The 56,731-nt window shown below is 64.8% G+C and carries 52 protein-coding genes and 1 tRNA gene (2 of these 53 cut by a window edge); 31 read left to right on the forward strand and 22 right to left on the reverse strand.

Translation table 11 applies throughout. The annotated features are described in order from the left end of the window. Together NLM32_RS02205 and NLM32_RS02210 are read right to left on the reverse strand one after the other, a co-directional pair. Positions 1-2,302, reverse strand: partial view of an ABC transporter permease gene (locus NLM32_RS02205; protein ID WP_254127655.1) — the 5' portion only. Its footprint begins 269 nt before the window's first position; the window shows 2,302 of its 2,571 coding nt (coding positions 1-2,302); the start codon lies at positions 2,300-2,302; its stop codon lies beyond the left edge, outside the window. Next, positions 2,299-3,021, reverse strand: a complete 723-nt coding sequence (locus tag NLM32_RS02210; RefSeq protein WP_254127656.1) for an ABC transporter ATP-binding protein — start codon at positions 3,019-3,021, stop codon at positions 2,299-2,301. Before NLM32_RS02210 ends, NLM32_RS02205 begins: the two co-directional genes overlap by 4 nt. A 55-nt stretch (positions 3,022-3,076) precedes the next feature. On the opposite strand from NLM32_RS02210, the gene NLM32_RS02215 reads away from it, so the two are divergent. The 12 genes from NLM32_RS02215 (at position 3,077) to NLM32_RS02270 (ending at position 17,073) form a co-directional block, all read left to right on the forward strand. Beyond that, positions 3,077-3,712, forward strand: coding sequence for an arylesterase (locus NLM32_RS02215; protein WP_254135186.1), 636 nt, complete (start codon positions 3,077-3,079; stop codon positions 3,710-3,712). Positions 3,713-3,886: 174 nt separating this feature from the next. Continuing rightward, entirely contained in the window at positions 3,887-4,423 is a 537-nt protein-coding gene (thpR, locus tag NLM32_RS02220; RefSeq protein ID WP_254127657.1) for an RNA 2',3'-cyclic phosphodiesterase, read from the forward strand. A gap of 121 nt (positions 4,424-4,544) precedes the next feature. After that, a complete protein-coding gene (zapE, locus tag NLM32_RS02225; protein WP_254127658.1) occupies positions 4,545-5,732 on the forward strand; it encodes a cell division protein ZapE in 1,188 nt (395 codons plus the stop codon). A 229-nt stretch (positions 5,733-5,961) separates the two neighbouring features. Then, on the forward strand, positions 5,962-6,930 hold the full coding sequence (gene mdh / locus NLM32_RS02230; protein WP_254127659.1) for a malate dehydrogenase: 969 nt from the start codon (positions 5,962-5,964) through the stop codon (positions 6,928-6,930). A 202-nt stretch (positions 6,931-7,132) separates the two neighbouring features. Next, positions 7,133-8,329, forward strand: coding sequence for an ADP-forming succinate--CoA ligase subunit beta (sucC, locus tag NLM32_RS02235; protein WP_254127660.1), 1,197 nt, complete (start codon positions 7,133-7,135; stop codon positions 8,327-8,329). Positions 8,330-8,333: 4 nt separating this feature from the next. Continuing rightward, on the forward strand, positions 8,334-8,813 hold the full coding sequence (locus tag NLM32_RS02240; protein WP_254127661.1) for a DUF1579 family protein: 480 nt from the start codon (positions 8,334-8,336) through the stop codon (positions 8,811-8,813). A gap of 34 nt (positions 8,814-8,847) precedes the next feature. Then, the gene (gene sucD / locus NLM32_RS02245; RefSeq protein ID WP_008145220.1) at positions 8,848-9,732 is read left to right on the forward strand and encodes a succinate--CoA ligase subunit alpha; all 885 of its coding nucleotides are present in this window, start codon (positions 8,848-8,850) and stop codon (positions 9,730-9,732) included. A 137-nt stretch (positions 9,733-9,869) separates the two neighbouring features. Continuing rightward, a complete protein-coding gene (locus NLM32_RS02250; RefSeq protein ID WP_254127662.1) occupies positions 9,870-12,827 on the forward strand; it encodes a 2-oxoglutarate dehydrogenase E1 component in 2,958 nt (985 codons plus the stop codon). Between the two features lie 165 nt (positions 12,828-12,992). Continuing rightward, entirely contained in the window at positions 12,993-14,234 is a 1,242-nt protein-coding gene (gene odhB / locus NLM32_RS02255; RefSeq protein ID WP_254127663.1) for a 2-oxoglutarate dehydrogenase complex dihydrolipoyllysine-residue succinyltransferase, read from the forward strand. A gap of 55 nt (positions 14,235-14,289) precedes the next feature. Next, positions 14,290-15,051, forward strand: a complete 762-nt coding sequence (locus NLM32_RS02260) for an SDR family oxidoreductase (RefSeq protein WP_254127664.1) — start codon at positions 14,290-14,292, stop codon at positions 15,049-15,051. Positions 15,052-15,107: 56 nt separating this feature from the next. Continuing rightward, positions 15,108-16,508 carry a dihydrolipoyl dehydrogenase gene (gene lpdA / locus NLM32_RS02265; protein ID WP_254127665.1) on the forward strand — a complete coding sequence of 467 codons (1,401 nt, stop codon included), beginning with the start codon at positions 15,108-15,110 and terminating at the stop codon, positions 16,506-16,508. 34 nt (positions 16,509-16,542) lie between these two features. Continuing rightward, on the forward strand, positions 16,543-17,073 hold the full coding sequence (locus NLM32_RS02270) for a hypothetical protein (RefSeq protein WP_254127666.1): 531 nt from the start codon (positions 16,543-16,545) through the stop codon (positions 17,071-17,073). 156 nt (positions 17,074-17,229) lie between these two features. Here the strand turns inward: NLM32_RS02270 and NLM32_RS02275 are convergent, their stop codons facing one another. Together NLM32_RS02275 and NLM32_RS02280 are read right to left on the reverse strand one after the other, a co-directional pair. Then, complete coding sequence (locus tag NLM32_RS02275; protein ID WP_254127667.1) at positions 17,230-17,823, reverse strand: DUF4337 domain-containing protein; 594 nt, start codon at positions 17,821-17,823, stop codon at positions 17,230-17,232. Between the two features lie 104 nt (positions 17,824-17,927). After that, on the reverse strand, positions 17,928-18,893 hold the full coding sequence (locus tag NLM32_RS02280; protein ID WP_254127668.1) for a tyrosine recombinase XerC: 966 nt from the start codon (positions 18,891-18,893) through the stop codon (positions 17,928-17,930). Between the two features lie 113 nt (positions 18,894-19,006). Between NLM32_RS02280 and NLM32_RS02285 the strand changes: the two genes are divergently transcribed. Further along, the gene (locus NLM32_RS02285) at positions 19,007-21,217 is read left to right on the forward strand and encodes a primosomal protein N' (protein ID WP_254127669.1); all 2,211 of its coding nucleotides are present in this window, start codon (positions 19,007-19,009) and stop codon (positions 21,215-21,217) included. Positions 21,218-21,490: 273 nt separating this feature from the next. Here the strand turns inward: NLM32_RS02285 and NLM32_RS02290 are convergent, their stop codons facing one another. Continuing rightward, the gene (locus NLM32_RS02290) at positions 21,491-21,982 is read right to left on the reverse strand and encodes a septal ring lytic transglycosylase RlpA family protein (RefSeq protein WP_254127670.1); all 492 of its coding nucleotides are present in this window, start codon (positions 21,980-21,982) and stop codon (positions 21,491-21,493) included. A 657-nt stretch (positions 21,983-22,639) separates the two neighbouring features. Between NLM32_RS02290 and NLM32_RS02295 the strand changes: the two genes are divergently transcribed. The 6 genes from NLM32_RS02295 (at position 22,640) to NLM32_RS02320 (ending at position 29,579) form a co-directional block, all read left to right on the forward strand. Beyond that, positions 22,640-23,200: a F0F1 ATP synthase subunit delta gene (locus tag NLM32_RS02295; protein WP_254127671.1), complete on the forward strand. Its 561-nt coding sequence runs from the start codon at positions 22,640-22,642 to the stop codon at positions 23,198-23,200. Beyond that, a complete protein-coding gene (atpA, locus tag NLM32_RS02300) occupies positions 23,200-24,729 on the forward strand; it encodes a F0F1 ATP synthase subunit alpha (protein WP_254127672.1) in 1,530 nt (509 codons plus the stop codon). The genes NLM32_RS02295 and atpA overlap by 1 nt, the downstream gene beginning before the upstream one ends. Before the next feature lie 146 nt (positions 24,730-24,875). Next, positions 24,876-25,748, forward strand: coding sequence for a F0F1 ATP synthase subunit gamma (locus NLM32_RS02305; RefSeq protein WP_254127673.1), 873 nt, complete (start codon positions 24,876-24,878; stop codon positions 25,746-25,748). Positions 25,749-25,834: 86 nt separating this feature from the next. Then, positions 25,835-27,268 carry a F0F1 ATP synthase subunit beta gene (gene atpD, locus NLM32_RS02310; RefSeq protein WP_254127674.1) on the forward strand — a complete coding sequence of 478 codons (1,434 nt, stop codon included), beginning with the start codon at positions 25,835-25,837 and terminating at the stop codon, positions 27,266-27,268. An 89-nt stretch (positions 27,269-27,357) separates the two neighbouring features. Beyond that, positions 27,358-27,765, forward strand: a complete 408-nt coding sequence (locus tag NLM32_RS02315) for a F0F1 ATP synthase subunit epsilon (protein ID WP_254127675.1) — start codon at positions 27,358-27,360, stop codon at positions 27,763-27,765. Between the two features lie 146 nt (positions 27,766-27,911). After that, positions 27,912-29,579: an adenylate/guanylate cyclase domain-containing protein gene (locus tag NLM32_RS02320; RefSeq protein ID WP_254127676.1), complete on the forward strand. Its 1,668-nt coding sequence runs from the start codon at positions 27,912-27,914 to the stop codon at positions 29,577-29,579. Between the two features lie 91 nt (positions 29,580-29,670). On the opposite strand, the gene NLM32_RS02325 is transcribed toward NLM32_RS02320, so the two are convergent. The 9 genes from NLM32_RS02325 to NLM32_RS02365 all read right to left on the reverse strand — a co-directional run bounded on the left by NLM32_RS02325 (position 29,671) and on the right by NLM32_RS02365 (position 38,033). Continuing rightward, the gene (locus NLM32_RS02325) at positions 29,671-30,171 is read right to left on the reverse strand and encodes an RNA pyrophosphohydrolase (RefSeq protein WP_254127677.1); all 501 of its coding nucleotides are present in this window, start codon (positions 30,169-30,171) and stop codon (positions 29,671-29,673) included. A gap of 63 nt (positions 30,172-30,234) precedes the next feature. After that, positions 30,235-30,741, reverse strand: coding sequence for an RNA pyrophosphohydrolase (locus tag NLM32_RS02330; RefSeq protein WP_254127678.1), 507 nt, complete (start codon positions 30,739-30,741; stop codon positions 30,235-30,237). 65 nt (positions 30,742-30,806) lie between these two features. Continuing rightward, positions 30,807-32,030: a divergent polysaccharide deacetylase family protein gene (locus tag NLM32_RS02335; protein WP_254127679.1), complete on the reverse strand. Its 1,224-nt coding sequence runs from the start codon at positions 32,028-32,030 to the stop codon at positions 30,807-30,809. A gap of 156 nt (positions 32,031-32,186) precedes the next feature. Continuing rightward, positions 32,187-33,545 carry a S41 family peptidase gene (locus NLM32_RS02340; protein ID WP_254127680.1) on the reverse strand — a complete coding sequence of 453 codons (1,359 nt, stop codon included), beginning with the start codon at positions 33,543-33,545 and terminating at the stop codon, positions 32,187-32,189. Further along, entirely contained in the window at positions 33,542-34,894 is a 1,353-nt protein-coding gene (locus NLM32_RS02345) for a murein hydrolase activator EnvC (RefSeq protein WP_254127681.1), read from the reverse strand. Before NLM32_RS02345 ends, NLM32_RS02340 begins: the two co-directional genes overlap by 4 nt. Before the next feature lie 31 nt (positions 34,895-34,925). Then, positions 34,926-35,408 carry a 23S rRNA (pseudouridine(1915)-N(3))-methyltransferase RlmH gene (rlmH, locus tag NLM32_RS02350; RefSeq protein WP_254127682.1) on the reverse strand — a complete coding sequence of 161 codons (483 nt, stop codon included), beginning with the start codon at positions 35,406-35,408 and terminating at the stop codon, positions 34,926-34,928. A gap of 105 nt (positions 35,409-35,513) precedes the next feature. Then, positions 35,514-35,870, reverse strand: a complete 357-nt coding sequence (gene rsfS, locus NLM32_RS02355) for a ribosome silencing factor (RefSeq protein WP_254127683.1) — start codon at positions 35,868-35,870, stop codon at positions 35,514-35,516. 199 nt (positions 35,871-36,069) lie between these two features. Then, positions 36,070-36,714 (reverse strand): nicotinate-nucleotide adenylyltransferase, encoded by a 645-nt coding sequence (locus NLM32_RS02360; protein WP_254127684.1) that lies wholly within the window; start codon positions 36,712-36,714, stop codon positions 36,070-36,072. A gap of 23 nt (positions 36,715-36,737) precedes the next feature. Beyond that, complete coding sequence (locus NLM32_RS02365) at positions 36,738-38,033, reverse strand: glutamate-5-semialdehyde dehydrogenase (protein WP_254127685.1); 1,296 nt, start codon at positions 38,031-38,033, stop codon at positions 36,738-36,740. 193 nt (positions 38,034-38,226) lie between these two features. Between NLM32_RS02365 and NLM32_RS02370 the strand changes: the two genes are divergently transcribed. Beyond that, a complete protein-coding gene (locus NLM32_RS02370; protein ID WP_254127686.1) occupies positions 38,227-38,505 on the forward strand; it encodes a type II toxin-antitoxin system ParD family antitoxin in 279 nt (92 codons plus the stop codon). Further along, positions 38,495-38,791, forward strand: a complete 297-nt coding sequence (locus tag NLM32_RS02375; protein ID WP_254127687.1) for a type II toxin-antitoxin system RelE/ParE family toxin — start codon at positions 38,495-38,497, stop codon at positions 38,789-38,791. Before NLM32_RS02370 ends, NLM32_RS02375 begins: the two co-directional genes overlap by 11 nt. A gap of 6 nt (positions 38,792-38,797) precedes the next feature. On the opposite strand, the gene proB is transcribed toward NLM32_RS02375, so the two are convergent. Further along, positions 38,798-39,919, reverse strand: a complete 1,122-nt coding sequence (gene proB / locus NLM32_RS02380; protein ID WP_254127688.1) for a glutamate 5-kinase — start codon at positions 39,917-39,919, stop codon at positions 38,798-38,800. Positions 39,920-40,118: 199 nt separating this feature from the next. Here proB and NLM32_RS02385 point away from each other — a divergent pair, with 199 nt between their 5' ends. Continuing rightward, entirely contained in the window at positions 40,119-41,084 is a 966-nt protein-coding gene (locus NLM32_RS02385) for a Bug family tripartite tricarboxylate transporter substrate binding protein (RefSeq protein WP_254127689.1), read from the forward strand. A 139-nt stretch (positions 41,085-41,223) separates the two neighbouring features. On the opposite strand, the gene NLM32_RS02390 is transcribed toward NLM32_RS02385, so the two are convergent. The 3 genes from NLM32_RS02390 to NLM32_RS02400 form a co-directional block, all read right to left on the reverse strand. Beyond that, positions 41,224-42,858 carry an alkaline phosphatase family protein gene (locus tag NLM32_RS02390; protein ID WP_254127690.1) on the reverse strand — a complete coding sequence of 545 codons (1,635 nt, stop codon included), beginning with the start codon at positions 42,856-42,858 and terminating at the stop codon, positions 41,224-41,226. A 225-nt stretch (positions 42,859-43,083) separates the two neighbouring features. Next, positions 43,084-44,124 (reverse strand): GTPase ObgE, encoded by a 1,041-nt coding sequence (gene obgE, locus NLM32_RS02395; protein WP_254127691.1) that lies wholly within the window; start codon positions 44,122-44,124, stop codon positions 43,084-43,086. 85 nt (positions 44,125-44,209) lie between these two features. After that, positions 44,210-44,692 (reverse strand): MaoC family dehydratase, encoded by a 483-nt coding sequence (locus NLM32_RS02400; protein ID WP_254127692.1) that lies wholly within the window; start codon positions 44,690-44,692, stop codon positions 44,210-44,212. A 219-nt stretch (positions 44,693-44,911) separates the two neighbouring features. On the opposite strand from NLM32_RS02400, the gene NLM32_RS02405 reads away from it, so the two are divergent. Then, a complete protein-coding gene (locus NLM32_RS02405) occupies positions 44,912-45,826 on the forward strand; it encodes a DMT family transporter (protein ID WP_254127693.1) in 915 nt (304 codons plus the stop codon). A 162-nt stretch (positions 45,827-45,988) separates the two neighbouring features. On the opposite strand, the gene NLM32_RS02410 is transcribed toward NLM32_RS02405, so the two are convergent. The 3 genes from NLM32_RS02410 to rplU form a co-directional block, all read right to left on the reverse strand. After that, positions 45,989-46,582 (reverse strand): GNAT family N-acetyltransferase, encoded by a 594-nt coding sequence (locus NLM32_RS02410; RefSeq protein ID WP_254127694.1) that lies wholly within the window; start codon positions 46,580-46,582, stop codon positions 45,989-45,991. A 153-nt stretch (positions 46,583-46,735) separates the two neighbouring features. Beyond that, entirely contained in the window at positions 46,736-47,005 is a 270-nt protein-coding gene (rpmA, locus tag NLM32_RS02415; RefSeq protein ID WP_092234086.1) for a 50S ribosomal protein L27, read from the reverse strand. A 96-nt stretch (positions 47,006-47,101) separates the two neighbouring features. Further along, positions 47,102-47,482, reverse strand: coding sequence for a 50S ribosomal protein L21 (rplU, locus tag NLM32_RS02420; RefSeq protein WP_254127695.1), 381 nt, complete (start codon positions 47,480-47,482; stop codon positions 47,102-47,104). 330 nt (positions 47,483-47,812) lie between these two features. Between rplU and NLM32_RS02425 the strand changes: the two genes are divergently transcribed. Beyond that, positions 47,813-48,973 carry an ROK family protein gene (locus NLM32_RS02425; protein WP_254127696.1) on the forward strand — a complete coding sequence of 387 codons (1,161 nt, stop codon included), beginning with the start codon at positions 47,813-47,815 and terminating at the stop codon, positions 48,971-48,973. Between the two features lie 321 nt (positions 48,974-49,294). Here the strand turns inward: NLM32_RS02425 and NLM32_RS02430 are convergent, their stop codons facing one another. Next, positions 49,295-50,158: an alpha/beta fold hydrolase gene (locus tag NLM32_RS02430; protein WP_254127697.1), complete on the reverse strand. Its 864-nt coding sequence runs from the start codon at positions 50,156-50,158 to the stop codon at positions 49,295-49,297. 228 nt (positions 50,159-50,386) lie between these two features. Between NLM32_RS02430 and NLM32_RS02435 the strand changes: the two genes are divergently transcribed. The 7 genes from NLM32_RS02435 to NLM32_RS02465 form a co-directional block, all read left to right on the forward strand. Continuing rightward, positions 50,387-50,476 (forward strand) — tRNA-Ser (locus NLM32_RS02435). 142 nt (positions 50,477-50,618) lie between these two features. Continuing rightward, the gene (locus tag NLM32_RS02440) at positions 50,619-51,572 is read left to right on the forward strand and encodes a LysR family transcriptional regulator (RefSeq protein WP_254127698.1); all 954 of its coding nucleotides are present in this window, start codon (positions 50,619-50,621) and stop codon (positions 51,570-51,572) included. Between the two features lie 167 nt (positions 51,573-51,739). Then, on the forward strand, positions 51,740-53,149 hold the full coding sequence (gene leuC, locus NLM32_RS02445) for a 3-isopropylmalate dehydratase large subunit (RefSeq protein ID WP_375143515.1): 1,410 nt from the start codon (positions 51,740-51,742) through the stop codon (positions 53,147-53,149). After that, positions 53,150-53,785: a 3-isopropylmalate dehydratase small subunit gene (gene leuD, locus NLM32_RS02450; RefSeq protein WP_254127699.1), complete on the forward strand. Its 636-nt coding sequence runs from the start codon at positions 53,150-53,152 to the stop codon at positions 53,783-53,785. It begins immediately after the preceding gene. Continuing rightward, complete coding sequence (gene leuB / locus NLM32_RS02455) at positions 53,782-54,921, forward strand: 3-isopropylmalate dehydrogenase (RefSeq protein WP_254127700.1); 1,140 nt, start codon at positions 53,782-53,784, stop codon at positions 54,919-54,921. Before leuD ends, leuB begins: the two co-directional genes overlap by 4 nt. Further along, entirely contained in the window at positions 54,921-55,970 is a 1,050-nt protein-coding gene (locus NLM32_RS02460) for an ABC transporter substrate-binding protein (RefSeq protein WP_254127701.1), read from the forward strand. The genes leuB and NLM32_RS02460 overlap by 1 nt, the downstream gene beginning before the upstream one ends. An 11-nt stretch (positions 55,971-55,981) precedes the next feature. After that, positions 55,982-56,731: the 5' portion of an ABC transporter ATP-binding protein gene (locus NLM32_RS02465; RefSeq protein ID WP_254135188.1), read on the forward strand. The gene runs 69 nt beyond the window's last position; 750 of the gene's 819 nt are visible here — the first part of the coding sequence; it begins with the start codon at positions 55,982-55,984; its stop codon lies beyond the right edge, outside the window.

Raw genomic sequence — 56,731 nt, forward strand, 5'->3', positions numbered from 1 at the left:
TCTTCAGGATCACCGCGTCATAGACCCGGTGGCGATGGCCGGCGGCGAGCGCGCCGCCCAGCACCAGGATCGCCGAGATCAGGGTCACGGCGCTGGCGCCGCGGATGGCGAGTGCGAGATTGGTCACGACCGCGCCGACCGTCTCCATCACCTCGCGCACGCGCACGCTCGTCACCATTGGGTAAGCGTCCGCGACCTGCTTGATGATATTGCCGTCGCCGGTCGCATCGCCGCCGGCTTCGGTCAGCGTCGCGATGTGGGTGTGTGGCGCGCCCTTGAACGCGTTCGGCGAGAACACCAGCACGAAATTGATGCCGAGCCCCTGCCAGTCGATGGTGCGGAGATTGCCGATCTTCGCCGGGATGTCGCGGCCGAGCACGTTGACGACGATTTCGTCACCGAGCTTCAGCCCAAGCCCGTCGGCGATCTTCTTCTCCATCGAGACCAGCGGCGGGCCGGAATAGTCGGCGCCCCACCACTCGCCCTCGACCACCTTGGAGCCCTTCGGCAGCTCGCCGGTATAGGTCAGGCCGCGGTCGCTCTGCAGCACCCATTCGGAATCGGTGGTTGGCTTGAGGTCCTCGGCACGGACGCCGCGGGCGGCGACGATGCGCCCGCGCAGCATCGGCACGTCCTCGACCTTCGCGCCAGGGGCGATCCGGCGCAGGTAATCGTCGAACGGTGCGGCCTGGGTGCTCGGAATGTCGATGAAGTAGAACGCCGGCGCGCGATCGGGCAGCGCGGCCAGGAACTGCCGGCGCAGATTGCCGTCGATCTGGGTGATGGTGACGAGCACGGCCAGCCCAAGCCCGAGCGAGAGCACGACCGAGGGCGTCAGCGCGCCCGGCCGGTGGATGTTGGCGATCGCCAGCCGCAGCATGGTGAAGCGCGTGCGCGGCAGCCGGCGCGCGATCGCCATCAGCACGGCGGCGACGCCACGCAGCACGGCGAACACGACGACGGAGGAGGCCACGAACACCGCGGCGATGCGCTTGTCGAAGGACAGGCCGATCACGACCGCAACCAGCAGGACGACCACGACACCCATGAATGCGAGATAGCTCCAGCGTGGCCGGTGCCATTCGGAAGCAATGGTATCGCGGAACAGTGCGGCGACCGGCACGTCGTGCACGCGCCCGAGCGGCCACAGGCCGAAGGCAAGCGCGGTCAGCAGGCCGTAGACAAAGGACAGCGCGAGCTCGTCGGCATGCACGGCCGGCACCACCGGCAGCGGCAGCAGTTTTCCGAACAGGCCGACGATGGCAAATGGCATCGCGGCGCCGAGCGCCAGCCCGATCACCGAGCCGATCCCGGCGAGCAGGACGACTTGCGCGAGGTAGATGCCGAACACGTCGCGGCCCGTGGCGCCGACGGCCTTGAAGGCCGCGATCACCTCGAGCCGGCGATCGATATGGCTCTTCACGGCGTTGGCGACGCCGACGCCGCCGACCAGCAGGGCGGCGAGGCCGACCAGGGTCAGGAACTGCGTGAAGCGGCCGATATTGCGCTCGAGCTGCGGCGAGGCATTGGAGCGGCTGCGGACTTCCCAGCCGGCCTGCGGCGCGGCGTTGCGCGCGTCCGCGATAAAGGCGTCGGTGGCACGATCGCTGTTGGCGGTGTCCGGCAGTTTGACGCGGTAGACCCAGCGCACCAGGCTGCCCGGCTGGATCAGTCCGGTGGCGCGCAGGGCCGCCTCGCTGATCAGGAAGCGCGGACCAAAGCCGATGCCGCCGGCGAGCTTGTCGGGCTCGGCCTCGACGCTGGAGCGAATCTGGAACGTCGCCGAGCCGATGGTGACGCGGTCGCCGATCTTGAGGGAGAGACGCGCAAGAAGGGTCGGATCGGCGGCGGCACCGAATGCGCCGTCGCGCTCCGCGAGCAGGTCGGTCAGCGGGACTTGCGGCGCCAGCGTGAGCTGTCCGAGCATCGGATAGGTGTCGTCGACCGCCTTCATCTCGACCAGCGCCAGCTTGCCGTCGGCCGCGCGCGCCATGCCGCGCAGGGTGGAAGCCACGGAGACGGTGCCGCGCGAGCGCAGGAAGGCCACCTCTTCGGGTTTCGCCTCGCGCTGGAACAGCACGAAGGAGACGTCGCCGCCGAGCAGTGTACGTCCCTCGCGCGCAAGGCCGTCGCTGAGGCTCGCCGACACCGAGCCGACGCCGGCGATCGCCATCACGCCGAGCGCGATGCAGGAGATGAAGACGTAGAAGCCGCGCAAGCCCCCGCGCAATTCGCGCAGCGCATAGCGCAGCGACAGCGCGACGCCGTTCGGCTTCGCAAACGGTTCGACAGCGATGCTCATGCGTTGGTCGTCTGCGTGTCGATCCGGCCCGAGCGCAGGCGGATCACGCGATCACAGCGATGCGCGAGCGAGGAATCGTGCGTGACCAGCACCAGCGTCATGCCGCGCTCGGCATGCTTGGTGAACAGGAGATCGACGATCTGCTTGCCGGTCGCCTCGTCGAGATTGCCGGTCGGCTCGTCGGCGACGAGGATGGCGGGATCGGGTGCCAGCGCGCGCGCCAGCGCGACGCGCTGCTGCTCGCCGCCGGAGAGCTGCGTCGGATAATGATGCAGGCGATCGCCGAGCCCGACCGATCGCAGCTCCTCGGCTGCGCGCTTGTTGGCATCGGGATTGCCGGCGAGCTCGAGCGGCACGGCGACGTTCTCCAGCGCCGTCATGGTCGGGATCAGATGGAAGGACTGGAAGACGATGCCGACCTGGCGGCCGCGGAAGCGGGCCAGCGCGTCCTCGTCGAGGGCATTGAAAGGCGTGCCTGACACCACCACCTCTCCGCTATCAGGACGCTCCAGCCCCGCCATCACCATCAGCAGCGTGGATTTGCCCGAGCCTGACGGGCCGATCAGGCCGATCGTCTCCCCCGAGCCGACGCGCAAGCTGATATCCTTGAGGATGTGAACGCGTGCCGCCCCCGACCCCAATGAGAGATTGACGTTGGAGATGGCGATGGTGTCCGGCGCGGTGCCGGCGAGCGAAGAGGATTCGATGCGACTGTCCATGGTCCGGTCATATGGCAACTCCGCACGCGCGGTCGAGAGGCGTTACGGTTTCTTCATGCACATAGCCGTGTTGATGCTCGCTTTGATGACGGTCGGTGGCCCGGCTTGGGCAGAAACGACAAAGCCGATCAAGCTTGTCGTTCTGGGCGATTCCCTGAGTGCAGGTCTCGGCCTTCCGGCCCAGCAGGCGTTTCCGGCCAAGCTCCAAAAGGCCTTGCAGGCCAAAGGCATAGCGGTTGACATGATCAACGCGGGCGTCTCCGGCGATACCTCGTCCGGCGGCCGCGACCGGCTCGACTGGTCGGTGCCCGAGGGAACCGAGGGCGTCATCGTCGAGCTCGGCGCCAACGACGCGATGCGCGGCATCGATCCCGACTTGACGCGCGCGGCGCTGACCGACATCGTTACGCGTCTCAGGGCGCGCAAGATCGCCGTGATGCTGTGTGGCATGCTGGCGCCGCCGAATTTCGGCGCAGACTATGGCGCGCGCTTCAATTCGATTTATCCGGATTTGGCAAAACAGTTCGATCTGCCGCTCTATCCCTTCTTCCTCGAAGGTGTCGCGGCCGATGCCAAGCTCAATCAGGCCGACGGCATTCATCCGACCGCTGAAGGCGTCGATATCGTCGTCAACAACATGCTGCCCACGGTGGAGGCATTCCTGCGCACGATCGGCGAGCAGCGCCGTTGAAAAGCAGGCAATGCTAACCCTAACACCCAGGGTTTTCCCGGTGTAGCCTTGGCAACACTTCGCAGAGTCACACAACTGCGATAGGAATCAGGGTACCGGTGATTCGTCGCCGGCTCTAATTTGGATAGGGTCCTTGCTGAGAGGACCGTACCCAAGCATCGGGAGTGAGAAACGATGCCGCGTTTGTTCACTGGTCTGGAAATTCCGGCCGAGATCGGCCAGTCGCTTTCCAATCTCAGGGGCGGCCTTCCCGGCGCCCGGTGGATCGATCCCGAAAATTATCACGTTACATTACGCTTCATCGGCGACATCGACGGCATCTCCGCCAACGAGATCGCATCGATGTTGTTTCGCGTCGATCGCAAGCCCTTCGAAGTGAAGGTGCAGGGCTTGCAAAGCTTCGGTGGCCGCAAGCCGCGCGCGGTGGTCGCCACCATCGCGCCGAGCAGGCCGCTGATGGAATTGCAGGCCGAGCTCGAACGCATGATGCAGCGGATCGGCCTCGATCCCGAAGGGCGCAAATTCATTCCGCATGTCACGCTGGCCCGGCTGCACGACGCCACCGACCGTGACGTCGCCGACTATCTCTCGATCCGCGGCTACTTCCCGAGCAAGGCGTTCATGGCGGAGCGGTTCGTGCTGTTCTCGTCGCGCGCGTCGACCGGCGGCGGCCCCTATGTGGTCGAGGACGCCTACGAGCTGTGCGAGTAGGTCGCTCGCGACGATGTACGAAACAGTGGGTCCCCGCTCTGCGCAGCGGGACGGGGAACGCATAGCGCCCCGCACCAATTGACGGCTTGCAATTTCCGCCGGTCTCTGGCGGTAAGGAGCGATGCTCTCCACCCAGAATTCCTCCTTCAGCGAAGCATATCAGGCCCAGATCGCCTCCGGCGCGATCGAGCCCGATGCCGCGCAGGCCGACGTCGCCGAGGCCTACACGGCGCTCGACCTGCGGCTCGCGAACTACAAGCCGCAGCGCAAGCAGGGGCTGCTCGCCCGCTTGTTCAGCGGCGGCGACAAGGATGAGGCGCCGCGCGGACTCTACGTCCATGGTGAGGTCGGCCGCGGCAAGACCATGCTGATGGATCTGTTCTTCCAGCACTCCACCGTCGAGCACAAGCGGCGAGCGCATTTCCACGAATTCATGGCGGAAGCGCATGAGCGCATCTACGACTATCGCCAGGGCATCGCGCGCGGCGAGATCGCCGACGGCGACGTCATCGCGCTGACCGCGCATGCGATCTTCGAGGAGAGCTGGCTGCTCTGCTTCGACGAATTCCACGTCACCGACATCGCGGACGCGATGATCCTCGGCCGCCTGTTCGCGAAGCTGTTCGAGCTCGGCACCGTCGTGGTCGCGACCTCCAACGTCGCGCCCGATGATCTCTACAAGGGCGGCCTGAACCGCGCGCTGTTCCTGCCCTTCATCAAGCAGATCACCGACCACATGGACGTGCGGCGGCTGGATGCGCGCACCGATTTCCGGCTGGAAAAACTTCAGGGCGTGCCGATGTGGCTGACGCCCGCGGATGGCGACGCCGATGCTGCGCTCAACAAAGCCTGGGCGAAGATGACGGGTAACGCCAAGTGCAAGTCGCGCGACATCCAGATCAAGGGCCGCACCCTGCACTTGCCGTGCTCGGCCCATGGTGTGGCGCGCTTTGGCTTCGCCGATCTCTGCGAGAAGCCGCTCGGCGCATCCGACTACCTCAGGCTGGCGCACGACTATCACACGATCCTGGTCGACCATATTCCAGTGATGGATTTCTCCCAGCGCAACGCCGCCAAGCGCTTCATCACGCTGATCGACACCCTCTATGACAATGCCGTGAAGCTGATGGCCTCGGCCGATGCCAACCCGATCTCGCTCTACCTCGCCCACGAAGGCAACGAGGCGATGGAGTTCAAGCGGACCTCGTCGCGTCTGATCGAGATGAGCTCGGAATCCTATCTGGCGCTGCCTCACGGCCGCAAGGATTCCACCGCCAGCGGCTCCACCAAGGGTTTGGTCGAGACTTAAGTCCTATTTGCCAGCGCTGTCATTCCGCCGCGCCGGCCTTCGCGGGCGAGCTCGAAATCTGGTGCGTGACTTTCGGGTTAACGCCCACGCGCGCCCGGGAATGACAGGGTTGCGCTCGGATGCGCAGCAAGCCCGACAATTGGGCATTGGGCGACTTGAACGGCGGAAGCGAAAGGGATAACCACCCTCTCAGTTTTCCCCTCCTCACGTGTCTAAAGGACAGGTTCACATGGCGCGCGACAAGATTGCTTTGATTGGCTCCGGTCAGATCGGCGGAACGCTGGCTCACCTCATCGGCCTGAAAGAACTGGGCGACGTCGTGATGTTCGACATTGCCGAGGGCGTGCCGCAGGGCAAGGCGCTCGACATCGCGCAGTCCTCGCCGGTCGACGGGTTTGACGCGCACTACACCGGTGCGAACTCCTACGAAGCCCTCGACAACGCCAAGGTCTGCATCGTCACCGCCGGCGTGCCGCGCAAGCCCGGCATGAGCCGCGACGACCTCCTCTCCATCAACCTCAAGGTCATGGAGCAGGTCGGCGCCGGTATCAAGAAGTACGCCCCCGACGCGTTCGTCATCTGCATCACCAATCCGCTCGACGCCATGGTCTGGGCGCTGCAGAAGGCCTCGGGCCTGCCGCACAAGAAGGTCGTCGGCATGGCCGGCGTGCTCGACTCCTCGCGCTTCCGCTACTTCCTGGCCGACGAGTTCAACGTCTCCGTTGAAGACGTCACCGCCTTCGTGCTCGGCGGTCACGGCGACACCATGGTGCCGCTGGTGAAGTACTCCACCGTCGCCGGCATCCCGCTGCCTGACCTCGTCAAGATGGGCTGGACCTCGCAGGCGCGCCTCGACGAGATCGTCGACCGCACCCGCAACGGCGGCGCCGAGATCGTCAATCTGCTCAAGACCGGCTCGGCCTTCTACGCGCCCGCCGCTTCGGCGATCGCGATGGCCGAGAGCTATCTGCGTGACAGGAAGCGCGTGCTGCCGTCGGCCGCCTACCTCAACGGCGAATATGGCGTGAAGGACATGTATGTCGGCGTCCCCGTCGTGATCGGCTCCAAGGGTGTCGAGCGCGTCGTCGAGATCGAGCTCGCCGGCAAGGACCGCGAGGCCTTCGACAAGTCGGTCGGCGCAGTGCAGGGCCTGGTAGACGCCTGCAAGAAGATCGCACCCGACCTTCTCGGCCGCTAAGGGCAAGCAATCCCCGCCGAAGATCGAAACCCGGTCTTCGGCGGTTTCATTTCCGGGCCCCGGCTAGCCGGGACGGGGGCCGGTTCCAAGATTTCCGATGTCAAAGAATCCGGGTTGCAGTTCTCGTGGTATATGGTATGCCAGCCACAAGACTGAGGTGGGCCCCTAGGGGTCTCCGCCCGCGGGTTCAGGGAGCGATCATATGAATATCCATGAATATCAGGCCAAAGCGCTGCTGAGCGAGTTCGGCGTAGCGATCTCGAAGGGCGTTCCGGTCCTGAAGGCCGCCGACGCCGAAGCTGCCGCCAAGGCGCTGCCGGGTCCGGTCTATGTGGTGAAGAGCCAGATCCACGCCGGCGGCCGCGGCAAGGGCAAGTTCAAGGAAGCCTCAGCCGGCGACAAGGGCGGCGTCCGCATCGCCAAGTCGGCCGCGGAGGTCTCCGAATTCGCCAAGCAGATGCTCGGCGCCACCCTCGTGACGATCCAGACCGGCCCCGCCGGCAAGCAGGTCAACCGCCTCTACATCGAGGACGGCTCCGACATCGACAAGGAGTTCTACCTCTCGATCCTGGTCGACCGCGAGACCTCGCGCGTCTCCTTCGTCGTCTCGACCGAAGGCGGCGTCAACATCGAGGACGTCGCGCACAACAACCCGGAAAAGATCGTCACCTTCTCGGTCGATCCCGCGACCGGCATCATGGGCCATCACGGCCGCACCGTCGCCAACGCGCTGAAGCTCTCCGGTGACCTCGCCAAGCAGGCCGAGAAGCTCACCGCGCAGCTCTACGCGGCCTTCGTCGCCAAGGACATGGCCATGCTGGAGATCAACCCGCTGGTCGTGACCAAGCAGGGCCAGCTCCGCGTGCTCGACGCCAAGGTGTCGTTCGACGACAACTCCCTGTTCCGTCACCCCGACGTGCTCGCGCTGCGCGACGAGACCGAGGAAGACGCCAAGGAAATCGAGGCGTCCAAGTACGACCTCAACTACGTCACCCTCGACGGCAACATCGGCTGCATGGTCAACGGCGCCGGTCTCGCCATGGCGACGATGGACATCATCAAGCTCTACGGCATGGCGCCGGCGAACTTCCTCGACGTCGGCGGCAGCGCCAGCAAGGAGAAGGTCGCGGCCGCGTTCAAGATCATCACCGCGGATCCCAACGTGAAGGGCATCCTGGTCAACATCTTCGGTGGTATCATGAAGTGCGACGTGATCGCCGAGGGCGTCACCGCCGCCGTGCGCGAGGTCGGCCTCAGCGTTCCGCTGGTGGTTCGCCTCGAAGGCACCAACGTCGAGCTCGGAAAGAAGATCATCCGTGAATCCGGCCTCAACGTGGTGCCGGCCGACAATCTCGACGACGCCGCGCAGAAGATCGTGAAGGCCGTCAAGGGAGGCTAAGGCCATGACCCAGGACCATCTCGCCGCATCATCCCCCCTCACCGAGCACATGCGCCTGTCGGCGTTCGCCGGCGAATGGAATGGTGAAGAGGTGGTCTTTCCGTCGCGCTGGACGGAGGGTGGCTCCGCCACCTCTCATGTCGTGGCGCGCATGGACCTCAACGGCTTCTACCTGATCCAGGACGCGGTGCAGATGCGTGACGGCAAGCAGAGCTTCGCCACCCACGGCATCTTCACCTGGGACCGCGACGACCGGACCTACAAATTGTTCTGGTACGATTCACTCGGCTACACGCCGCCCGCGCCCGCCTCCGGCGGGTGGGCCGGCAAGACCCTGACGCTGGTGCGCGGCTCGCTCCGCGGCAATGCGCGCCACGTCTACGAGATCATCGACGACAATTCCTACTCGTTGAAGATCCAGTTCTCGCCGGACGCGGAAGGCTGGGCTGACGTGCTCACTGGCGTCTACCGCCGCATCCACTGACCTCTCACTCGTTAGTTTCGCGAAAGCAGACCTCATGTCCATCCTGATCGACAAGAACACCAAGGTCATCTGCCAGGGCTTCACCGGCAAGAACGGCACCTTCCACTCCGAAGCCGCGATTGCCTACGGCACCAAGATGGTCGGCGGCACCTCGCCGGGCAAAGGCGGCTCGACCCATCTGAACCTGCCGGTGTTCGACACCGTGCGCGAGGCGCGCGAGAAGACCGGCGCGGATGCATCGGTGATCTACGTGCCGCCGCCGGGTGCGGCCGACGCGATCTGCGAAGCCATCGACGCCGAGATCCCGCTGATCGTCTGCATCACCGAAGGCATTCCGGTGATCGACATGGTGCGCGTGAAGCGCTCGCTGGCCGGCTCCAAGTCGCGCCTGATCGGGCCGAACTGCCCGGGCGTCATGACCGCCGGCGAGTGCAAGATCGGCATCATGCCGGCCAACATCTTCAAGACCGGCTCCGTCGGCATCGTCTCCCGTTCGGGCACGCTGACCTATGAAGCCGTGTTCCAGACCTCCCAGGAAGGCCTCGGCCAGACCACCGCGGTCGGCATCGGCGGCGACCCGGTCAAGGGCACCGAGTTCATCGACGTCCTCGAAATGCTCCTGGCCGACCCCAAGACCGAATCGATCATCATGATCGGCGAGATCGGCGGCTCCGCCGAGGAAGACGCCGCCCAGTTCCTGAAGGACGAGGCCAAGCGTGGCCGCAAGAAGCCGATGGTCGGTTTCATCGCCGGTGTCACCGCCCCTCCCGGCCGCCGCATGGGCCATGCCGGCGCAATCATCTCGGGCGGCAAGGGCGACGCCGGTTCCAAGACCGACGCGATGAAATCCGCAGGGATTACAGTGTCGCCGTCTCCCGCCCGTCTTGGCCACACGCTTGCCGAAAAATTGAAGGGCTAATTCACTCCTTCGTGCTTTTCCGGGCGAAGTTTCGCAGCAAATAGGGTAAATGGTGCCAGTCGCGTCGGGCCTCTGCCGGGGAGCCCGACGCCAGCGCCGTTTGTTATGCGCGAACCGAAATCGCCAGGAACTCAAGTATGTCTCGCCAGGACGCGAACGCAGCCTTTGCCCTCTCATCCTTTTTGCAGGGCACCAACGCCACCTACATCGACGAAATCTACGCCCGCTACGAGAAGGACCCGTCCTCGGTCGACGCCGAGTGGCAGGAGTTCTTCAAGAGCCTCAACGACCAGCCCGCCGACGTCCGCAAGAACGCCGAGGGCCCATCCTGGGAGCGCGCCAACTGGCCGCAGACGCCCAAGGACGACCTGACCTCCGCGCTGGACGGCAACTGGGCCGAGGTCGAGAAGGCGGTCGGCAGCAAGATCGCCGCCAAGGCGCAGGCCAAGGGCGCCGACATCTCCTCCGCCGACCTGCTCCAGGCCACGCGCGACTCTGTGCGTGCGTTGATGCTGATCCGCTCCTACCGCATGCGTGGCCACTTCCACGCCAAGCTCGATCCGCTCGGAATCGAAGCCCCGCGCAACCGCGAAGAGCTCGACCCGCGCACCTACGGCTTCAGCGAAGCCGATTTCGACCGCAAGATCTTTCTCGATCACGTGCTCGGTCTCGAATACGCCAATCTGCGCGAAATCACGGCGATCTGCGAGCGCACCTACTGCCAGACGCTCGGCGTCGAGTTCATGCACATCAGCAACGCTGCGCAGAAGGCCTGGATCCAGGAGCGCATCGAAGGCCCGGATAAGGAAATCTCCTTCACGCGCGAAGGTCGCCGCGCCATCCTGATGAAGCTCGTCGAAGCCGAAGGCTTCGAAAAGTTCTGCGACACCAAGTTCACCGGCACCAAGCGCTTCGGCCTCGACGGCGGTGAATCCCTGATCCCCGCGCTCGAGCAGATCATCAAGCGCGGCGGCAATCTCGGTGTGAAGGAAGTCGTGCTCGGCATGCCGCATCGCGGCCGCCTCAACGTGCTGACCCAGGTGATGGGCAAGGCCCATCGCGCGCTGTTCCACGAGTTCAAGGGCGGCTCGGCCAACCCCGACGCGGTCGAAGGCTCGGGCGACGTGAAGTACCACCTCGGCGCGTCCTCGGACCGCGAGTTCGACGGCAACCGTATCCATCTGTCGCTGACCGCCAACCCCTCGCATCTCGAGATCGTCGATCCCGTCGTGCTCGGCAAGGTCCGCGCCAAGCAGGACCAGCACGGCGATCCGCCGGATCAGCGCATCTCGGTGATGCCGCTCCTGATGCATGGCGACGCGGCGTTCGCGGGCCAGGGCGTGGTCGCGGAATGCTTCGGTCTGTCGGATCTGAAGGGCTACCGCACCGGCGGCTCCGTGCACTTCATCGTCAACAACCAGATCGGCTTCACCACCTATCCGCGTTACTCGCGCTCCTCGCCGTATCCGTCGGACGTGGCGAAGATGATCGACGCGCCGATCTTCCACGTGAACGGCGACGATCCGGAAGCCGTGGTGTTCGCGGCAAAGGTCGCGACCGAGTTCCGGCAGAAATTCCACAAGCCCGTCGTCATCGACATGTTCTGCTACCGCAGGCATGGCCACAACGAAGGCGACGAGCCGGCGTTCACCCAGCCGGTGATGTACAAGAAGATCGCGGCTCACCCCTCGACGCTGGAGCTGTACGCCCGCCGTCTGGTCAGCGAAGGCGTGATGACCGAGGGCGAGGTCGACAAGGCCAAGGCCGACTGGCGCGCGCGGCTCGATGCCGAGTTCGAAGCCGGCACCTCCTACAAGCCGAACAAGGCCGACTGGCTCGACGGCAAGTGGGCGGGCTTCAAGATCGCCGACCAGGAAGAGGACGCGCGTCGTGGCGTCACCGGCGTCGACATCACCGCGCTGAAGGACATCGGCCGCAAGATCACCAAGGTGCCGGACGGTTTCCGCGTCCATCGCACCATCCAGCGCTTCCTCGAGAATCGCTCGAAGGCGATCGACACCGGTGCCGGCATCGACTGGGCGACCGGTGAGGCGCTGGCGTTCTGCACGCTGCTCAACGAGAACCACCACGTGCGCCTGTCGGGCCAGGACTCGGAGCGCGGCACCTTCTCGCAGCGTCACTCGGTCCTGATCGACCAGGAGGACGAGAGCCGCTACACGCCGTTCAACCATCTCGGCCACGAGCAGGGCCATTACGAGGTCATCAACTCGCTGCTGTCGGAAGAAGCCGTGCTCGGCTTCGAATACGGCTACTCGCTCGCCGAGCCGAACACGCTGACGCTGTGGGAAGCCCAGTTCGGCGACTTCGCCAACGGCGCGCAGGTCGTGTTCGACCAGTTTATCTCCTCGGGCGAACGCAAATGGCTGCGCATGTCCGGTCTCGTCTGCCTGTTGCCGCACGGCTATGAGGGCCAGGGGCCGGAGCACTCTTCGGCGCGTCTGGAGCGTTACCTGCAGATGTGCGCGGAAGACAACATGCAGGTGGTCTACCCGACCACGCCGGCGAACTACTTCCACGTGCTGCGCCGTCAGCTTCATCGCGAGATCCGCAAGCCGCTGATCCTGATGACGCCGAAGTCGCTGCTGCGTCATAAGCGCGCCGTTTCGCGTCTCGAGGAGCTCGCGAAGGGAACGACCTTCCACCGCATCCTGTATGATGACGCCCAGATGCTGCCGAACGAGGCGATCAAGCTCGTTCCGGACGACAAGATCCGCCGCATCGTGCTGTGCTCGGGCAAGGTCTATTACGACCTTTACGAGGAGCGCGAGAAGCGCGGCATCGACGACATCTATCTGATGCGCGTCGAGCAGCTCTATCCGGTGCCGCTGAAAGCGCTGGTGGCCGAGCTGTCCCGCTTCAAGAAGGCGGAAGTGATCTGGTGCCAGGAAGAGCCGCGCAACATGGGTGCCTGGCACTTCATCGAGCCCTATCTGGAATGGGTGCTGAACCAGGTGAACGGTGTGAGCCGGCGTCCGCGTTATGTCGGCCGCGCCGCTTCCGCCGCGACCGCCACTGGTCTGATGTCCAAGCATCAGGCGCAGCTGAAGGCGTTCCTGGACGAAGCATTGAGCTGATCTTTTCGAACTGCGTCATGCCCCGCCCACAAGGCGGGGCATCCGGTAAGTCGTGACGACCTCGTGAATGCGATGCGTCCCGGCTTGCTGGATGGCTTGCTTTTCGCCGGCCGATGACACCCCCCGAATTCACGACCGCATTGGCGATCCCTTAAGGAAAAGACCATGACTGAAATTCGTGTGCCGACGCTCGGCGAATCCGTCACCGAGGCCACCATCGGCCGCTGGTTCAAGAAGGCCGGCGACGCCGTCGCCGTCGACGAGCCCTTGGTGGAGCTCGAGACCGACAAGGTCACCATCGAAGTCCCGGCGCCGTCCGCGGGCACGCTGAGCGAGATCATCGCTGCTGACGGTACGACTGTTGCAGTCGGCGCGCTGCTCGGACAGATCACCGAAGGTGCCGCCGGCGCAAAGCCCGCCGCCGCGCCCGCCAAGCCCGCTGCTGCTCCGGCTCCCGCTGCTGCTGCCCCCGCGCCGGCTCCGGCCGCGAAGGCCCCGCCGGCCGATGCGCCGCTCGCCCCGTCGGTGCGCAAGCTTTCCGCCGAGACCGGCGTCGATGCCTCGACCGTTCCGGGCTCCGGCAAGGACGGCCGCGTCACCAAGGGCGACATGCTCGCCGCGATCGAGCGTGCGGCGTCCGCGCCGACCCCGGTCAACCAGCCCGCCGCCGCCGTGCAGGTGCGCAGCGCTTCGCCGGCCGATGACGCCGCCCGCGAAGAGCGCGTCAAGATGACCCGCCTGCGCCAGACCATCGCGCGCCGCCTCAAGGACGTGCAGAACACCGCGGCCATGCTGACGACCTTCAACGAGGTCGACATGACCAACGTGATGGCGCTGCGTGCTCACTACAAGGATGCGTTCGAGAAGAAGCACGGCTCGAAGCTCGGCTTCATGGGCTTCTTCACCAAGGCCGTCGTGCAGGCGCTGAAGGACATCCCGGCGGTCAACGCCGAGATCGACGGCACCGACCTGATCTACAAGAACTACTACCACATCGGCGTCGCCGTCGGCACCGACAAGGGTCTCGTCGTGCCGGTCGTGCGCGATTGCGACAACAAGTCGATCGCCGACATCGAGAAGGGCATCGCCGATTTCGGTCGCCGCGCCCGTGACGGCCAGCTCAAGATCGACGAGATGCAGGGTGGCACCTTCACCATCACCAATGGCGGCATCTACGGCTCGCTGATGTCGACCCCGATCCTGAACGCGCCGCAGTCCGGCATCCTCGGCATGCACAAGATCCAGGATCGCCCGATGGTGGTCGGCGGCAAGATCGAGGTTCGCCCGATGATGTATCTGGCGCTGTCCTACGATCACCGCGTGATCGACGGCAAGGAAGCCGTCACCTTCCTGGTTCGCGTCAAGGAGAGCCTGGAAGATCCGGCGCGTCTGGTGCTGGACCTCTGATCGCTGATGCTCTGCGAGCGCCGTCGCTGTTTCGGGTGACGGCGCCTGTCGAACCATGGAGGCGCGCGTGACGGATAAGGTCGTTGTCATCACCGGCGGCAGCCGCGGCATTGGTCGCGCGACCGCGCTTGCGGCGGCCGCGCGCGGCTACCGCGTCGTGGTCGGCTATGCCAGCAACCAGGCGGCCGCAGACGAGGTGGTCGCGCAGATCGAAGCCGGTAACGGCAAGGCGATCGCTGTGAAATGCGACGTCGCCGAAGAAGGCGACATCATCGATCTGTTCAAGCAGGCCGACAAGTTCGGCACGTTGGCCGCGCTTGTCAACAATGGCGGCATTGTCGGCAAGAGCGGGGTGCGCGTCGACGAGATGTCGGCCGAGCGCATCCAGCGCGTGCTGGCGGTCAACGTCACCGGCTCGATCCTCTGCGCACGCGAAGCCGTGAAGCGGATGTCGACCAAGCACGGCGGCAAGGGCGGCGTCATCGTCAATCTGTCATCGGTTGCTGCCAAGCTCGGCGCGCCGAATACCTATGTCGACTACGCGGCGTCCAAGGGCGCGATCGATTCCTTCACCATCGGCCTCGGTTACGAGGTCGCGGCCGAAGGCATTCGCGTCGCGGGCATTCGCCCCGGCCTGATCGACACCGACATCCACGCCTCCGGCGGCGAGCCCGATCGGCACCACCGGCTGGCCCATATGGTGCCGATGAAGCGCGTCGGCACCGCCGAAGAAATCGCCAATGCCATCGTCTGGCTGATGTCGGACGATGCCTCTTACGTCACCTCAGCCATTCTCGATGTGTCCGGCGGTCGCTGACGCGCCGGCGGACGCTGACACATCCTCATCACGCTAAACTTACGGGACTTTCTCTCATGGCTACCTACGATCTCGTCGTCATCGGCACTGGACCTGGCGGTTACGTCTGCGCGGTGCGCGCAAGCCAGCTCGGCATGAAGGTCGCCGTCGTCGAAAAGAACGCCACGCTCGGCGGCACCTGCCTCAACGTCGGCTGCATGCCGTCGAAGGCGCTGCTGCATGCCTCCGAGATGTTCGAGGAAGCGGGGCATTCCTTCGCCAAGATGGGCGTCAGCGTCTCCGCGCCGAAGCTCGATCTGCCGACGATGATGAACTTCAAGCAGCAGGGCATCGACGGCAACGTCAAGGGCGTCGAGTTCCTGATGAAGAAGAACAAGGTCGACGTGCTCAAGGGCACCGGCAAGATCCTGGGCACCGGCAAGGTCGAAGTCTCCGCCGACGGCAAGTCGCAGGTGATCGAGACCAAGAACATCGTCATCGCCACCGGCTCCGACATCGCGCGCCTCAAGGGCATCGAGATCGACGAGAAGCGCATCGTGTCCTCGACCGGCGCGCTGGCGCTGGACAAGGTGCCCGGCAAGCTGCTCATCGTCGGCGCCGGCGTGATCGGCCTCGAGCTCGGCTCGGTGTGGAAGCGTCTCGGTGCCGAAGTCGTCGTGGTCGAATTCCTCGACCGCATCCTGCCCGGCATGGACGGCGAAATTGCAAAACAATTCCAGCGCATCCTCGAGAAGCAGGGCTTTGCGTTCAAGCTCGGCGCCAAGGTCACCGCTGTCGACACCTCGGGCAAGACGCTCAAGGCGACGATCGAGCCCGCCGCCGGCGGTGCCGCCGAGACGCTGGAGGCCGACGTCGTGCTCGTCTGCATCGGCCGTGTGCCGTACACGGATGGCCTCGGTCTGAAGGAAGCCGGCGTCGCGCTCGATCCCCGCGGCCGCGTGCAGATCGATCCGCATTTCGCCACCAGCCTCAAGGGCGTCTACGCCATCGGCGACGTCGTCGCCGGCCCGATGCTCGCGCACAAGGCCGAGGATGAAGGCGTGGCCGTTGCGGAGATCATCGCAGGCCAGGCCGGCCACGTGAACTACGACGTTATCCCAGGCGTCGTGTATACCACTCCGGAAGTGTCCTCCGTCGGCAAGACCGAGGACGAGCTGAAGCAGGCGGGCATCGCCTATACCGTCGGGAAGTTTCCCTTTACCGCCAACGGCCGCTCCAAGGTCAACCAGACCACCGACGGCTTTGTGAAGATTCTCGCAGATGCGAAGACCGATCGCGTGCTCGGCGTGCACATCATCGGCATCGAGGCCGGCGAAATGATCCATGAGGCCTGCGTTCTCATGGAGTTTGGTGGCAGTGCGGAAGATCTCGCCCGCACCTGCCACGCGCATCCGACCCGCTCGGAGGCCGTCAAGGAAGCCGCGCTTGCAGTCGGCAAGCGGGCCATCCATATGTAGGTCCGCGCCCAGGGCTAAATCGGGCGGGAAACACATGCTGCGCCGCCTTCTTCAACCTGTCTGGGTCCTGCTGGCGATCATCTTCCTGATCGAAGCCTGGCTGTGGGACCACCTCGAACCGATCGTCGCGCGGGTTGTCGCACTGATCCCGCTCGCCCGGTTCAAGGCCTGGCTGTCGGAGCGCGTCGACGCACTGTCGCCGGCGATGACGTTGATCGTCTTCGCCGTCCCGATCATCCCGCTGTTTCCGCTCAAGCTGGTCGGCCTGTGGCTGCTCACGCATGAATACTGGACCAGCGCGGTCTTCACGATCCTGTTCGCCAAGATGCTCGGCGTCGGCGTCACCGCCTTCGTGTTCGACGTCACGCGCGACAAGCTGCTGGAGATGCACTGGTTCGAACGACTCTACGAGCTGGTGCTGAAAGTGCGCGCCAAGGCGACCGAGCTGGTCGAGCCGATCAAGCGGCGCATCCGCGAGCTGATCAAGGGCAACGGCGAAGGCTGGTCCTCGCGCACGCTCCGTCTGATCCAGCGCTTCCGCAAGAGCGTGCACGAGGCGCGCTAGCTCTCCTGTGTCGTCCCGGCGAAAGCCGGGACCCATAACCACAGGGAAGAATTTGGCGAAGACTCGTCGTTCGGTACCTCTACCGTCTGCAATCGATAGATCGCGCGGTATGGGTCCCGGCTTTCGCCGGGACGACGGCGGAGTGTAGCCGCCCACTCACCCGTGCAGATGCAACAGATGCGGCGCCCAGGCGCCGAGCACGGTCATGCCAAGGCCAGCGAGCGTCAGCAGGCCGGCGATCCAGGCGAGCGGCAGCATGCCGGTGATGATCGTGGCCGACGCCAGCACGATGCCGATCTGGAAGGCGGCCGACGCCAGCTCGAAGTGATGATATTTCGCGGTCGCCTCGTCGCGCTGATGCTCGGCTTCCTTGGCCTTCTCGGCGAGCTGTTCGGTGCCTTCGCCGGTCTCGGGCTCGGAGCGGTAGCGCGCCGCGGTCTTCTGCCAGTCGTCGATCTGCTTCTGCACCGCGGCCTTCATGGCGTCGTCGGTGGCGGCGCCCAGCGTCAGCTTGCCCTGGTCGGCGGCGGTCTGGACGACGGTGCGGCGGATGCTCTTGGCCTGGAAGAACGCCCAGAGATTGGAGGCCTCGACATTCTTGCTGATGGACTCGGTTTGCGCGCCCTTGCCGAGTGTTTCCGAGATCGCCAGGAACAGCGCCAGAACCGCGATCAGCAGGGCGATCTTCTTGTTCTCGCCGGATGCGTGCTCGGCATGCTCGGCGTGCTCCATGCTTTCGTGTGCGCTCATGAGTCCCCTCCTGTGTCGGTCCGGTAACGATTGACCGAACCGCGCGGCCTGCGCAAGAGGCATGGCGGCGATGACAGCTTGATGTCAGGGTTCAGCGACGCAATTCAGCGTCTTGGATGCGCGCTCGCATAGACTTCCAGCAATCGTTCAGAATCGATGCCGGTATAGATCTGCGTGGTCGAGAGCGAGGAATGGCCGAGCAATTCCTGGATCGCGCGCAAGTCGCCGCCGCGCGAGAGCAGGTGCGTGGCGAAGGAGTGCCGGAGCGCATGCGGCGTGGCGCTGTCGGGTAGCCCGAGCGCGCCGCGCAGCCGCTCCATCGCGAGCTGGATGATGCGCGGGCTCAGCGGACCGCCGCGCGCCCCGACGAAGATCGGCCCGTCCTGCGGCAGCGTATGCGGGCACATCGATACATATTCCTGCACCAGCGCCAGCACGTTCTGCAGCACCGGCACCATGCGCGTCTTGTTGCCCTTGCCGGTGACGACGAGCACGTCGCCTTCGCCTGGCTTCGGCACCTCGCGGCGCTTCAGGCCGAGCGCTTCGGAGATGCGCAGGCCCGATCCATACAGCAGCGCCATCACGGCGGCGTCGCGCACCAGAATCCAGGTCTCGCGATCCTCGCCGGCGCGCTCGTCGGCGTCGGCCAGGCGTTTGGCCGATGCCATCGGCAGCGGCTTCGGCAAGGTTTTTGCGACCTTCGGCGCGCGGATGGCGGAGAGCGCGCCGACCTTGCCCTTGCCCTCGCGCTCCAGGAAGCGGCCGAAGGAGCGCAGGCCCGCAAGCGCGCGCATCAGTGAACGGCCGGCAATGTCGTCGGCGCGCCGCATCGCCATGAAGGCACGGACATCGGTGGCTTCCAGCGACGAAAACCGTTCAAGCGTCACGCGCTCGCCCCAATGGCTGCACAGGAAATCCAGGCACTGCCGCAAGTCCCGGCCATAGGCCTCCAGCGTCTTCGGCGACAGCCGTCGCTCGGCGCCGAGATGCGCCAGCCAGCGCGTCATCTCCTGCGCGATCGAGGGATCGGCGCTGGCGAGCTCGATAAGTGGGGCGGCGGCTTTGCTCATGCGCTCTGGACGGAATGATTCCGCACAGTATATCGCATCACACCAGTTTACTGTTCGCTAAGGCGGCTCCACGGCGCTAGCCTCACTGCCCCCGGGGTTCCGATTCTCTCTCCATGGATCATTCGTCGCGCAGCCAAACCGCCCCCGCCAACGCGACCCGCATGGTCGACGTGCTGGTGCCGGTCGCGCTCGACCAGACCTATTCCTACAAGGTGCCGCGCGGCATGGAGCTGAAGGCCGGCGATCTCGTCGGCGTGCCGCTGGGCGCCCGCGAGGTGCTCGCCGTGGTCTGGGCGGAAAACGCCAATCCCGATCCGCGCCTGCACAACCGCCTCAAGGAGGTCAACGAGAAGCTCGATCTTCCGCCGCTCAAACCCGAACTGCGCGCGGTCGTCGACTGGGTCGCCAATTACACGCTCAGCCCGCGCGGCATGGTGCTGCGCATGTGCCTGCGGATGGGCGAGAATCTCGGCCCCGAGCGCGTGCGCGCCGGCGTGCGCCTGGTTGGCGATCTGCCGCGGCGGCTGACGCCGGCGCGCCAGCGCGTGCTCGAGGTGCTGTCGGACCGGCTGCTGCACGGCAAATCCGAGGCCGCCAGGGAAGCCGGCGTATCGGCCGGCGTGATCGACGGCCTGGTCGACGAAGGCACGCTCACGGTCGAGCCGATGCCGCCGCCGCCACCGCCGCCGCCGCCCGATCCGGAGTTCGGCCGGCCGGATTTTTCGCCGCTGCAGCGTGCCGGCGTCGATGCGATGCGCGCGCTCGCGGCCAACGGCACCTTTCACGTCGCGCTGCTCGACGGCGTCACCGGCTCGGGCAAGACCGAGGTCTATTTCGAGGCGATCGCGGAATCGATCCGTCGCGGCAAGCAGACGCTGATCCTGATGCCGGAGATCGCGCTCACCGGCCAGTTCCTCGACCGTTTCGCGCAACGCTTTGGCGTGCGGCCGATCGAGTGGCACTCCGAGCTGACGCCGCGCACCCGCGCCCGCAATTGGGCCGCGATCTCGGAAGGCACCGCCCCTGTCGTGGTCGGCGCCCGCTCGGCGCTGTTTCTGCCTTACGCCAATCTCGGCCTGATCGTGGTCGATGAGGAGCACGACCAGGCCTACAAGCAGGACGAGGGCGTGCATTACCACGCCCGCGACATGGCCGTGGTGCGCGCGCATATCGCAAAGATCCCGATCGTGCTGGCCTCCGCCACGCCGTCGGTCGAATCCGAGGTGAACGCGCGCAAGAACCGCTATCAGCGCGTCGCGCTGCCGTCGCGCTTCGGCGGCCAGCACATGCCGCATATCGAGGCGATCGACATGCGTCGCGAGCCGCCGGCGCGCGGCCGCTTCATCTCGCCGCGGCTGGCGTCCGAGATCAAAAAAGCGGTCGAGAAGCGCGAGCAGGCACTGCTGTTCCTCAATCGCCGCGGCTACGCGCCGCTGACGCTCTGCCGCGGTTGCGGCCATCGCTTCGCCTGCACCATCTGCGATGCCTGGCTGGTCGATCACCGTTTTCGCCAGCGCCTGGTCTGTCACCATTGCGGCTTCTCGATGCCGCGTCCGCACGCCTGCCCGCATTGCGCGGCGGAGGAATCGCTGGTCGCGGTCGGCCCCGGCGTCGAGCGCCTGCAGGAGGAGGCGGCCGCGCTGTTTCCGGATGCGCGCACCATGGTGCTGTCGAGCGATCTCATCACCTCGATCGAGACGATGCGCAGCGAGCTTGCCGAGATCGCGGAGGGCCGTGTCGACATCATCATCGGCACGCAGCTCGTCGCCAAGGGCCACAATTTTCCGCGGCTCAATCTGGTCGGCGTGGTCGATGCGGATCTCGGTCTGTCCAACGGCGATCCGCGTGCGGCGGAACGCACCTGGCAGCTGCTGAACCAGGTGATCGGGCGTGCGGGGCGCGAGCAGGGCCGCGGCGTCGGCTATCTCCAGACCCATCAGCCCGATCATCCCGTGATGAAGGCGCTGATCGCCTGCGACCGCGAGGCCTTCTACGACAGCGAAATCGATCTGCGCGAGCGCACGCTCTATCCGCCGTTCGGGAGGCTCGCGAGCCTGATCATCTCGGCGGGCGATCGTCCGAGCGCGGAAGGCCTGGGCCGCCGCCTCGTTGCGCTCGCGCCGCGCGACGAGCGCGTGGTGGTGCTCGGCCCCGCCGAAGCCCCGCTCGCCGTCATCAAGGGCCGCTACCGCTTCCGCATCCTGGTGAAGGCGGCGCGGGGGTTCGATCTGTCGGATTATTTGCGGAACTGGCTTGCGGTGTGCCCGAAGCCGAAGGGCAATCAGAAGCTCGAGGTCGACGTCGATCCACAGAGCTTTTTGTAAGGGCCCCACCGCTCTCTCCCCGTCATTGCGAGCGAAGCGAAGCAATCCAGAATCCCTCCACAGAGGCAGTCTGGATTGCTTCGTCGCAAGGGCTTCTCGCAATGACGGGGAGAGAGCGTCCGTAGCCCGGATGGAGCGCAGCGTAATCCGGGACAGGTTGACCCGCGCGCGAAGACCCGGATTTCGCTTCGCTCCATCCGGGCTACGACCAGACAACAAAAAGCCCGCCGTCCCCCAAGACGGCGGGCTTATTTCGCGCAGCTAAACTGCGCCTTACGAGATCACTTCCGCGGTGACGCGGCCGACGCCGGCGCCGGTGAGGCCGATCGCGCGGGCAGCGCCCGTGGAGAGGTCGAGCACGCGGCCGCGCACGAACGGGCCACGGTCATTGATGGTGACGATGACGCTCGAGCCGCCATGGGTGACGCGCAGCTTGGTGCCGAACGGCAGCGAACGGTGCGCCGCGGTCATGGCGTTCTGGTTGAAGCGCGCGCCCGACGCCGTGCGGCTGCCGGACTCGTTGCCGTAATAGGAGGCCATGCCGGAGAAGCTGCGGCCCGTGCCCGACGTCGGCGTCATCGACGCATTGGCGTTGCGCCAATCGGAGGTCGCGTTGGAATCGTTCTCGGCGTGGTGGCGGTGATGATGCGCAGAATAGCGGTGGTGATGCCGGGATTTGGCGGAAGCTTCGGTTGCGGTTCCCCCCACGAGGAGAGTCGCGGCGACGAAAGCGATCGCCGTACGCGGCCGGGTCAAAGACAGCATTTATTGGTCCCTACGCTAGTATTGCCACATATGTGGCTAATGGAGCCCCCATCAGTTTGTGAGCGGTTTGGCGTTTCGATTCCCAATGCGGCGTGAATTGGGCAGTAAACCCGTTCGGAGCCATGCTGAAATATCTTGTGATCTGAATCGATATTCAGCCGAAGTTCCGTAATCTTTCACTTTAATGATTTGTTAACTGATCGATTACTTACGAATACTGTAAAACGAAGTTGTTATGCTTTGCGTTTAGAATTAGGTAAGTATTCCGAGGTCGAGGCCCGGGCGGCTTCGGTCACGCCTCAGCGATCCGTGTTCATGGCCGCTATGCGCTGGAGGCAGGAACCAACGGGCCGGTTGCCGACGTAACGGTCGTGGCAATTCCGTGGCATGGCAGGTTCAGGGCAGCTTCATCGCAGCCAGCAATGGATGATCGCAGCGTGCGACGAACTGGCGAGAAACACCCAAGCCTTTAGGTTGCCGTCATGTTGCACGTGCGCGCCTGCTATGTTAGCAAAGCCGCGATTTTAACGGACCCGGCACGTCCTGTGTCGGCCGAGAATCAAAGTCCCGCTTGAATTCCAAGGGCTTGGATCGCTAGGCGCCGCGTTGTGGCGACGGTTTTTCCCTTGCGAATTTGACAGCTAAAAGAGCGCGTCTGTGGCTGCAGAAGATACGTCCGTTTCAGGTGTGTCCGGCCGTTATGCAACGGCCTTGTTTGAACTGGCCCGCGACCAGAAGGTGGTCGACGAGGTCAAAGCCGATCTCGACAAGTTCGAGGGTCTGCTGAACGAAAGCGCTGATCTCAAGCGCCTCGTCCGCAGTCCGGTTTTCGCGGCTGACGCCCAGTCCAAGGCCCTCTCGGCCGTCCTGGACAAGGCCGGCATTGCCGGCATCTCCGCCAATTTCCTGAAAGTGCTGACCGCCAACCGCCGCCTGTTCGCGGTGGCTGACGTCATCCGCGCCTACCGCGCCCTCGTCGCCAAGTTCAAGGGCGAGGCGACCGCGGACGTCACGGTCGCGGAAGCGCTTTCGGACAAGAATCTCGACGCCCTCAAGGTTGCCCTGAAGTCGGTGACCGGCAAGGACGTCGCGCTCAACGTGAAGATCGATCCCTCGATCATCGGTGGCCTCGTCGTGAAGCTTGGCAGCCGCATGATCGATAGTTCGCTTCGCACCAAACTCAATTCGATCAAGCACGCGATGAAAGAGGCAGGCTGATGGACATCCGCGCCGCGGAAATTTCCGCGATCCTCAAGGACCAGATCAAGAATTTCGGCCAGGAAGCTGAAGTCTCCGAAGTCGGACAGGTGCTGTCCGTCGGCGACGGCATCGCCCGCGTCTATGGTCTGGACAACGTCCAGGCCGGTGAAATGGTCGAGTTCGAGAACGGCACCCGCGGCATGGCGCTGAACCTCGAAACCGACAACGTCGGTGTCGTTATTTTCGGTGCCGACCGCGAGATCAAGGAAGGCCAGACCGTCAAGCGCACCCGCGCCATCGTGGACGCGCCGGTCGGCAAGGGCCTGCTCGGCCGCGTTGTCGACGGTCTCGGCAACCCGATCGACGGCAAGGGCCCGATCCAGGCCGACAAGCGTATGCGCGTCGACGTCAAGGCGCCCGGCATCATTCCGCGCAAGTCGGTGAACGAGCCGATGGCGACCGGCCTCAAGGCGATCGACGCCCTGATCCCGATCGGCCGTGGCCAGCGCGAGCTGATCATCGGCGACCGTCAGACCGGCAAGACCGCGATCGCGCTCGACACCATCCTGAACCAGAAGCCGCTCAACGCGCAGCCCGACGAGAACATCAAGCTGTACTGCGTCTACGTCGCAGTCGGCCAGAAGCGTTCGACGGTTGCCCAGTTCGTGAAGGTGCTGGAAGAGCAGGGCGCGCTCGAATACTCGATCGTCGTTGCCGCCACCGCGTCGGATCCGGCGCCGATGCAGTACATCGCGCCCTTCACCGGCTGCACCATGGGCGAGTACTTCCGCGACAACGGCATGCACGCCGTCATCATCTATGACGATCTGTCCAAGCAGGCCGTCGCCTACCGTCAGATGTCGCTGCTGCTGCGCCGCCCGCCGGGCCGCGAAGCTTATCCCGGCGACGTGTTCTATCTGCACTCCCGCCTGCTCGAGCGCGCGGCGAAGCTGAACAAGGACCAGGGCTCGGGCTCGCTGACGGCGCTGCCGGTCATCGAAACCCAGGCCAACGACGTGTCGGCCTACATTCCGACCAACGTCATCTCGATCACCGACGGTCAGATCTTCCTGGAAACCGACCTGTTCTTCCAGGGCATCCGTCCCGCGGTGAACGTCGGTCTGTCGGTGTCGCGCGTCGGTTCGTCGGCGCAGACCAAGGCCACCAAGAAGGTCGCCGGCAAGATCAAGGGCGAGCTCGCGCAGTACCGCGAAATGGCGGCGTTCGCGCAGTTCGGCTCCGACCTCGACGCCTCGACCCAGCGCCTGCTGAACCGCGGCTCGCGCCTCACCGAGCTCCTGAAGCAGCCGCAGTTCTCGCCGCTGAAGATGGAAGAGCAGGTCTGCGTGATCTGGGCCGGCACCAACGGCTATCTCGATCCGCTCCCGGTCAACAAGGTGCGTGCGTTCGAGGACGGTCTGCTCTCGCTGCTCCGCGGCAAGAACACCGACATCCTCAACTCGATCCGCGACAGCCGCGACCTCTCGGACGACGTGGCTGCCAAGCTGAAGTCGGTGGTCGAAGGCTTCGCCAAGAGCTTCGCTTAAGCAGAGCCTCATGGCCGGATCTTCCGGCCATGATCGCTTCGCGAGAGGCAAAACAATATCAAGCATGCCCGGCGCCCGGCCGGGCATTGCGATAGGGACAGGCTAGCGGTCCGACGCATCAGTCGAACCGCCGGGGTGAACGAAGAATGGCGTCACTTAAAGACATGCGCGTGCGCATCGCCTCCACCAAGGCGACGCAAAAGATCACCAAGGCCATGCAGATGGTCGCGGCCTCGAAGCTGCGCCGTGCGCAGACCGCCGCGGAAGCTGCACGTCCCTATGCCGACAAGATGAGCGCGGTGATCTCCAACATCGCGAGCGCGGCCGCGGGGTCGCCCGGCGCGCCGACGCTGCTGGCCGGCACCGGCCGCGACCAGGTTCACCTGCTGCTGGTCTGCACCGGCGAGCGTGGCCTGTCCGGCGCTTTCAACTCGTCGATCGTGCGTCTCGCCCGCGAGCGCGCGCTGGCCCTGATGAACCAGGGCAAGGAAGTGAAGTTCTTCTGCGTCGGCCGCAAGGGTTACGAGCAGCTTCGCCGCCAGTTCGACAAGCAGATCGTCGAGCATCTCGATTTGCGCAGTGTGCGCCAGATCGGCTTCGTCAACGCCGAGGACATCGCCAAGAAGATCCTGTCGCGTTTCGACAACGGCGAGTTCGACGTCTGCACGCTGTTCTACTCGCGCTTCCGCTCGGTGATCGCGCAGATCCCGACCGCCCAGCAGATCATCCCGCTGGTCGTCGAGGAGGGCGGTGCCGCCAACACGACGTCTTACGAATACGAGCCGGAAGAGGACGAGATTCTCACCCGTCTTCTGCCGCGCAACCTCGCGGTCCAGATCTTCCGCGCGCTGCTCGAGAACAACGCCTCGTTCTACGGCGCTCAGATGAGCGCGATGGACAACGCGACGCGCAACGCCGGCGAAATGATCCGCAAGCAGACGCTGGTCTACAACCGCACGCGTCAGGCGCAGATCACCAAGGAACTGATCGAAATCATCTCGGGCGCCGAAGCCGTCTAGCGAAGACGCATCGGTACCCGTCAAACTCAACATCCCGGTCAACCAGCCGACCGTGGTCTACAAATTCGGATCGAAGGAGACATTCAATGGCAGCCCAGCTCGGTCGCGTCACCCAGGTCATCGGCGCCGTCGTCGACGTGCAGTTCGAAGGCCACCTGCCGGCCATTCTCAACGCGCTCGAGACCAAGAACGGCGGCAACCGCCTGGTGCTCGAAGTCGCCCAGCATCTCGGTGAGTCGACCGTCCGCACCATCTCGATGGACACCACCGAAGGTCTGGTCCGCGGCCAGGAAGTCAGCGACACCGGTTCGCCGATCCGCGTTCCCGTCGGTGAGGGCACGCTCGGCCGCATCATCAACGTCATCGGCGAGCCGATCGACGAAGCCGGTCCGGTCAAGTCGGAAGGCCTGCGCGCGATCCACCAGGAAGCGCCGACCTACACCGACCAGTCGACCGAAGCTGAAATTCTCGTCACCGGCATCAAGGTCGTCGATCTTCTTGCTCCGTATGCGAAGGGTGGCAAGATCGGCCTGTTCGGTGGCGCCGGCGTCGGCAAGACCGTGCTGATTCAGGAGCTGATCAACAACGTCGCGAAGGCGCACGGCGGTTACTCCGTGTTCGCCGGCGTCGGCGAGCGTACCCGCGAGGGCAACGACCTCTATCACGAGTTCATCGAGTCCAAGGTCAACGCCGATCCGCACAATCCGGATCCGAGCGTGAAGTCGAAGTGCGCGCTGGTGTTCGGCCAGATGAACGAGCCCCCGGGCGCCCGCGCCCGCGTCGCGCTCACCGGTCTGACCATCGCGGAAGACTTCCGCGACAAGGGCCAGGACGTGCTGTTCTTCGTCGACAACATCTTCCGCTTCACTCAGGCCGGCTCGGAAGTGTCGGCGCTGCTCGGTCGTATTCCTTCGGCGGTGGGTTATCAGCCGACGCTCGCCACCGACATGGGCGCGCTGCAGGAGCGCATCACCACCACGCAGAAGGGCTCGATCACCTCGGTGCAGGCCATCTACGTTCCGGCCGACGACTTGACCGACCCGGCGCCCGCGACCTCGTTCGCGCACTTGGACGCGACCACCACGCTGTCGCGCTCGATTGCTGAAAAGGGCATCTATCCGGCGGTGGACCCGCTCGACTCGACCTCGCGCATGCTCTCCCCGCTGGTCGTCGGCGAGGAGCACTACGCGGTCGCCCGTCAGGTCCAGCAGGTGCTGCAGCGCTACAAGGCGCTCCAGGACATCATCGCCATTCTCGGCATGGACGAGCTTTCGGAAGAAGACAAGCTGACCGTGGCCCGCGCCCGCAAGGTCGAGCGCTTCATGTCGCAGCCGTTCCACGTCGCCGAAATCTTCACGGGTTCGCCGGGCAAGTTCGTCGACCTCGCCGACACCATCAAGGGCTTCAAGGGCCTGGTGGAAGGCAAGTACGACCACCTGCCGGAAGCCGCCTTCTACATGGTCGGCACCATCGAAGAGGCGGTCGAGAAGGGCAAGAAGCTGGCGGCGGAAGCCGCCTAAGCCGGCGAAGTGCGAATAGGGAGCGGTGAAGAGCCGCTTCCTGTTTCAATCGCCCGCCATTCGCTCCTCACGTTTCGCAAGGCATCTCAATGGCCACCTTCCACTTCGATCTCGTCTCTCCGGAAAAGCTCGCGTTCTCGGGCGAAGTCGACCAGGTCGACATTCCCGGCGTCGAGGGTGACTTCGGCGTGCTGGCAGGTCATGCGCCGGTCGTGGCTGCCATCCGCCCCGGCATCCTCACCGTCACCACCGGTGGCAAGCACGAGAAGATCATCGTGCTCGGCGGCCTTGCCGAAGTCTCGGAAAAGGGCCTCACCGTGCTCGCCGACGTCGCGACCTCGCTGGACGAACTCGACCGCGCCCAGTTCGCCGAGACCATCTCGGAGATGGAAGAAGGGCTGAAGGAGCACGAAGGTAACGAGCTCGATCAGGCCCTCGAGCGGCTCGATCACTACAAGAGCATCCAGCAGCAGCTCAGCTCGACGGCTATGCACTAAGCCCCGGAGCGCGGCTTCGGGGCTCGCGCGAAATTCCTGAATAAGTTCAGCGCTCGTCACGGTTGTGGCGGGCGCTGAACTTTGTTGCACCGCGCCGGAGATAACGGCATTCTGCGCTCGCGGATTTTGTTCCAGGGCATTTGCAGATGAAACGCAAGATCGCAGCGATCTTTGCAGCCGATATTGCCGGCTATTCGAGGTTGGTCGCGGAAGACGAGGAAGAGACGCTGCGGCGTCTGGCGTCCTACCGCGAAGTCATCGACGATTTCATCGCAAAGGCGAACGGTCGCATCTTCAACACCGCAGGTGATGCCGTGCTCGCGGAATTCCCGAGCGCGGTCGACGCGGTGCGCTGCGCGATCGACATTCAGGAGAGCTTGCGGACCCGTAACATGGCCTATCCGCCGAGCCGGCAGATGTCGTTCCGCATCGGCATCACCATCGGCGACGTGGTCGAGCGCGACGGTGATCTGCTCGGCGACGGCGTCAACATCGCGGCCCGGCTCGAGGGGCTGGCGGAGGTCGGCGGCATCTGCGTCTCGCGTGCCGTGCACGAGCAGGTCGCCAACAAGCTGTCGGTGCAGTTCGCCGACATCGGCGCGCAGGAGGTGAAGAACATCCCGACGCCGGTGCACGCCTATATGGTGGCGATGCGGCGCGAGGACGGGACTTACACGACGCCGCAGGTGAAGAAGGTCGCCAAGGCTGCACCCGCGCCGAACTGGATGTGGCCGCTGGTGGTCGGCGTGGTCTCCGTCGTCGCCATCGGCGTCGGCGGCTTCCTCTATTTCACCAAGCTCGAGACCGCCCAGCTGTCGACGACCGCGGCTGCGCCGTCGCCCAGCCCCGTCGCTGCGCCATCCCCGAGCCCCACGCCGACGATGGCCGCGAAGGCGCCGACGCCGTCGCCCGTGCCGACGGCGACACCGACACAAACGGCAGCCGTGACACCGCCACCGGCACCGATGCCGTCACCGCCGGCCGCGTCGGGCGGCAAGATCGCCGTGGACGCGGTGCCGTTCCTCGGCGAGCGCCAGCGTGCCTTCCTCAGCAACGAATATGCCGCCGCCGGCGATTACAAGGCCTTCGCCCTGAACATCGGCGGCTTCAACGGCTCCGCGCTCAATCAGCCGAACGAGGAGGCCGCGCGCAACATGGCGCTCGATCAGTGCCAGAAGCGCGCGGATGCCGCGCAATCGCCGCGGCGCTGCGAGCTCTATGCGGTCGGCAACAAGGTCGTCTACAGCCATGGCAATCCGCCGATGCCGCCGCAGCCCTGGGTGCGGCACGACACCATGACCGAGCGCCCGTTCGCATCGAAGGACTTTCCGATGCTGCGTGATCAGGCCAGGACTCGCGTCGAGAACATCTATGCGCCGGCGGCAAAATCGCGCTCGGTCGCGCTCGGACCGGGCGGGCAATATTTCATGGTGCTGGGGGCGTCGTCGGTCGACGAGACCGCGCGGCGTTCGCTGGAGTCCTGCGGCGCGATCGCGGGCTCGGCCTGCATGATCGTGGCGGTCGACGACAATTTCGTCGTGCCGATCCCGACCCTGCTGAAGCCCAACGGCTTCTTCCACGCCGCGACCAATTCCTCCATCGTGGCCGATGCGCGCGACGATGTCGTGCGCAAGCTCGGCGAGGGCATGGGCTGGAACGCGGTCGCCGTCGGCACCGCGGGCCGTCCCGGCCTCGGCCTGAAGGCCGCCGACGAGCAGACCGCCGTCAACGGCGCACTGGCCGACTGCGTCAAGCACGACAGCGACTGCCACGTCATCGCAATCGGCCCGTTCACGGTCGGGCCGACGAACTGAAAAGGGTGCCGGCTGACACGCCGATGCCCGGCGAAAATCAGTCAATGATTTCAACCCCCGTTCTACTGTGCATGGGGTTGTTTTCGCGCTCCTACCCGGCGAAGGCCGCAAACTCCCGCGCCACCGCGCGGTAGACCTCACGCCGGAACGGCACCACGATGTCGGCGACGCGGTCGAGCCGCTCCCAGCGCCACGCGTCGAACTCCGCGGGCTGGCCGTTGCGCGGCGTCAGCGGATTGATCTCGTCGTCCTTGCCGGTGAAACGCAGCGCGAACCATTTTTGGCGCTGGCCGCGAAACTTCGCCAGCCGATGCGTCTGCGGGCCGTCATAGGGCGGGAATTCGTAAGTGAGCCAGTCGGTCTCGCCGAGATAATCGGCGCTGACGACGCTGGTCTCCTCCCAGAGCTCGCGCATGGCGGCATCGCGCAACACCTCGCCCTCATCGACGCCGCCCTGCGGCATCTGCCAGTCGAGTCCGGGCAGGATGATCTCGGGGCCGTCGCCCTTGAAGCGGTGCCCAATCAGCACGCGGCCGTCGGCGTTGAACAGCGCGATCCCGACATTGGGACGGTAGGGTTTTTCGTTCGTCACGCGGAAGCTCTCGTTGTCAGCCCAGCCGGTGCCTTAGCATCAAAGCCGGGATGACAATTTGATTTAGTCATCGGCGAGCGCGGAAAATTCCTTCACCACGCGCTCGTAGACCGGGCGCTTGAACGGGATGATCAGCCCGGGAAGGTTTTTCATCGGCTCCCAGCGCCAGCTGACGAACTCGGCCTTGTGGCCGCCGCCGCCGGGCTTCTCGACATTGATCTCGCTGTCCTTGCCGGTGAAGCGGACCGCGAACCACTTCTGGCGCTGGCCGCGGTAGCGGCCCTTCCAGGCGCGCCCGGCCACCGTGCGCGGGATGTCGTAGATCAGCCAGTCAGGCACCTCGCCGAGCCGCTCGATCGAGCGCACGCTGGTCTCTTCGTAGAGCTCGCGCTTGGCGGCATCCCAATTGTCCTCGCCGGGATCGACCCCGCCCTGCGGCATCTGCCAGACGTGGCTGTCGTCGACATGCTCGATCCCGCCGGCACGACGGCCGATGAACACCAGCCCCTTCGCATTGATCAGCATCACCCCGACGCAGGTTCGGTAGGGCAGATCCTCGTAACGCGCCATTCCGCCAAACCCCTCGCGTACTGCCGGCTGGGCCGTGGGGGCCCGCGCCGTACCAATTCGTTGATTTAGCTGGATTTTGATTTCAGCATCGCGGTTGTCAATGGCACCAATAGGATACCCCGGTCGCTCAATGTCTTGATCCAGGCGCTGACCCGCTCGATCGAGACGGGGAGTGCGGAGGCGGTACCGACGGCAACGCCGCGTTCCCTCGCCACCGATTCCAGCTTGTTGAGGGCGCGGTCGATCTCGGTCGGGGTCGGCACCGCGTCGAGCGCGATGTCGCCCTTGCCGAACGGTACGGCGAGGCTTCCTGCGGCCTGTGGCGCGATGCTGCGTGGCGAGGAGCCGTCGTCGAAGAAGCCGAGCCCGCGCTTGGACGCCTCGCGGATGATCGGCTGCATCGCCGCATCCGTCGCCACGAAGCGCGCGCCCATGAAATTGGTGATGCCGGCATAGCCCTGGATCCGGCTCAGGTGCCAGTACAGGCGGTCGGTGTTCTGGTCGGCGGTGAGCGAGGTCAGGAGCGTCTGCGGACCGGGATCATTGTCGGGGAAGTCGTAGGGCTCCATCGGGATCTGCAGGAAGATCTCGTGGCGCTGGGCGCGGGCGCGCTCGGCGAGCTTGCCGGGGTCGGCGCCGTAGGGCGTGAAGGCCAGCGTCACCGCGCCCGGCAGCTTCATGATCGCATCGGTGGTCTTTGCGGCGCCGACGCCGAGGCCGCCGATCACGATCGCCACCACGGGCATTTTCGCGGCCTTGGCGCGGTCGGCCTCCGCTGCGTAGACGTTGAACGGCTTGAGATCGCCCGAGATCGCGGGGATCATGCCGTAGCGGGATTTCTCCAGCAGCTTTGGATCGATCCCGGCCATGACGGCGGGTGCTGCGGACGCCGCCTCGCCTTTATCGGCGCCGTCGCCTGCGCCGATCACCACGTCGTGGCGCGCGCCGGTCGAGCCGTCGATCATGGTGACGGTCTTTTGCTCGCCGGAAGCCGCTTCCTTCGGCGCTTCCTTGGTCGCGTGCTTGCTGTCCTGACCATGACCGGCCGCAACTGCCTCGGCGGCGGGCTTCTCGTCAGTGCCCTTGGAATCGCGGATCGCGATCCGCGTCATCGGCTCGCCGCCAAGCGGGTCCTTGTTGAAGATGGCGAAGCCGGCAAAGGCGACCAGGAACAGGCCGAGCATCACGGCCAGCGCCTGCATGGCCGTGAACGGCAGCCGCAGCCGCTGTTTCCGGCGCGGCTTGTCCTGTCCGAGCGGGGCGCTCAGATCATCGGCCGTTTCAGTCATGCGAGATCCCGAATCACTCCACCGACGATACCACGCCGAGGTCAAGCGGCGGCAGGCCGGGATAGGCCGGGGATGCCAGGAGTCCCAACATGAGCTCCCAAGCAAAAAGGGCGGCTCCGGGAGCCGCCCTTTTCGGTAGATGACTGTGCTTGCGACTTAGTTCGCGGCCTTGGGCTTGTCGGCGGCCGCCTTGTCGGTGGTGCCGGGCGCGGGCGCCGCGGAGGCGCTGTTCTTGATGCCGTGGAGCAGATCGTCGGCGAGCTTGAGCGCCTTGTCGTCCTTGGCATCCGGCGGGACGTAGGACTGCGAGCCGGTCTTCTCGTCGCCGTCGTTCTTGAGATGGCCGCGCAGCGAAGCCTCGCCCTTGGTGTCGGTCCGCGACTTCAGTTCGTCCGGCACGTCCTGCAGCACTTCGATGTCGGGCACGATGCCCTTGGCCTGGATCGACTTGCCCGACGGCGTGTAGTAGCGCGCCGTGGTGAGGCGCAGCGCGCCGTTGCCCGAGCCGAGCGGGATGATGGTCTGCACCGAGCCCTTGCCGAACGAGCGCGTGCCGACGATGGTCGCACGCTTGTGGTCCTGCAGCGCGCCGGCGACGATTTCCGACGCCGAGGCCGAGCCGCCGTTGACGAGCACGATGACCGGCTTGCCCTTGGTGAGGTCGCCCGCATGCGCGGTGCGGCGCTGGGTTTCCTCGGCGTTGCGGCCGCGGGTCGACACGATCTCGCCCTTCTCCAGGAACGAGTCGGAGACGGTGACGGCCTCCTCGAGCAGGCCGCCCGGATTGTTGCGGAGGTCGATGATGTAGCCCTTGAGCTTGTCGCCGATCTGGGTCGAGAGGTTGGCGACCTCCTTCTTCAGGCCTTCGGTGGTCTGCTCGTTGAAGGTGGTGATGCGGATATAGGCGATGTCGTCGGCCTCGACGCGCGCGCGCACCGAACGGACTCGGATGTTGTCGCGCACCAGCGTGACGTCGATCGGATTGTCCTGGCCCTTGCGGATGATCTTGAGCTTGATCTTGGTGTTGACGGGGCCGCGCATCTTCTCGACCGCCTGGTTCAGGGTCAGGCCCTGCACCGCTTCATCGTCGAGATTGGTGATGATGTCGTTGGCCATGACGCCGGCGCGCGAGGCGGGCGTATCGTCGATCGGAGAGACCACCTTGATCAGGCCGTCTTCCATGGTGACCTCGATGCCGAGGCCGCCGAACTCGCCGCGGGTCTGCACCTGCATGTCGCGGAAGCTCTTGGCGTCCATGTAGCTCGAATGCGGATCGAGGCCGGTGAGCATGCCGCTGATGGCGGATTCGATCAGCTTGGTGTCGTCGGGCTTCTCGACATAGTCGGAGCGCACGCGCTCGAACACGTCGCCGAACAGGTTGAGCTGGCGATAGGTGTCAGCGGTCGCAGCTCGCGCGCTGGAGCCCATGAACACCGCACGCGGCTGGGTCACGAACAGCGTCAGCGCCGCACCGGTCGCAGCGCTGAGGAGGATAACTGAAGTCTTGCGCATCATCCGCGAACCTTCTCGCCTTCATTTGCGGCCCACCATGGGCCTGGATCGATTGGAGTGCCGTCTTTGCGGAACTCGACATACAACACAGGTTGACTCGCGTTGGTGGCGAGAATGGAGGCGACTTGAGAGGTCGACCCCATGGTCGCGACCGGCTCCCCCGTGAGCACAAACTGTCCGATGTTTACCGAAATGCGCTCCATCCCGGCGATCAGGACATGATACCCGCCCCCGGCGTTGAGGATCAAGAGTTGTCCATAGCTGCGGAACGGGCCGGCATAGACCACCCAGCCGTCGCACGGCGTTGTGACCTGCGAACCGGGCTTGGTTGCCAGCGAAATGCCCTTCTGGACCCCGCCGACCCCGTCGGAACCGCCAAAGTCCCTGATCTTGTTACCGTTAACCGGCAACGGCAGGAGCCCCTTGGCCGAGGCGAACAGGATGGCCGGGCTGGTCCGGGAACGGTCCTTGAACACGGCGGGGCCGGGTTTGGCGTTGGCGGCCGCGGCTGCCTTGGCCTCGGCCTGCTTTGCAGCCTCGGCCGCCTTCTCGGCCGCCTTGGCCGCGCTTTGCAGGTCCTGCTCCATCTTGGCGATCAGCCCCTGGAGATCGCCGACCTGCTTTGACAGCGTGATGGCGCGCGAATTCTCGGCGTCGAGGTCCTTTTCGCGCGAGGACTGCTGGCGCTGCCGTTCGTCGACGAGCGCGGTGAGCCGGGTCTGTTCGCTGCGGACCTTGTCGCGATCGGAGGCGAGCTGGTCGCGCTCGGCGGCGATGCTCTTGCGCAAGCTCACGAGCTCGCCGAGCTCACCGGCAATCTTCTCGGCGCGGCCGCGCAATTCCGGCACGACGGCGCCAAGCAGCATCGCGGTGCGCAGCGATTGCAGCGCATCTTCGGGCCGCACCAGCAGCGCCGGCGGGGTGCGCCGGCCGGCGCGCTGCAGCGCCGCCAGCACCTCGACGATGTCGGCGCGGCGCGAATCGAGCGAGGCGCGCGCCTGCTGCTCGCGGCCGTTGAGTGTGCGCAGCCGCGTCTCGGCCTCGTCGATCTTGGTCTCGACGGTGCGGACGTTGGCGGCAGTGTCGATCAATTGCTGATTGAGCTGGGTGCGGTCCTGGCCGAGCGAGGTGATCTCGGCCTTCAGCTTGGCCTGCGCCTCCTCCGCGCTTTTCTTGCTCGCGCGCGCGGCTTCCAGCTCCTGCTCGCGCTGCTTGATGGCGTCGGGCGAGATGGCTGCGGTCTGTGGCGCCGGTGCCGCCGTCTGAGCTTGCGCGAGGCTTGCGTAACCTTGCGCGAAGCTTGCGCCCGAGACGCTCGCGATCAGCAGCAGGTTGAGGACAGGCGCGCGCATCGTGTCGGCAAAGTGCTCGTTGTGGCGCGAATCACGCGCGATGGTAGGGGTGGCCGGCCAGAATGGTGGCGGCCCGATACAGCTGTTCCAGAAGCATGACGCGGACCATTTGGTGCGGCCAGGTCGCAGAGCCGAACGCGATCGCGAGCTTGGCCTTACGGCGCAATTCGGGCGAAAGTCCGTCCGCCCCTCCGATCACGAAGATAGTATGACCGGCGCCCTCGTCGCGCCAGCGCCCGAGATTCCGTGCGAATACGGTGGAATCGAGATTTTGCCCGCGCTCGTCCATCGCCACCAGAATCGATTTTTCGGGAATATGCGCGGCGATCGCCGCGGCCTCCTCGGCCATCCGTGTGGCAGTGTCGCGCGCGCGGCTCTCGGGGATTTCGTGGATGGTGGGTTCGCGGAATCCGAGCTTGCGGCCGGCCTCGTCGAACCGCTCGAAATACCGGTCGGCAAGCTCCCGTTCCGGCCCTTGCTTCAGCCGGCCCACCGCAATGACGGCAACACGCATGATGTTTTAGGGTCGCGTTTCCAGATCGCGCGCAATCCGCGCGCGCACGACGCTAGCATGCGCGTCGGCCGATTCGAAATCGGCCAGTCGCCTCTCGGACCGCGCCTAGATCGCCTTCGCCGCCCCTGGGCCCTGCGTGTACAATCTCTCGAGATTGTAGAACTCGCGGACCTCGGGTCTGAACACGTGCACGATCACATCGCCGGAATCGATCAGCACCCAGTCGCAGTTGGGCAAGCCCTCGACATGGATGTTCTTGATGCCGGTTTCCTTGAGGCCTTTCGCGACGTTCTCCGCGATCGCGCCAACGTGCCGGTTCACACGGCCCGTGGTGACGATCATGTAGTCGGAGTATGCCGATTTGCCGCGAAGGTCGATGGTGACCGTCTCTTCCGCCTTCATATCCTCGAGGCGGGAGAGGATCAGGCTCAGCGTCTTGTCGGCGTCGGGTTGCGCCTTCAAGGCCGCAGCTTTGGTCGATGTTTTACGCGTCGGTTTCGTAGCCTTGGGTAAAACAGACTTGGACAATACAGACGTGGCCAGGGACCATTCCTTTCACTGTATCGCGAGGGCCGAATCCGTCCCTCACCGGTTACACTACATCATGTGGGGTTAAGGGTTTCAATATGCCAGAGAGCCCGTAGTCCCCCACAACTCTGTCTCACTTCGTACCTTTCCAGCTCCCGTCCGGGTTCCGTAAGCCCGTCGAGGACAGGTTGAGCTTCAAACCGGTCAGGAAGACCCAGGCCGGTGCCCGCTGATCCGCAAGCAATGCTGCCTTATTCTCGGGGAGGCGATAGCGCGCAAGCGCCTGGGCAGCGGGTGAGGCAAGGGCGCGAAAACTCTGCGGCGGGCGATCGATGACCGCCATCGGCACCTGGTCGGCGATGCGCCGCCAGTGCTGCCAACGATGGAATTGAGCGAGGTTGTCGGCGCCCATAATCCAGACAAAGCGCAGGCCACTGAGACGGCGGCGCAAGGTGTTGATCGTGTCGATAGTATAGCGGGTACGAATGACGGATTCGAGACAGCTCACCTCGATCCTGGAATCGTTGGCGACGTCGCGCGCCGCCTGCATGCGTGCGCCGAGCTCGTGCAGCGTGCCGTTCTCCTTCAGCGGATTGCCCGGCGTCACCAGCCACCACACACGATCGAGTTGAAGGCGCTTCAGCGCGAACTGGCTGATCGCGCGATGGGCCTGGTGCGGCGGATTGAACGAGCCGCCGAGCAAGCCGATACGCATGCCTTCCGTGTAGGGCGGTATGGCCTGCGCGAAGAAACGTGGCGCGACGAAATTGTTACTCAATGCCCCACGCCTCGCGCCATGCCTTACGGCCGCGTCTGCCCTGTGCCGTGAACGCGATACTTGAAGCTGGTCAGCTGCTCGGCCCCCACGGGACCGCGCGCATGGAAGCGGCCGGTGGCGATGCCGATCTCGGCGCCGAAGCCGAACTCGCCGCCATCGGCGAACTGCGTCGAGGCGTTGTGCAGCACGATCGCGGAATCGACTTCGCTGAGGAATTTCTTCGCAGCCAATTCATTCTCGCTCACGATCGCATCGGTGTGATGCGAGCCGTGATCCTGGATGTGCGCGATCGCGCCGTCGACGCCGTCGACCACCTTTGCCGCGATGATCGCGTCGAGATATTCGGTGTCCCAATCGTCTTCGCTGGCAGGTTTTACGCGCGCATTCGTCGCTTGCACTGTTTCATCGCCGCGCACCTCGCAGCCGGCCTCGATCAGCATCTCGACCAGCGGCTTCAGATTTTTGTCGGCAGCGGCGCGATCGACCAGCAACGTTTCGGCCGCGCCGCAGACGCCGGTGCGGCGCATTTTTGCGTTGAGCACGATCGACTTCGCCATGGCGAGATCGGCGCTGCCATCGATGTAGACGTGATTGACGCCTTCGAGATGCGCGAACACCGGCACGCGCGCTTCCTGCTCGACGCGCGCGACGAGGCTCTTGCCGCCGCGCGGCACGATCACGTCGACGGCGCCGTTGAGGCCGGACAGCATCATGCCGACCGCCGCGCGGTCGCGCGTCGGCACCAGCGTGATCGCGGCTTCGGGCAGGCCGGCTTCGCGCAGGCCCTGCACCAGGCATTCATGGATGGCACGGCACGAGCGGAAACTGTCGGAGCCGCCGCGCAGGATCACGGCATTGCCGGACTTCAAGCACAGCACGCCGGCATCCGCCGCAACATTGGGCCGGCTCTCGAAGATCACGCCGACGACGCCGAGCGGCACGCGGACGCGCTCGATGGTCATGCCGTTCGGCCGCTGCCAGCTCTCGGTCACGATGCCGACGGGATCGGCGATGCCGCGCACGACGGCGATGCCTGCGGCCATGCCTTCGACACGCGAAGGCGTCAGCGTCAGGCGGTCGATGAAGGACGAGGTGGCATTGCCGGAGGCGCGAGCCTCCGCGACGTCCTCGGCATTGGCGGCGAGGATCGCTGCAGCATTGCTGCGGATCGCACGCTCCATGGCTTCCAGCGCCCGGTTCTTCTGCTCCGGCGGCGCCAGCGCCAGCACGCGCGCGGCGGCGCGGGCACGGGTGGCGAGATCGGACATCAGCGCCTGAAGATCGGCATTGCCGTCAACGGCTTTGAGAGGGGCGGCCATGGGGAGTTCAACCTTCTGCTAAGGCAGTGTCCTAGCACGGAAATCCCGCTTTTGCGAAGGGCGGGGAGGGTATGGCTGGTACCCCCGGTTGCGCCATCGGGTCGGCCAATGGCCGGGTTGCGCGGGTAGTCGGACAAGGGCTTGCGAATAGCTCGGATATCAATAAGTATCATTATTTGATAGGGAGCTTCCCATGGCTAGCAGCTACAGCATTGGCAAGCATTTCGAGGACCTCATCGACAACCTGGTCGAGAGCGGCCGCTACGCCACCGCCAGTGAGGTGATGCGCGAAGGGCTTCGTCTGGTCGAGGAACGCGAAGAGCGGCGCAAGCTCAAGTTGGAGGTGCTGCGGGAGGAAATCCAGAAGGGATTTGATAGCGGGCCGATGGAAGAGGTCGATCCCAAAGAGTGGATGAACGACATCAAGGCGCGGGGACGGCAACGATTGGCCGCGCGCAAACGTGGCGAATAGATTCCGCAAAGCCCCGCAAGCCGATCAAGATCTCGATTCAATCTGGGATTTCATCGCATCGGACAGTGTTCGGGCCGCGGACCAACAGATCGCGCGCATCGGCGAGATTTTCGAGATGCTTCTGGAAAGTCCGCTCGCCGGGCGAGAACGCAGAGAGTTGCGCCTGGACCTGCGCAGCTTCGCCGTCGGCAACTACGTGATTTTCTACGTCCCGTTGCCTGACGGCATCGAGGTCATCCGCGTCATGCATGGTCGTCAGGATATTGGCGCCGACGATATGCAATAGCCCGAGTTACCCGCCCACCACCAGATCGTCGCGGTGGATCATTTCGGACCGGCCGCTGATGCCGAGGATGGTCATCACGTCCGGGGAGGACCGGCCCTTGATCCGCTCGGCGACTTCGGCGTCATAGGCGATCAGGCCGCGGCCGATCTCGCTGGCGTCGGGGCCGCGGACGATCACGGCGTCACCGCGGGCGAATTGGCCCTCGACCTTGATCACACCGGCCGGCAGCAGGCTGGCGCCGGCGCGCAGCGCCGTCACCGCGCCGGCGTCGATGGTCAGCGTCCCCTTCGGCTCCAGCGTGCCCGCGATCCAGCGCTTTCGCGACGTGATGGGGTTCGCGGGCGTCAGGAACCAGGTGCAGCGGCCGCCATTGGCGATCGCTTGCAGCGGATGCTCGATCTTGCCGGATGCAATCAGCATATGCGTGCCGCCGGTGGTGGCGATCTTGGCCGCCTCGACCTTGGTGCGCATGCCGCCGCGCGACAGCTCGGATTCGGCATCTCCCGCCACGGCCTCGATCTCGGAGGAGATGCTCTCGACCACCGGGATCAGCTTGGCGTTGGGATTGTTCTTCGGCGGGGCGTCGTAGAGCCCGTCGATGTCGGAGAGCAGCACCAGCAGATCGGCGCTCGCCATGGTGGCGACGCGCGCGGCAAGGCGGTCATTGTCGCCGTAGCGAATCTCGTTGGTGGCGACCGTGTCGTTCTCGTTGATCACGGGGATCGCGCGCCACTCCAGCAGCTTGCCGATGGTGGAGCGGGCGTTGAGATAACGGCGGCGCTCCTCGGTGTCCCCAGGCGTCACCAAAATCTGTCCGGCGCCGATGCCGTGCGCCCCGAGGACCTCCGACCAGATCCGCGCCAGTTCGATCTGTCCGACGGCAGCGGCCGCCTGGCTTTCCTCTAGCTTCAGCGCTCCGCGCGGCAGCTTGAGCCGGCTGCGGCCAAGCGCGATCGAGCCCGAGGAGACGACGAGGACGTCGCGGCCCTGCTCGTGCAGCTTGGCCATGTCGTCCGCGAGTGCGGCGAGCCAGGACGCACGTACCTCGCCCCTGTCGGAATCGACCAGCAGTGCGGAGCCGACCTTGACGACGATGCGGCGGAATTGATTGAGTTCGGGGCTGGCCATGTGCGTATGTGTCGGCGCGTGTGACGAATTGCTCTGGAAACGGCGGAGCGGAGAGCGGCGCCGGCTAAGGCCTGCTTTTGCAGCAGGACGATGGCCGGCGCAAGGCGGGCGGGACGGTAAACGGCGAAGGTCGGCCTTGTCTTGCGTGCCAGCCCGGTTCTAATGCCGCCAATCAATCGCGGGCTGGACGAGGAAACGAATGGATCGCCGCAAATTCATGGCCGGATGTTTCGGGTTGCCGCTGCTGCCGCAGGTCGGCGAGGCCCGAGCGCAGACCGGGCTGAGCAAAATCATCTTCCCGTTCGCGGCAGGCGCCGGCGGCGACACGCTGTGCCGGCTGATCGCGCAGGAGATCGCGCCCGTGCTGCAACGGACCATCGTGGTCGAGAACCGCACCGGCGGTGACGGCCTGATCGGCATCAAATCCGTGAAGGGCGCAAGCCCTGACGGCAGCATGGTGCTGGTGACGACCGGGCCGACCATGTATCTGCTGCCGATGGTGGAGACGACACCGAGCTTCGATACGGCGAAGGATTTCATGCCGGTGTCCCTGCTTGCGCGGTTCGAGTTCGCGCTGGTGGTTGGTCCGGCCATGGATGTCGCCGACTTCAAGGGGTTCGTCGCGTGGCTGAAGGCGCACCCCGACAAGACGTCGTTTGGCGTCCCGAGCAACGGCACCATTCCGCATTTCGCCGGCTCGAAGCTGGAAAAGGATCTCGGCATTCCCCTGACGCGCGTGCCCTATCGCGGCAGTGCGCCGATCCTCAACGACATCATCGGCGGTCATATCTCGTTCGGCATCACGACGCTGGCGGATGCGCTGCCGCAGCATCGCGCCAAGGGCGTGAAGATCATTGGAGTCTCGAGCGCGGAGCGTTCGCCGTTCGCGCCCGACGTTCCGACGCTGAAGGAGAGCGGCATCGATCTCGTTGCCGATGCCTGGTACGGCATGTGGCTTCCCACCGGCAGCCCGCCGGAGTTTGCCAGCAAGCTCGGCGCGGCCGCGAGTGCGGCGCTGGCGAAGCCCGACGTGAAGGAGAAGCTCACGGCGATCGGGCTCATTCCGGTCGGCAGCAGCGCGGATGGATTGACGAAAGAGCTCGCCGCCAACACTGCCTTCTGGCAACCGATCGTGAAGGCGACGGGGTACAAGATCGAGAACTGAACCTCGCTCGCGCTCTATCCCCTCATCCTGAGGAGCGCGCCCTTGCGCGCGTCTCGAAGGATGAAGGCCCGGCTGCTGCAGCGGGGGCCTGCATGGTTCGAGACGGCGCTTCGCGCCTCCTCACCATGAGGGGCGACACTCACATCTTCGCGCGCTGGGCGATGCCGTCCTTGATCGACGCCAACTCCGCTTCATCCCAGACGCCGATCAGGATCCCGCCTTTCACCTGCAATTGGTTGTCGGCATAGTTCGCGATCTTCTCGCGCGGCGTGGTGATGTGGTCGTTCGGATGCAGCGCCCAGTCGAACAGCTCGGCCTGGAGCCGCGCGATGATGCCGGCGCACTCCGGATCGTCGCCGCGATCGACATACTCCTGTGGATCGGCTTCGAGGTCGTACAGCATCGGGCGGAAGCCGGAGGCGTGGATATATTTCCAGCGGCCGTCGAACACCATGAACAGGCGGCAGCGCTCGATCGGTTGGTTCAGCTTCAGCCGCACGTCCTGCATCGCGTAATCGTATTCGGAGAACGCCACCTTGCGCCAATCGCCCGGCGTTGGCCCGCGCAATAGCGGGAGCAGCGAGCGGCCTTCGAGAATATGGCCCGGCACCTTGCCGCCGAAATAATCGACGAAGGTCGGTGCGAGATCGATGCCTTCCACCAGCGCATCGCTGCACGTGCCGCGCGTGGCGTCGGCTTCTTTCGACGGATCGATAATGATGAGTGGGATCTTCGCCGACTGCTCGTGGAACAGATCCTTCTCGCCCATCCAGTGATCGCCGAGATAATCGCCGTGATCGGAGGTGAACACGATCATGGTGATTTCCAGGAGGTCGCGTTCCTCCAGGAACTTCATCAGCACGCCCATCTGGTCGTCGATCTGGGTGATCAGGCCCATATAGGTCGGGATCACCTTCTCCCGCGCGTCGTCGCGCGCCATGTTGCGGGAGTAGCGCATGTCCATATAGGCGCCGAACACCGGATGCGGATTTTGCCGCTCGCGCTCGGAGCGGATCACCGGGATCATGTCATCTGTCGAATACATGCTCGCATAGGGCTCGGGCGCGATGTAGGGCCAGTGCGGTTTGATGTAGGACAGATGCAGGCACCACGGCCGGCCGTCGGTCTCGGCTTCGCTGATGAAATCCATCGCGCGACGCGTCATGTAGGGCGTCTCGGAATGCTCGTCCGGCACGCGCGCGGCCTTGTCGGCGTGCACCAGCAGCCAGCCGTTCTGCAGCGAGCCGTCTTCCGCTGCGCCTGAATTGGCCCAGTGCTCCCAGGGGTTCGTCGCCTCAAATCCCTGCTGGCGCAGATATTCGTCGTATTTCGGACGCGGCCGTCCGGTCGGGTGCAGGCCGTCGTCGCGCTCATAGGGTTCAAAACCGCACTCGGCGACGTGTACGCCGATCATCGATTCCGGCGGGATGCCGAGCGCCTTCATGCCTTCGAGGTCGGGCGCCATGTGGGTCTTGCCGACCAGCACGTTGCGAACGCCGATTTTCTTGAGATGATCGCCAAGGGTGGGCTCGCCGACGCGCAGCGGCCAGCCGTTCCAGTGCGAACCGTGCGAGCGCATGTAGCGTCCGGTGTAGAACGACATCCGCGACGGGCCGCAGATCGGCGATTGCACATAGGCCTTCGAGAACAGCACGCCACGCTTGGCCATGGCGTCGATGTTCGGTGTCTTCAGCGTGGGGTGGCCGGTACAGCCGAGATAATCATAGCGAAGCTGGTCGCACATGATCCAGAGAACGTTTTTTGCGCGCGCCATGCGTCGACCCTGCATTTTCTTGATTGTTTGATGCTGCGCTATCGCGCCAGCGAAGACAAGCCAGTGATGCGCATGCCCCGAGTCATACGCTCCACTGTCGTCCCGGCGAAGGCCGGGACCCATAACCACAGGGAGTAGTTTGGCGAAGATTCGTCGTTCGGTACTGCAACCGCCCGCAACCGATAGATCACGCGGTATGGGTCCCGGCCTTCGCCGGGACGACAATTACGCCGACCACGGCTCCGCTTCGGCCGCGCTCTTGGCCTTGGCCGAGACCGGGGCCTCGCCGATCACCTCGACGAGCGCGCGGAGCGCTTCCTTGACGCCGTCGCCGGTGATGCCCGAGAGCAGCAGCGGCGTCTTCTTGGCAGCGCGCTTCAGCCGGTCCTTCTGCTTCTTCAGCTCGTCCGGCTCGACCGCGTCGATCTTGTTCAGCGCGACGATCTCGATCTTGTCGGTGAGCAGCCCGCCATAGGCGTCGAGCTCCTTGCGCACGGTCTTGTAGGCCTTGCCGGCATGCTCGCAGGTCGCGTCGATCAGATGCAGCAGCACGCGGCAGCGCTCGACATGGCCGAGGAAGCGGTCGCCGAGGCCGGTGCCTTCATGCGCGCCCTCGATCAGGCCGGGAATGTCGGCGAGCACGAATTCGCGGCCGTCGGCGTTCACGACGCCGAGCTGCGGATGCAGCGTGGTGAAGGGATAGTCGGCGATCTTCGGCCGCGCCGCGCTGACCTTGGACAGGAAGGTCGACTTGCCGGCATTGGGCATGCCGACGAGACCGGCATCCGCGATCAGCTTCAGCCGCAGCCAGATCCAGCGCTCGTCGCCGGGCTGGCCGGGATTGGCGTTGCGCGGCGCACGGTTGGTCGACGACTTGAAATGCGCGTTGCCGAAGCCGCCATTGCCGCCCTCGGCGAGCACGAACTTTTCGCCGACATTGGTGAAGTCGTGGATCAGCGTCTCGCGGTCTTCGTCAAAAATCTGCGTGCCGACAGGGACCTTCAGCACGATGTTCTTGCCGTTGGCACCGTGGCGGTCCGAGCCCTGGCCGTTCTCGCCCTTCTGGGCCTTGAAGTGCTGCTGGTAGCGGTAGTCGATCAGCGTGTTGAGGCCGTCGGCGACCTCGATGATGACATTGCCGCCGCGGCCGCCATTGCCGCCGGAGGGACCGCCGAACTCAATGAACTTCTCGCGGCGGAACGCCACGCAGCCGTTCCCGCCGTCACCGGAGCGGATATAGACCTTTGCTTCGTCGAGGAATTTCATGGGCCATAGGTAGGCCAGCCGGTCCCGCGCGGCAACCCGGATGACCCCGCAAATCGGCCGAAATTCCGCGAATTTGCGCCCTTGATTAACCAGTCGGGCGGCGCCGGATCAGGAATTTCTGCATCCCTTCAAGCACCAGCTCCTTGCGCTGGTTGAACACGGTGCTCCGAAGCGTGACCGTGCCGGTCGTACGTCCCGGCACGAGCTCGGTGACCTCGAGCGCCGGATAGATGGTGTCGTCGGCGAACACGGGCTTGAGGAACCGGCTCGACTGCTCGAGGAAGCCGACCAGGGATTCCTCGACCATGAACGGAAACAGGCCGGCGCCGGGCGCGGTGTGGATCAGCGTCTGGAAGCCATGGGCGAGCAGATGCGGCATGCCGCGGGCGCGGCAATACTCCACGTCGTAATGCACCGGGTGGGTGTCGCCGCTCGCGGTCTGGAATGCGGCAAATACCGCCGACGTCTGGGTGCGGCTCGGCAGCACGAAACGCTCGCCGACCACGAAATCCTCAAACCAGCGTTGCGCCGTGATCATGCGGTGCTGGGCGGGGTCGAAGTCGGTCATGTCTGCGGCTCTTTTGTCGGTGAGGCATCTATCGCTACCGCGGCGCGAAGAGTGCGACAATCCGTTCAATTCGGCTTGCGCGGGCTTGTCGCGGCGGCCCACGTCATTAAAACGACCGCAAGCGACTCTATTCGCCGGTTTCCGACGCTCTCTCCGCCCGTCATTGCGAGCTTCGTCACAAGAGCTCCTCGCAATGACGCGTTTCCACGATCGACAGCGATGCCCTTCTTCAAAAATCTTTCCGCCTATGACGACCGCTCGGCGCGCCTTGCCGGCATTGCCCTCATGGTGCTGTCGATCTCCATGTTCTCGTTCGGCGACGCCATGGGCAAGTTCCTGGTCGGGACCTATTCGGTCGGGCAGCTCTTGTTCCTGCGCGCCTGCGCGGCACTGCTGCTGCTGGCGCCGCTGATTTGGAAGCAGCGTCATCAGTTCCTGCATCTGGAGCGGCCGTGGCTTCAGCTGTTTCGCGTCGTGCTGTCGACGCTGGAGGTCGCCGCCTTCTTCCTCGCCACCGTCTATCTGCCGCTCGCCGACGTCGTCACCTACTATCTCGCGGGGCCCATCTTCGTCACCGCGATGTCGGCGATCTTCCTGCACGAGCGGGTCGGCTGGCGGCGCTGGACGGCGATCCTGATCGGCTTTTGCGGCGTGCTGATCGCGCTGCGACCGTCGGCGCAGACGGTGAGCCTGCCGGCGCTGATCGCGCTCGGCGGCAGTCTTTCCTTTGCAACCCTGATGCTGATCACGCGCAGCCTGCGCAAGACGCCCGATATCGTGATGGCGTCCTCGCAATTCATCGGGACGTTTTCACTGGGCGCCGTGCTGTCGGCGTTCCACTGGGTGCCGCCGACGCCGGGCAGCCTGGTATTCTTCGCGCTTGCCGGATGCATCTCGGTCACCGCGCTGTTCTGCGTCAACCGGTCGCTGAAGCTGGCGCCGGCGAGCGTCGTGGTGCCGTATCAATATTCGATGATCGTCTGGGCCGTGATCTTCGGCTTCGTGGTGTTCGGCGATGTGCCACAGGTGGCCACGATCGTCGGCGCCGCGATCATCATCGGCGCCGGGTTCTACATCTTTCTTCGTGAGCGCGATCTCGGGCGTGCGAGCGAAGAGGTCAATCCGCCGGTGTAGCCCGCTGTCGTCCCGGACAAGCGAAGCGCAGATCCGGGACCCATACCCACAGGGAGTGGTTTGGCGAAGACTCGGAGTGGGAGTTTTGCCTCACACGCCGCCCTGTGGTTATGGGTCCCCGCGTTCGCGGGGACGACAGTGGAGAATGACGCAACGCCCGCCCTACCTCATCCGCCGCGCGCTGCTCCAGCTCTTCAGCGACGACCAGACGCCACGCGAGAGGCGGAAGCAGTCGACCGGGGTCGAGGAGCCCAGCGCCAGGAAGCGGTGCAGCTGCACGCCGCTCCACTGGAAGCCGCACTTCTCCAGCACGTTGCGCGAGGCCGGATTGGTGACGCGCGCCCCCGCATAGAGATGGTCGTCCTCGAATTCCTCGAAGAAGAAGTCGATCGCGCCGCGCGCGGCCTCGGTGGCAAAGCCCTGGCCCCAATGTTCGACGCCGAGCCAGTAGCCGAGCTCGGCATTGTCGGGCGTGGAGCGGTCGATGCCGACCATGCCGACCGGTCCGCTGTCGTGCTCGATCAGGAACACGCTCTCGCTGCCGCGTGCGGCGGTGGCGCGGATGAACGCGACGGCGTCGTCCTGGGAATAGGGATGCGGAAGGCGGCGGGTGTTTTCCGCCACACGGCGGTCGTTGGCGAGGAGGGCGATGGGCCTGACGTCGGCGAGGGTCGGCCGCCGCAAGGTCAGCCGCTCGGTGGCAACGACGCTCGGTCTCGCCTCCCGCAGAGTCACGCTCGAAAAGTCCTGCAACATGTCCGGCTCCGTCAAAGTCACTAAGGGAAAAGTGAACACGACAAACGAAAGGGAGGCCGGTTTCCCTGCCTCCCCTGGAGCCTTCGATCTTTTGATCTCTGGACTCCGCCGGTTCGGTCAAGGACCCGGCGGACTCCAAATAAGATCCACCGTCTATTCAGCAGCCTCTGCGAGCGGGAGTACCGCTACAAAGGTGCGGCCGTTGGCTTTGGCTTGGAATTCAACACGACCCTCGATCTTGGCGAACAGAGTGTGGTCCGTGCCCATGCCGACATTAAGGCCCGGATGCCAGGTGGTGCCGCGCTGACGCGCAATGATGTTGCCGGGAATCACGCGCTCCCCGCCGAACACCTTGATGCCAAGGCGCTTACCCTTTGAATCGCGACCGTTGCGCGATGAACCGCCTGCTTTTTTGTGAGCCATGGCTCGTCTCCAAGATCCTGCGTATGTCTAGGTCAATTCCTTGACGGAATCATTTCACAATTTCTCACGCATCAATTCGTGAATTGGCGTGATCGATTATGCGGCGGCTGCTTCTTCCTTCGCGACCTTTTCCTTCTTCGGACGCGGGCCCTTGGTGGGCTTCGCATTGTCCGTCAGGATCTCGCTGACGCGCACGACCGTGATCTCGTCACGGTAGCCACGCTTGCGGCGCGAATTCTTGCGGCGGCGCTTCTTGAACGCGATGACCTTCGGCCCGCGCTTGTGGTCGAGCACCTCGACCGCCACGGTCGCACCGGCCACCGTGGGCAGACCCAGCACCGGCGTGTCGCCGCCGACCACCAGGACTTCGCTCAGCTGCACGATCGTGCCGACTTCGCCTTCGATCTTGCCAATTTCCAGGACATCATCCGGAACGACGCGGTACTGCCGGCCGCCGGTTTTGATGACTGCGAACATCGTTGTTTTCCTTCGTGTTCAATCCCGGCCTCACGACTGTCACGTCAGGGGCCGGCTTTTTGTCAGTCGCTATGGGTTTACTGAGTTTTGTGCGGGCGGGAGTTATCCCTTTGAAAACCCACGCAAAAACAAGCGGCGCGAGAAACGCCCCGCGCCGGTTGTGGGACTTATAGCCGCCAAACCCGAAGAGTCAAGGAAAACTGCCGAAAACGGCCCGGATTGGAAGGATTTGGGCCGTTTCCCCGCCGGCCATGAATCTCGGCCCGCGCTGCAACCAACGGGTTCCACCGCCGTTGTCCCCGCGAATTGGCACTCGGGCAAGGGCTTTCCATGGCAACAGACGAGCTGGTCAGGACGACGGGCATCGCCCATCACGGCGCCGAGCGGCTGCCGTCGGTGGACGTCGACAGTTTCAACATCGAGATGAAGGACGAGGACGGCTATCTCGGCGATCGCGCCAGCAAGGGCGCGTTCCGCAAGATCCTCGACCGCTGGCGCAAGCCGCTGCGCAAGACCGGCGAAGATCCGTTCGGCAAGGAGCCGTCGGAGAGCATCAGCAAGAAGGTGCTCGACGAGATGCTGGTCGGCGACGACACCGAGGCCTCCGCGGTGGTGCATAGCGCCATCGAGGAATTCGCCCAGGAGCTCGCCTATGTCACGCGCCGCTTCCTCAAGACCAAGGCCTGGGCGAAGACCGAGCGCATCGTGGTCGGCGGCGGCTTTCGCGACTCGCGGCTCGGCGAGCTCGCGATCGCGCGCACCGACATCATCCTCAAGGCCGAGGATTTCAAGATCGACCTGGTGCCGATCCGCGCGCATCCGGATGAAGCAGGCCTGATCGGCACGCTGCATCTGGCGCCGTCGTGGATTTTCGAGGCGCACGACGCGATTCTCGCGGTCGATATCGGCGGCACCAATATCCGCTGCGGCGTGGTCGAGACGCGCTGGAAGAAGGCCAAGGATCTGTCGAAGGCGTCGGTCTGGAAGTCGGAGCTGTGGCGTCATGCCGACGATGAGCCGACGCGCGAAGGCGCGGTGAAGCGTCTCATCAAGATGCTGAAGGGACTGATCACGGAAGCCGAAACCGAGGGCTTCAAGATTGCGCCCTTCATCGGCATCGCCTGTCCCGGCGTGATCAACGAGGACGGGTCCATCGAAAAAGGCGCGCAGAACCTGCCGGGCAATTGGGAGAGCAGCAAATTCAACCTGCCGGCGAGTTTGATCGAGGGCATTCCGCAGATCGGCGAGCACGACACCGCGATCCTGATGCACAATGACGGCGTGGTGCAGGGCCTCTCCGAGGTGCCGTTCATGCAGGATGTCGATCGCTGGGGCGTGCTCACCATCGGCACCGGCTTGGGCAATGCGCGCTTCACCAACCGCCGCAAGGACGGCGGCAACGGCAAGGACGCTGCGGAGAACGGCAAGGACGTCGCCAAGAAAAAGTCCAAGGAAAACAATAAGGAAAACAACAAGAACGGCAAGGAGTAACCTTGACTGGTTAGGTTAAGGAGCGGATTGCGTTGCGGCGCAGCGGCTGCACGCTAGGGTCGAATCGTCGCCTCAAGCAGGCCTGCGAAGCCGCCCTTCCTGGCCAGCATTTCGATGAGCGGCACGGGACCGCCAGTGTTTACCGCGTCTGGCGGTCCCACCCGTTCTTTCCAACGCATAATGAGACTGGTTCGCGCCCCAACGGAGCTGCGTTCCCTCCCTCTCTTGTCCGCCGAAGCCTTGGCGAAGGCGGATGCGGGGGAGGGTTAGGGAGAGGGGTAAGGTGCGTAGAGAGTTGAACTTGCTCTAGCGCGCCCGAATTCAGCTCCAGCCGATGCGCTGAAAGAACCCCGCGATCTCCGCCGCCGCCCGATCCGGATCCTCGCGGTGCGGGAAATGTCCGACACCCGGAAACATCGCGAGATCGAGCTCGGGAAACGTCTCTCCCAGCCGGTCGGTCCATTCATAGGGAAACAGCGGATCGTGCTCGGCCCAGCGCACGCAGGTCGGCAAATCGATCGGCGCAAGCTGCGGTGCCTCGCCCTTCATCATCGCGACGCGGCCTGCATGCGAGGCCCGATAATGCGCAAAGCCGCCGGCGAGATTGCCGTCCTTGAAATAATTGTCGCCGAAGAGGTCGAGGACGTCATCGAAGGCGTCCTTGCGATGCGCCCAATTCTTCAGGAAGTGCGCGATATAGAGCCGGCAGCTGTCGCTGTTAGCACCGACAAGCCGGGGCGCCATCTCCATCTGGTGGAAGGATTGATACCAGATGTGGTTGAGCCGGTCGGGCGCGGCCATCCGCGGCCCGATGCCGGGATAGACGAAATCGAAGAAGAACAGCCCGGCGAGCCGCTCGGGCGCCCGCCGCGCCAGCGGCTGCATCACGGCGCCGCCGACGTCATGGCCGACGACCCCGAATCGCGCGATGCCGAGGCTATCCATCACGGCCAGCATGTCGGCCGCATGGCCATCCGGCCCAAAGGGCCCGTCCGGCTTGTCGCTGTCGCCAAACCCGCGCAGGTCGGGCGCGACCAGCGTGAATCGGTCCGAAAGCCTCGATATCACCGGCTCCCAGGTCAGCCAGAATTCCGGCCAACCATGCAGCAAAAGCAGCGGTTTGCCCGATCCGGCGCGAACCACGTGGAATTCGGCGCCATTGGCGGAGATCGTCAGGTGCTCCACGGCAGTTCCTTCCCAAGCATAGCGTTTTCAAGCGAAGTGGACGCCGGTTCGCGTCAAGAAAACGCGTCAAAATTGGAATCTAGAGTCCCGTTCCCATGGGAACGGGGCTCTAGACGAGGGGGGCGGTGAAAGAGGCAGCGGATTTTCCCCTTTCGCGCCTTGTCTGTCCCGCCGTCCTCGCTTATTAACGCCCCAACCACGGGGGCTCGCCCCCGATTTTGGCGCCTTGGAGAGGTGGCAGAGTGGTTGATTGTACCGCACTCGAAATGCGGCATAGGTGCAAGCCTATCGGGGGTTCGAATCCCCCCCTCTCCGCCAAAACAAACGGCCTGAAAGCCCCACCCTCGCATGTCGAATGGTGTCGCGTCCCCTAGCGGACTGCAATCTGACGCCGCACTTGCGACCGACCGCCAAGCTTCTCCACAATGGCTCGTCTGAGACCCGCCCGAGGACCCTTCGGATGACCGCCAAGATCGATCTCCTCACGCTCCAACTCTTCGTCGCGATCGTCGAGGAGCAGAGTATCGCGAAGGCGGCGGAGAAGAAGAACATTGCTGCGTCCGCGGTCAGCCGCCGCATCTCCGATATCGAGGAGCGCTTCCAGGTCGAGTTGCTGCACCGCCATTCCAAAGGGATCGAGCCGACACCTGCCGGCTTCGCCCTGCTCGAGCATGCCCGCATCATCCTGGGAAACCTCAGCAAGCTCGAGGCCGAGCTGACGGGATTTCGGCAGGGCAAGCGCGGGCTGATCCGGGTCTGTGCCAACAAGTCCGCGATCCTCGAGGCGCTGGCCGACGAGCTCAGCCTGTTCCTGGAACGGCATCCGCTGGTCCACATCGACATCGAGGAGGATCTCAGCCCCGCGATCGTGCGCGCCGTGGTGGAGAACCGGGCCGACATCGGCATTTTCGGCGGCAACATCGACGGACAGGATCTGGAGTTGCTGTCCTATCGCAGCGACAGTCTGGTCGCGCTGGTCACGCGCGATCACCCGCTGGCGGGTCAGAGCAGCGTTCGCTTCCGCGAGCTGGTCGATTTCGACTTCGTCAGCCTGGAGAAGGGCAGCTCGATCGAGACGCTGTGCGTCAGGGCCGCCGCGGCGCTCGGGCAGCACATGAAGGTGCGCATCCGCGTCAGCAGTTTCGACGCGCTGTTCCGCGTCGTCGATGCCAGAATGGGGGTCGGAATCGTTCCGCTCGAGATCGTTCGCGACCGCTACGGCGTCGACAGTCTCGTCACCGTCCCGCTCGATGAGTCCTGGGCGCGCCGCGAGCTGGTGATGGGCGTGCGCGATTACAAGTCGCTGCCGCCGGTGACGAAGCTGCTGGTGGACCATCTGCGGAGCCATGATGATGCCCGTCTCGTCACCAGCGGCGTCTCCGACCGGCTGACGGTCGTGCGCGGCAGAAGCTGACGTCGCGCGCGAGCGAGGCCTGCCATCGCCGGCCGCGATGGCTCCCTGCCCAACCGTCACTGCACATTTCTGCGACGGACTTCTATCCTGCTTCCCAACATCGCTGCCGGTCGGCATGATCGGCAACACAATACGGCACGTCAGAGGCCGAACAGGGAGGACGGATCGTGGACACGCGTGGTCGCACGCTGCTGGCCAAAATCTGGGACCAGCATGTCATCGCGCAGGTTAGCGATGACACCGATCTGCTTCATGTCGATCGCCATTTGCTGCACGACCTCGGCGGCTCCCGCGGCCTGATCGACCTCAAGAGCCGCAACATTCCGGTCCACAATCCCGAGCTGACCTTCGCGACGCCTGATCACGCGATTTCGACCGCGTCCGGGCGCGCCGGGACCATCAAGACCGGTTGGGATCTGCTGGCGGCGTTGCGGGCCGAGACATCGGCCAACAACATCCAGCTGTTCGACATCGACCAGCCCGGGCAGGGCATCGTCCATGTCATCGGTCCGGAGCTCGGTCTCAGCCTGCCCGGTTGCCTGATCGTCTGCGGCGACAGCCACACCTGCACCCATGGCGGGCTCGGCGCGCTCGCCTTCGGCATCGGCTCCAGCGAGCTCACGCATGTGCTGGCGACCCAGACCATCATCCAGCGGCGGCCCAAGACCATGCGAGTGACGTTCGACGGCAAACTGCCGTTCGGCGTGACGGCGAAGGATCTCATCCTCGCTCTGATCGGCCATGTCGGCGCCGCCGGCGGCACCGGTTACGCCGTCGAATATGCCGGCAGCGCCATCAGGGCCATGCCGATCGAAGGGCGGCTCACCATCTGCAACCTGTCGGTCGAGCTCGGCGCCAAGATGGGCTTGATCGCGCCGGATGAGACGACGTTCGACTACATCCGCGGCCGTCCTTATGCGCCGAAGGGCGAGATGTGGGAGCAGGCCGTCGCGACGTGGCGGACGCTGCGGAGCGACAGTGACGCCAGGTTCGATCGCGAGGTGTCGATCGATGTCGCCACGATCATCCCCCAGATCACCTGGGGCACCAGTCCGGAACATGTCCTCGGTGTCGATGGCCGCATTCCGGATCCCGCAGATATTGCCGATCCGGCGCGCCGCGGCGCGATCGAGATCGCGCTCGACTATATGGGCCTGAAGCCGGGCGCGCCGATTGCCGGCACGAAGGTGGATTGGGTCTTCATCGGCTCCTGCACCAACAGCCGCCTCAGCGATCTCAGAGCCGCGGCCGAGGTCGCGCGTGGCCGCAAGGTGGCGCCGGGCGTGCGGGCCTGGGTCGTGCCGGGTTCGGAGACCGTCAAGCGCGATGCGGTGGCTGAGGGGCTCGACAGGGTCTTCATCGAGGCAGGTTTCGAATGGCGCGAGCCCGGATGCTCGATGTGCCTCGCCGCCAACGGCGAGACCGTGCCGCCCGGCCAGCGCTCGGTGTCGACCTCGAACCGGAATTTCATCGGCCGGCAGGGGCCGCGTGCCCGCACCCATCTGGCGAGCCCGGCCATGGCCGTCGCGGCGGCGGTCTCCGGTGCCATCGCCGATGTCCGAACGATGGAGCGCTAGATGGCGCAGGCCTTCACCAAGCTGACCGCGATTGCTGCGCCGATCATGCGCACCAATGTCGACACCGATGTCATCATCAGCATCAACCGGATGATCGGAAACTCCGTCCGCGGCCATCTCGGCAAATGGGCGTTCGGATCGCTCCGCTATTTGCCGGATGGTTCGGACAATCCGGCGTTCATCCTAAATCGCGAGCCTTATCGCGCGGCGGAAATCCTGGTCACGGGTCCGAATTTCGGCTGCGGCTCGTCGCGGGAGGCGGCGGTGTGGGCGCTGCAGGAGATGGGCGTCCGCGCCATCATCGGATCCGGCTTCGGCGACATCTTCTTCGCCAACTGTTTCCAGAACGGCATCCTGCCGGTGGTGCTGGACAAGGCCGTCATCGATGGCCTCGCCGCCGAGATCGAAGCGAGCCAGGGCGCCGGGCGCCTCAGTGTCGATCTGCAGGAGCAGACGGTCACCTCGCCATCGGGCGTGCGCCACGTCTTCGAGATCGATCCGCGCCGGCGCGCAGGGCTGCTCGAAGGCCTGGATGAGATTTCGCTGACGTTGCGGCGCGACCCCGAGATCCGCGCCTTCCAGGCATCCGACCGCAATGCGCGGCCGTGGATTCATTTTTCAGGACAAACGGCATGAATACGCTCTCGAATACGATCAAGGTGGCTGTAGTCGGTGGTGAAGGCATCGGTCCGGAGGTGACCGACCAGTCCCATCGCATTCTCAAATGGTTTTCGGACCGCCGCGGTGCTCCGGTGGTCCTGCGCGAAGCGCAATATGGTCTCATCCCCTATCTCGCGACGGGCAAGGTGTTGCCCGATGACACCGTCGAGGCAATGGAGGAGGCCGATGCGATCCTCTGGGGCGCGACGGGTGGCCCGGAAACCACGGAAGTGCCTCCGGCGGCGCGCAAGGCGGGAAGCCTGCTGTCGTTGCGCAGCAAGTACGACCTCTATGCCAACCTGCGGCCCATCGTCGCCAATCCGGCGCTGGCGGACTCTGCGCCGCTCAAGGCCGCGGTGCTGAAGGACGTCGACTTCATCATCATCCGCGAGCTCACCAGCGGCATCTATTTCGGCGAGCCGCGCGGCATCGAAACGCTGCCCGACGGCCAGCGTCGTGGCTTCAACACCCAGCAATACACCACCAGCCAGATCCGCCGGGTGGCGCGCACCGCGTTCGAGCTGGCGCGGACGCGCAAGGGCCGGGTCTGCTCCGTCGACAAGGCCAATGTGCTGGAAACCAGTGTGCTGTGGCGCGAGGAAGTCATCGCGCTGCATCAGGCGGAATTCCCGGATGTGGAGCTGACGCATCTTTATGTCGACAACGCCGCCATGCAGATCGTTCGCGCGCCCTCGCAGTTCGACGTCATGGTGACCTGCAATATCTTCGGCGACATTCTCTCCGATTGCGCCGCGATGGCGTCCGGCTCGCTCGGCATGCTGCCGTCGGTCTCGCTCGGCCCGCCGGACCGGTTCGGCCGCCGCAAGGCGCTCTATGAACCGGTTCATGGCAGCGCGCCTGACATTGCGGGTAAGGGCATCGCCAATCCACTCGGTTCGATCCTCAGCGTCGCAATGATGTTGCGCATCACCCTCAATCGGCCCGATGATGCCACGCTGCTGGAGAAGGCCGTGGATACGGCGCTCGCAGGCGGCGCAAGAACAGCCGATATCGCCGAACCCGGCGCAAAAAGACTGTCGACCCAGGAGATGGGCGATGCGGTGCTGAACGCGCTCGACAAAGTCGCGGGCAAGGAGAGGGAGCACGCGTGATGAAGACCACGGTCACCAGACGGTCCGCGCTGACGATTGTCGCCGGAGCAGGCGCTTCCATCGCGGCGGGACGGGTGTGGGCGGATACCCCGTCCGGTCGGGCGATCTATCCGGTGGCCATACCGATCTATCAGTCTCAATTTGTCGCCGACCGGGCCGGGTTCTTCAAGGACGCCGGTCTCGACTGCAAGCTGATCCAGGGCGGCAGTGGCGTGAAGACGCGCGAGATCATCGCCTCGTCGCAAGGTGATATCGGCATCGGCGACATCACCCACCCGATGCAGCTCAGCAATCACGGTCGCAGTGCGCGCGTCCTGATGCCGGTCGATACGCGCAGCAACGCGGCGATCTTCATCATCCGCAAGGACCTGTTCGACCAGGGCATCACCACGCTGGATGCGCTGGTGAAGTGGAAAAGGCCTGACGGACGCAAGCCGATCGTCTCGGTGTCGTCGCTGGGCGGCACCAACCACGTCTGGGCCTCCTACTACATGGAAACCATGGGTCTGGACGACAAGGTGACCTGGATCGGCACCGGCAATGTCGACACCATGATGGGCACGCTGAAAACGAAACAGGTCGATGTTCTCATCAACTCGCCATCGATCCTGAAGGATTCGGTCGAGCAGGGCTGGGGCGCGCTGTTGTTCGATGGAACGGACGAGGCGGTCTGGGCCAAATATATCGGCGGCAAGGTCCCGGTGACGTCGCACTTCACGCTGCAGTCGACCATCGACAAGGACCCGCAGAAGATGCAGGCGTTCGTCACGGCGTTGTGGCGCGCCACCCAGTGGATCAAGGGGCATTCGCAGGAAGAGATCTATGATGCGATCGAGCCCTACGTCGGGAGTACGTCGCGCGAGGCGAATCTTCTCGACATCGGTGTCATGAAGAAGGTCACCGACTATGACTGCATCATCGATGCGGCGAGCTTTGCGCGCGGTGAGAAGGTCTGGTTCCGTGAAATGACCGGCATCAAGCCGCTCGCGATGGCCGACGTCGTCAACACCAGCTTCATCGAAGCGGCTCGCAAGGCCTATCCGGCTTGACCGTGCAGGCCATGCATGCGTCGGAGTTCGTTGCGTCGCCCGAGACGCAGCGCATCGACGTGCGCGGCCTGTGCAAGACCTTCCAGCTGGCGGGGACCGCCATCGAGGCAGTGCGCGACGTTTCCTTCAGTGTCCGGCGCGGCGAATTCGTCGCTCTTTTGGGACCATCCGGTTCGGGCAAGAGCACCGTCCTCAACATGATCGCGACGCTGCTCAAACCAACCAGCGGCGAGATCCTGATTGACGGAACGCCCGTCGTTCACGGGAAGGCGACGCCTGATGTCGGTTACGTTTTCCAGCGCGATACGATGTTTCCCTGGCGCACCGTCGCCGACAATATCGGTTATGGCCTCGAGCTGGCAGGCGTCCCGGCTGCTGAGCGGAAGGATCGGGTCAATGCCTGCCTGAATCAGGCCGGGCTCGAAGGCTTTGGTAATGCCTATCCTTCCGCCTTGTCGGGTGGCATGCGCCAGCGCGCGGCCTTGATGCGAACGCTGGTCGTCGAGCCGCAGGTTCTGCTGATGGACGAGCCGTTCGGGGCACTCGATACCCACACCAAGATTGATATGCACGATGTGCTGCTGCGCATCTGGGAACGCGAGCAGCAGACCGTGCTGTTCGTGACCCATGATCTCGGCGAGGCCCTGACGCTGGCGGATCGCATCATCCTGTTTTCTGCGCGGCCCGGCCGGATCAAGGAGAGTTTTGCGGTGGATTTTGCCCGCCCGCGTAACGCGGTGAAGATCCGGGAAACCCCGCGT

The sequence above is a fragment of the Bradyrhizobium sp. CCGUVB14 genome (assembly GCF_024199935.1).
Lineage (GTDB): Bacteria > Pseudomonadota > Alphaproteobacteria > Rhizobiales > Xanthobacteraceae > Bradyrhizobium.

Excerpts from the sequence above, each read along its gene's own strand:
- NLM32_RS02215 (WP_254135186.1), top strand. The coding sequence starts at position 3,077 with ATGCACATAGCCGTGTTGATGCTCGCTTTGATGACGGTCGGTGGCCCG.
- zapE (WP_254127658.1), top strand. The coding sequence starts at position 4,545 with ATGCTCTCCACCCAGAATTCCTCCTTCAGCGAAGCATATCAGGCCCAG.
- lpdA (WP_254127665.1), top strand. The coding sequence starts at position 15,108 with ATGGCTACCTACGATCTCGTCGTCATCGGCACTGGACCTGGCGGTTAC.
- NLM32_RS02315 (WP_254127675.1), top strand. The coding sequence starts at position 27,358 with ATGGCCACCTTCCACTTCGATCTCGTCTCTCCGGAAAAGCTCGCGTTC.
- odhB (WP_254127663.1), top strand. The coding sequence starts at position 12,993 with ATGACTGAAATTCGTGTGCCGACGCTCGGCGAATCCGTCACCGAGGCC.
- atpA (WP_254127672.1), top strand. The coding sequence starts at position 23,200 with ATGGACATCCGCGCCGCGGAAATTTCCGCGATCCTCAAGGACCAGATC.
- NLM32_RS02275 (WP_254127667.1), bottom strand. The coding sequence starts at position 17,823 with ATGAGCGCACACGAAAGCATGGAGCACGCCGAGCATGCCGAGCACGCA.
- rpmA (WP_092234086.1), bottom strand. The coding sequence starts at position 47,005 with ATGGCTCACAAAAAAGCAGGCGGTTCATCGCGCAACGGTCGCGATTCA.
- NLM32_RS02270 (WP_254127666.1), top strand. The coding sequence starts at position 16,543 with ATGCTGCGCCGCCTTCTTCAACCTGTCTGGGTCCTGCTGGCGATCATC.
- NLM32_RS02440 (WP_254127698.1), top strand. The coding sequence starts at position 50,619 with ATGACCGCCAAGATCGATCTCCTCACGCTCCAACTCTTCGTCGCGATC.
- thpR (WP_254127657.1), top strand. The coding sequence starts at position 3,887 with ATGCCGCGTTTGTTCACTGGTCTGGAAATTCCGGCCGAGATCGGCCAG.
- NLM32_RS02460 (WP_254127701.1), top strand. The coding sequence starts at position 54,921 with ATGAAGACCACGGTCACCAGACGGTCCGCGCTGACGATTGTCGCCGGA.
- NLM32_RS02290 (WP_254127670.1), bottom strand. The coding sequence starts at position 21,982 with ATGCTGTCTTTGACCCGGCCGCGTACGGCGATCGCTTTCGTCGCCGCG.
- NLM32_RS02410 (WP_254127694.1), bottom strand. The coding sequence starts at position 46,582 with ATGTTGCAGGACTTTTCGAGCGTGACTCTGCGGGAGGCGAGACCGAGC.
- rlmH (WP_254127682.1), bottom strand. The coding sequence starts at position 35,408 with ATGCGTGTTGCCGTCATTGCGGTGGGCCGGCTGAAGCAAGGGCCGGAA.
- NLM32_RS02385 (WP_254127689.1), top strand. The coding sequence starts at position 40,119 with ATGGATCGCCGCAAATTCATGGCCGGATGTTTCGGGTTGCCGCTGCTG.
- NLM32_RS02335 (WP_254127679.1), bottom strand. The coding sequence starts at position 32,030 with ATGACTGAAACGGCCGATGATCTGAGCGCCCCGCTCGGACAGGACAAG.
- mdh (WP_254127659.1), top strand. The coding sequence starts at position 5,962 with ATGGCGCGCGACAAGATTGCTTTGATTGGCTCCGGTCAGATCGGCGGA.
- atpD (WP_254127674.1), top strand. The coding sequence starts at position 25,835 with ATGGCAGCCCAGCTCGGTCGCGTCACCCAGGTCATCGGCGCCGTCGTC.
- NLM32_RS02320 (WP_254127676.1), top strand. The coding sequence starts at position 27,912 with ATGAAACGCAAGATCGCAGCGATCTTTGCAGCCGATATTGCCGGCTAT.
- NLM32_RS02365 (WP_254127685.1), bottom strand. The coding sequence starts at position 38,033 with ATGGCCGCCCCTCTCAAAGCCGTTGACGGCAATGCCGATCTTCAGGCG.
- leuD (WP_254127699.1), top strand. The coding sequence starts at position 53,150 with ATGGCGCAGGCCTTCACCAAGCTGACCGCGATTGCTGCGCCGATCATG.
- NLM32_RS02280 (WP_254127668.1), bottom strand. The coding sequence starts at position 18,893 with ATGAGCAAAGCCGCCGCCCCACTTATCGAGCTCGCCAGCGCCGATCCC.
- NLM32_RS02260 (WP_254127664.1), top strand. The coding sequence starts at position 14,290 with ATGGAGGCGCGCGTGACGGATAAGGTCGTTGTCATCACCGGCGGCAGC.
- rplU (WP_254127695.1), bottom strand. The coding sequence starts at position 47,482 with ATGTTCGCAGTCATCAAAACCGGCGGCCGGCAGTACCGCGTCGTTCCG.
- NLM32_RS02370 (WP_254127686.1), top strand. The coding sequence starts at position 38,227 with ATGGCTAGCAGCTACAGCATTGGCAAGCATTTCGAGGACCTCATCGAC.
- NLM32_RS02305 (WP_254127673.1), top strand. The coding sequence starts at position 24,876 with ATGGCGTCACTTAAAGACATGCGCGTGCGCATCGCCTCCACCAAGGCG.
- obgE (WP_254127691.1), bottom strand. The coding sequence starts at position 44,124 with ATGAAATTCCTCGACGAAGCAAAGGTCTATATCCGCTCCGGTGACGGC.
- NLM32_RS02400 (WP_254127692.1), bottom strand. The coding sequence starts at position 44,692 with ATGACCGACTTCGACCCCGCCCAGCACCGCATGATCACGGCGCAACGC.
- NLM32_RS02285 (WP_254127669.1), top strand. The coding sequence starts at position 19,007 with ATGGATCATTCGTCGCGCAGCCAAACCGCCCCCGCCAACGCGACCCGC.
- NLM32_RS02210 (WP_254127656.1), bottom strand. The coding sequence starts at position 3,021 with ATGGACAGTCGCATCGAATCCTCTTCGCTCGCCGGCACCGCGCCGGAC.
- proB (WP_254127688.1), bottom strand. The coding sequence starts at position 39,919 with ATGGCCAGCCCCGAACTCAATCAATTCCGCCGCATCGTCGTCAAGGTC.
- leuB (WP_254127700.1), top strand. The coding sequence starts at position 53,782 with ATGAATACGCTCTCGAATACGATCAAGGTGGCTGTAGTCGGTGGTGAA.
- NLM32_RS02425 (WP_254127696.1), top strand. The coding sequence starts at position 47,813 with ATGGCAACAGACGAGCTGGTCAGGACGACGGGCATCGCCCATCACGGC.
- sucC (WP_254127660.1), top strand. The coding sequence starts at position 7,133 with ATGAATATCCATGAATATCAGGCCAAAGCGCTGCTGAGCGAGTTCGGC.
- NLM32_RS02405 (WP_254127693.1), top strand. The coding sequence starts at position 44,912 with ATGCCCTTCTTCAAAAATCTTTCCGCCTATGACGACCGCTCGGCGCGC.
- NLM32_RS02330 (WP_254127678.1), bottom strand. The coding sequence starts at position 30,741 with ATGGCGCGTTACGAGGATCTGCCCTACCGAACCTGCGTCGGGGTGATG.
- NLM32_RS02250 (WP_254127662.1), top strand. The coding sequence starts at position 9,870 with ATGTCTCGCCAGGACGCGAACGCAGCCTTTGCCCTCTCATCCTTTTTG.
- NLM32_RS02390 (WP_254127690.1), bottom strand. The coding sequence starts at position 42,858 with ATGGCGCGCGCAAAAAACGTTCTCTGGATCATGTGCGACCAGCTTCGC.
- NLM32_RS02240 (WP_254127661.1), top strand. The coding sequence starts at position 8,334 with ATGACCCAGGACCATCTCGCCGCATCATCCCCCCTCACCGAGCACATG.
- sucD (WP_008145220.1), top strand. The coding sequence starts at position 8,848 with ATGTCCATCCTGATCGACAAGAACACCAAGGTCATCTGCCAGGGCTTC.
- NLM32_RS02345 (WP_254127681.1), bottom strand. The coding sequence starts at position 34,894 with ATGCGCGCGCCTGTCCTCAACCTGCTGCTGATCGCGAGCGTCTCGGGC.
- NLM32_RS02340 (WP_254127680.1), bottom strand. The coding sequence starts at position 33,545 with ATGATGCGCAAGACTTCAGTTATCCTCCTCAGCGCTGCGACCGGTGCG.